General features: G+C 44.0%; 39 protein-coding genes and 3 pseudogenes (1 of these 42 running past the window's edge). 37 read left to right on the forward strand and 5 right to left on the reverse strand.

The annotated features are described in order from the left end of the window. The 4 genes from LIR34_RS09475 to ade form a co-directional block, all read left to right on the forward strand. Positions 1–1167, forward strand: partial view of a B12-binding domain-containing radical SAM protein gene (locus LIR34_RS09475; protein WP_173902611.1) — the 3' portion only. It extends 501 nt beyond the left edge of the window; 1167 of the gene's 1668 nt are visible here — the last part of the coding sequence; the start codon falls outside the window, past its left edge; the stop codon is at positions 1165–1167. Between the two features lie 154 nt (positions 1168–1321). Then, positions 1322–1948 (forward strand): AIR synthase-related protein, encoded by a 627-nt coding sequence (locus LIR34_RS09480; RefSeq protein WP_161285216.1) that lies wholly within the window; start codon positions 1322–1324, stop codon positions 1946–1948. Continuing rightward, positions 1936–2436 carry a tRNA (uridine(34)/cytosine(34)/5-carboxymethylaminomethyluridine(34)-2'-O)-methyltransferase TrmL gene (gene trmL / locus LIR34_RS09485; protein WP_161285215.1) on the forward strand — a complete coding sequence of 167 codons (501 nt, stop codon included), beginning with the start codon at positions 1936–1938 and terminating at the stop codon, positions 2434–2436. The genes LIR34_RS09480 and trmL overlap by 13 nt, the downstream gene beginning before the upstream one ends. A 40-nt stretch (positions 2437–2476) precedes the next feature. After that, on the forward strand, positions 2477–4204 hold the full coding sequence (ade, locus tag LIR34_RS09490; RefSeq protein ID WP_173902612.1) for an adenine deaminase: 1728 nt from the start codon (positions 2477–2479) through the stop codon (positions 4202–4204). Positions 4205–4257: 53 nt separating this feature from the next. Here ade and LIR34_RS09495 read toward each other — a convergent pair whose 3' ends face one another. From LIR34_RS09495 to LIR34_RS09505, 3 genes are read right to left on the reverse strand one after another with little or no spacing between them, the layout of a single operon-like run. After that, positions 4258–5667, reverse strand: a complete 1410-nt coding sequence (locus tag LIR34_RS09495) for a sensor histidine kinase (protein WP_173902613.1) — start codon at positions 5665–5667, stop codon at positions 4258–4260. Continuing rightward, the gene (locus LIR34_RS09500) at positions 5664–6362 is read right to left on the reverse strand and encodes a response regulator transcription factor (RefSeq protein WP_161285212.1); all 699 of its coding nucleotides are present in this window, start codon (positions 6360–6362) and stop codon (positions 5664–5666) included. Before LIR34_RS09500 ends, LIR34_RS09495 begins: the two co-directional genes overlap by 4 nt. Before the next feature lie 37 nt (positions 6363–6399). After that, entirely contained in the window at positions 6400–8781 is a 2382-nt protein-coding gene (locus LIR34_RS09505; protein WP_173902614.1) for an endonuclease MutS2, read from the reverse strand. 161 nt (positions 8782–8942) lie between these two features. On the opposite strand from LIR34_RS09505, the gene LIR34_RS09510 reads away from it, so the two are divergent. From LIR34_RS09510 to LIR34_RS09650, 29 genes and pseudogenes are all read left to right on the forward strand, one after another. Beyond that, positions 8943–10208 (forward strand): S1C family serine protease, encoded by a 1266-nt coding sequence (locus LIR34_RS09510; protein WP_173902615.1) that lies wholly within the window; start codon positions 8943–8945, stop codon positions 10206–10208. 99 nt (positions 10209–10307) lie between these two features. Beyond that, a complete protein-coding gene (locus tag LIR34_RS09515; protein WP_161285209.1) occupies positions 10308–11255 on the forward strand; it encodes a 3'-5' exoribonuclease YhaM family protein in 948 nt (315 codons plus the stop codon). A gap of 5 nt (positions 11256–11260) precedes the next feature. Next, a complete protein-coding gene (rlmD, locus tag LIR34_RS09520) occupies positions 11261–12937 on the forward strand; it encodes a 23S rRNA (uracil(1939)-C(5))-methyltransferase RlmD (protein ID WP_173902616.1) in 1677 nt (558 codons plus the stop codon). A gap of 114 nt (positions 12938–13051) precedes the next feature. Beyond that, on the forward strand, positions 13052–13231 hold the full coding sequence (locus LIR34_RS09525) for a hypothetical protein (protein ID WP_055199999.1): 180 nt from the start codon (positions 13052–13054) through the stop codon (positions 13229–13231). Positions 13232–13356: 125 nt separating this feature from the next. Then, positions 13357–14184: a ParA family protein gene (locus tag LIR34_RS09530; RefSeq protein ID WP_055199998.1), complete on the forward strand. Its 828-nt coding sequence runs from the start codon at positions 13357–13359 to the stop codon at positions 14182–14184. Continuing rightward, entirely contained in the window at positions 14138–15073 is a 936-nt protein-coding gene (locus LIR34_RS09535; protein WP_055199997.1) for a ParB/RepB/Spo0J family partition protein, read from the forward strand. The genes LIR34_RS09530 and LIR34_RS09535 overlap by 47 nt, the downstream gene beginning before the upstream one ends. 189 nt (positions 15074–15262) lie before the next feature. After that, entirely contained in the window at positions 15263–17500 is a 2238-nt protein-coding gene (locus LIR34_RS09540; RefSeq protein ID WP_244092296.1) for a thioester domain-containing protein, read from the forward strand. Between the two features lies 1 nt (position 17501). After that, positions 17502–17864, forward strand: a complete 363-nt coding sequence (locus LIR34_RS09545) for a hypothetical protein (RefSeq protein WP_173902617.1) — start codon at positions 17502–17504, stop codon at positions 17862–17864. Positions 17865–17915: 51 nt separating this feature from the next. Next, a complete protein-coding gene (locus LIR34_RS09550) occupies positions 17916–18518 on the forward strand; it encodes a Type 1 glutamine amidotransferase-like domain-containing protein (protein ID WP_062808204.1) in 603 nt (200 codons plus the stop codon). 54 nt (positions 18519–18572) lie between these two features. Then, positions 18573–19091, forward strand: a complete 519-nt coding sequence (locus LIR34_RS09555; protein WP_024729655.1) for a ClbS/DfsB family four-helix bundle protein — start codon at positions 18573–18575, stop codon at positions 19089–19091. A gap of 91 nt (positions 19092–19182) precedes the next feature. Then, the gene (locus tag LIR34_RS09560; RefSeq protein ID WP_173902618.1) at positions 19183–21180 is read left to right on the forward strand and encodes a hypothetical protein; all 1998 of its coding nucleotides are present in this window, start codon (positions 19183–19185) and stop codon (positions 21178–21180) included. Further along, on the forward strand, positions 21180–22580 hold the full coding sequence (locus tag LIR34_RS09565) for a hypothetical protein (RefSeq protein WP_173902619.1): 1401 nt from the start codon (positions 21180–21182) through the stop codon (positions 22578–22580). Before LIR34_RS09560 ends, LIR34_RS09565 begins: the two co-directional genes overlap by 1 nt. Before the next feature lie 92 nt (positions 22581–22672). After that, positions 22673–23089 (forward strand): phage holin family protein, encoded by a 417-nt coding sequence (locus LIR34_RS09570; RefSeq protein WP_173902620.1) that lies wholly within the window; start codon positions 22673–22675, stop codon positions 23087–23089. Continuing rightward, a pseudogene (locus LIR34_RS09575) lies at positions 23086–24602 on the forward strand (glucosaminidase domain-containing protein). Before LIR34_RS09570 ends, LIR34_RS09575 begins: the two are co-directional and overlap by 4 nt. Before the next feature lie 2 nt (positions 24603–24604). Continuing rightward, a complete protein-coding gene (locus LIR34_RS09580) occupies positions 24605–25042 on the forward strand; it encodes a hypothetical protein (RefSeq protein WP_173902621.1) in 438 nt (145 codons plus the stop codon). 77 nt (positions 25043–25119) lie between these two features. Further along, positions 25120–25479, forward strand: a complete 360-nt coding sequence (locus LIR34_RS09585; protein ID WP_021650476.1) for an ArsR/SmtB family transcription factor — start codon at positions 25120–25122, stop codon at positions 25477–25479. 58 nt (positions 25480–25537) lie between these two features. After that, positions 25538–27661 carry a heavy metal translocating P-type ATPase gene (locus LIR34_RS09590; protein WP_173902622.1) on the forward strand — a complete coding sequence of 708 codons (2124 nt, stop codon included), beginning with the start codon at positions 25538–25540 and terminating at the stop codon, positions 27659–27661. 16 nt (positions 27662–27677) lie between these two features. Continuing rightward, positions 27678–28196, forward strand: coding sequence for a DUF6921 family protein (locus tag LIR34_RS09595; protein WP_107001871.1), 519 nt, complete (start codon positions 27678–27680; stop codon positions 28194–28196). A 10-nt stretch (positions 28197–28206) separates the two neighbouring features. Beyond that, a complete protein-coding gene (locus tag LIR34_RS09600) occupies positions 28207–28746 on the forward strand; it encodes a pilus assembly protein PilX (protein ID WP_173902623.1) in 540 nt (179 codons plus the stop codon). Next, entirely contained in the window at positions 28743–30287 is a 1545-nt protein-coding gene (locus LIR34_RS09605; protein ID WP_173902624.1) for an FAD-binding protein, read from the forward strand. The genes LIR34_RS09600 and LIR34_RS09605 overlap by 4 nt, the downstream gene beginning before the upstream one ends. After that, complete coding sequence (locus LIR34_RS09610; RefSeq protein WP_330384935.1) at positions 30284–30997, forward strand: succinate dehydrogenase/fumarate reductase iron-sulfur subunit; 714 nt, start codon at positions 30284–30286, stop codon at positions 30995–30997. The genes LIR34_RS09605 and LIR34_RS09610 overlap by 4 nt, the downstream gene beginning before the upstream one ends. Positions 30998–31461: 464 nt before the next feature. Next, on the forward strand, positions 31462–31782 hold the full coding sequence (locus tag LIR34_RS09615) for a DUF6508 domain-containing protein (RefSeq protein ID WP_044960788.1): 321 nt from the start codon (positions 31462–31464) through the stop codon (positions 31780–31782). Positions 31783–31786: 4 nt separating this feature from the next. Next, positions 31787–32017, forward strand: a complete 231-nt coding sequence (locus tag LIR34_RS09620) for a hypothetical protein (RefSeq protein ID WP_021650484.1) — start codon at positions 31787–31789, stop codon at positions 32015–32017. A gap of 142 nt (positions 32018–32159) precedes the next feature. Beyond that, positions 32160–32327, forward strand: coding sequence for a hypothetical protein (locus LIR34_RS09625; RefSeq protein WP_227240596.1), 168 nt, complete (start codon positions 32160–32162; stop codon positions 32325–32327). Then, positions 32324–32512, forward strand: coding sequence for a hypothetical protein (locus LIR34_RS09630; protein ID WP_173902625.1), 189 nt, complete (start codon positions 32324–32326; stop codon positions 32510–32512). Before LIR34_RS09625 ends, LIR34_RS09630 begins: the two co-directional genes overlap by 4 nt. Further along, positions 32509–34422 (forward strand): recombinase family protein, encoded by a 1914-nt coding sequence (locus LIR34_RS09635; protein WP_173902626.1) that lies wholly within the window; start codon positions 32509–32511, stop codon positions 34420–34422. Before LIR34_RS09630 ends, LIR34_RS09635 begins: the two co-directional genes overlap by 4 nt. Continuing rightward, positions 34419–36101, forward strand: coding sequence for a recombinase family protein (locus tag LIR34_RS09640; RefSeq protein WP_265107719.1), 1683 nt, complete (start codon positions 34419–34421; stop codon positions 36099–36101). The genes LIR34_RS09635 and LIR34_RS09640 overlap by 4 nt, the downstream gene beginning before the upstream one ends. A 286-nt stretch (positions 36102–36387) precedes the next feature. Beyond that, positions 36388–36666: pseudogene (locus LIR34_RS17970) on the forward strand (DUF6075 family protein); the annotation flags it as partial. After that, positions 36629–36871 carry a hypothetical protein gene (locus tag LIR34_RS09650; RefSeq protein WP_173902627.1) on the forward strand — a complete coding sequence of 81 codons (243 nt, stop codon included), beginning with the start codon at positions 36629–36631 and terminating at the stop codon, positions 36869–36871. The pseudogene LIR34_RS17970 and the gene LIR34_RS09650, both read left to right, overlap by 38 nt. Before the next feature lie 88 nt (positions 36872–36959). On the opposite strand, the gene LIR34_RS09655 is transcribed toward LIR34_RS09650, so the two are convergent. Together LIR34_RS09655 and LIR34_RS09660 are read right to left on the reverse strand one after the other, a co-directional pair. Then, positions 36960–37757, reverse strand: a complete 798-nt coding sequence (locus tag LIR34_RS09655) for an Rpn family recombination-promoting nuclease/putative transposase (RefSeq protein ID WP_161286650.1) — start codon at positions 37755–37757, stop codon at positions 36960–36962. 135 nt (positions 37758–37892) lie between these two features. Then, a complete protein-coding gene (locus LIR34_RS09660; RefSeq protein WP_227240592.1) occupies positions 37893–38171 on the reverse strand; it encodes a hypothetical protein in 279 nt (92 codons plus the stop codon). A gap of 60 nt (positions 38172–38231) precedes the next feature. Between LIR34_RS09660 and rsgA the strand changes: the two genes are divergently transcribed. The 4 genes and pseudogenes from rsgA to LIR34_RS09680 all read left to right on the forward strand — a co-directional run. Further along, a complete protein-coding gene (gene rsgA, locus LIR34_RS09665; protein ID WP_173902628.1) occupies positions 38232–38897 on the forward strand; it encodes a ribosome small subunit-dependent GTPase A in 666 nt (221 codons plus the stop codon). A 125-nt stretch (positions 38898–39022) separates the two neighbouring features. Next, entirely contained in the window at positions 39023–39649 is a 627-nt protein-coding gene (locus LIR34_RS09670; RefSeq protein ID WP_173902629.1) for a GNAT family N-acetyltransferase, read from the forward strand. A gap of 23 nt (positions 39650–39672) precedes the next feature. Further along, positions 39673–40431: a class I SAM-dependent methyltransferase gene (locus LIR34_RS09675; RefSeq protein ID WP_244092297.1), complete on the forward strand. Its 759-nt coding sequence runs from the start codon at positions 39673–39675 to the stop codon at positions 40429–40431. Between the two features lie 214 nt (positions 40432–40645). Beyond that, a pseudogene (locus LIR34_RS09680) lies at positions 40646–40732 on the forward strand (IS200/IS605 family transposase); the annotation flags it as partial.

Genomic DNA, 40732 nt, shown 5'->3' on the forward strand with positions numbered 1-40732 from the left:
CAGCTTGAGGATTTTGAGAACAAGATCATTTATTATGAGAGCAGCAGAGGATGCCCGTTTTCCTGCAGTTATTGTCTGTCTTCTATTGACAAGAAGTTAAGATTTCGTGATCTGGAGCTGGTCAGAAGGGAACTGCAGTTTTTTCTGGATCACAGAGTGCCGCAGGTCAAGTTTGTAGACCGGACCTTCAACTGCAGGCATGAGCATGCGATGGAAATATGGAGATACATTCTGGAGCATGATAACGGAGTGACAAATTTCCATTTTGAAATTTCGGCAGATCTTCTTCGGGATGAAGAAATTCAGCTTATGAGTAAAATGCGTCCGGGGCTGATCCAGCTTGAGATAGGCGTGCAGTCCACAAATACGGACACCATTCATGCAATCCACAGGCACATGGATCTCGTGAAACTGGAAAGGTCTGTCGCAAAGATCCACAGTTTTGGAAATATTCATCAGCATCTGGATCTGATCGCAGGTCTTCCATATGAGGATTATAATACGTTCCACCGTTCTTTTAATGATGTTTACGAAATGAAACCGGATCAGCTTCAGCTGGGATTTCTTAAGGTTCTGAAGGGGTCTTTGATGGAACAGGAAGCACAGAAGTACGGAATCCTGCACAAAGAAAAAGAACCATACGAGGTACTTTCTACAAACTGGCTTTCTTACAGAGAAATTCTGAAGCTTAAGCGGGTAGAAAGCATGGTAGAGGTTTACTACAACAGCGGACAGTTTCAGAATACACTGGAATATCTGGTGCCGCAGTTTGAGGATGCTTTTATATTTTATGAAAAGTTGGGTGCTTTTTATGAAGAGAAAGGATACAGTGAGATTTCACATTCCAGAATGCGTCGTTATGAGATTTTGCTGGAGTTTCTGAAGGAGGAGACACAGATCGATGCAGAAACAGCGGCACAGTATATGCTGTATGATCTGTATCTGAGAGAGCGGCTGAAGAAACGACCTTCCTTTGCAGCAGACCAGAAACCGTATGAGAGTGCAGTCTGGGCTTACAGAAAAGAACACAGGATATCCAGAACTGCACATATAGAAGTTTTTCCGGGTGGAAAAGCGATTCTGTTTGATTATGAAAACAGAAATCCACTGTCCAATAATGCGGCAACAGAAAATGTTGTGCTGAGGATGGATAACGAAATAGAATGAGGTGACAAAAATGGGAATGTTTGATCCGAAAAAGAGAAAAATATTTGCGGCTGTAATTGCAGTCGTTCTTGTCCTTGCCATGGTAGTTCCAAGTATTCTCTCCATCCTTTTATAACAGAGGATAAAGCGAAATAGAAAACGGAGGAAAATACATATGAAACTTGGGCAGCAGGCGATGGAGGCACTGAAAGCACAGATTGACGGTTCGCTTAAGCAGGGTGATGATCTGGTAGTTGCAGGTGTGATCGGAATCAGAGGGACACAGCTTTTGATGCAAAAAGAGAGAGAAACACTGCTTCAGTATTTTTCAGACGGATTTCTCTGGAGTACAGCCCGCATTCTGGAGAAATGCAGTGTATCAGCAGATATTTCGGAAATATTTAAAGGCAAGGTTCATGCAAGATATGACCTTGGTGTGGGAGGAGTCCTAAGCGGTATGTGGAAGATGGCAGAAGCCTCGGAAACTGGTCTTAGGGCAGATCTCCGTGCGATTCCTGTCCGTCAGGAAACGATTGAAATCTGTGAAAGGCTGGATGTGAATCCGTATAAACTACTGTCAGAGGGAGCTGTTCTTCTGGGATGTACAGACGGAGAAAAGCTGGTACAGGAACTTTCGCATCATCAGATTCCGGCAGCTGTGATCGGCAAAGCAGTTGCCGGCAATGACAGACTTTTGTACAGTGGAGAACTTACCCGTTATCTGGAAAGACCGTCTCAGGATGAACTGACCAGATTTGCATGGGGCGGAGAATGGAGAAAGGATAAGAAATGGCAAAGTTAAATATTGTACTGCATGAGCCGGAGATACCGGCAAATACAGGAAACATCGGAAGAACCTGTGTGGCGACAGGAACAAGGCTTCATCTGATCGAACCGCTGGGGTTCAGTCTGAGTGAGAAAGCAATCAAACGTGCGGGAATGGATTACTGGAAGGATCTGGATGTAACTACATATCTGGATTACGAGGAATTCCTCAGAAAGAATCCGGGTGCCAGGATTTATTATGCAACAACCAAGGGACTTCAGACATATACAGATGTTCAGTACGAAGAGGACTGCTTCATTATGTTTGGCAAAGAAAGTGCCGGAATCCCGGAAGAGATTCTTATGGAAAATAAGGAAAACTGCATTCGTATTCCGATGATCAATGACATTCGCTCACTGAATCTGAGTAATTCAGTGGCAATTGTTTTATATGAAGCTTTACGGCAGAATCAGTTTGATCATATGCAGCTTCAGGGACAGCTGCATGATCATCAGTGGACATAAAATTAAAAAAAATAAGGATAAGCAAAAAGGAGGTATCTGCATGGATCTGGAAAGATATCGCGTTTATTCGGAAATTGCACGTGGAATTCGAAGACCTTTTCTCGTTTTCAAAAATGCAAACGTATTCATGGCTCATTCAGGTGAGTTCTGTAAAGGAGATGTGGTAGTTGAAGACGGGGTTGTTGTTGGAGTCGGAGAGTACGAGGGAGAAACAGAAATCGACATGGATGGAAAATATCTCTGCCCGGGATTTATCGACAGCCATCTTCATCTGGAATCAACTCTGGTAACGCCCGGTGAACTGATCAGACAGGTGGCACAGTGCGGCACGACAACGTTTATTGTAGATCCTCACGAGTCGGCAAATGTTTCAGGAACGGATGGGATTGACTATATCCTGGAACAGACGGAGGAAGTGCCGGCAAATGTCTATGTCATGATGCCTTCTTGTGTACCGGCTACGCATGTGGATGATAACGGATGCATCCTTACTGCAGGCAAAATGAAAGCATATCTGAATCATCCCAGAATCCTTGGTCTGGGAGAAGTGATGGATGCGGTTTCTGTCATTAATGGAAGTGTAGCCATGCATGAGAAACTGTCCGTCTTTAAGGACAGAGTGCGAGATGGCCATGCACCGTTTCTTTCATCAAAAGATCTGGCAGCATACGCACTGGCAGGAATTTCGACAGATCATGAATGTGTGACTTATGAGTATGCTATGGAAGAACTCAGAAATGGGATGCAGGTACTGATTCGTGAAGGAAGTGCAGCGAAGAACCTGGAAGCGATTGTCAAAGGCATTGTAGAGCATCACACGGATACTTCAGGATTCTGTTTCTGTACAGATGACAAGCACATTGAGGAGATCCGCAGGGAAGGACATATTGATTTCAATGTAAGAAAGGCAGTGCGGCTCGGGCTGAAGCCGGAACAGGCAATCAAAATGGCGACCATACAGGCAGCAAAATGCTATGGCCTGCATCATCTTGGGGCAATTGCACCAGGTTATCAGGCAGATTTTGTTGTACTGGATAATCTGGATGAGATGAATGTACTGGAAGTGTACCATAAAGGTAACAAAATCATCCGAGATGAAAAAGTTGAGATCCGTCCGTGTTCACCGCAGCTCAAAAACACAGTTCATCTTCTTGGCTTTAAAGAATCCAATCTTCGACTTCCGTGGAAGCAAGGCAGGGTACATATTATCAAAATGTTCGCGGGACAGATCGTTACAGAAGATATCATGGAAGAAGTCGGCTATGTCGACGAAAATGGGCAGAAGTTCTTTAAAGCGGACGAAACTTATCAGAAGATTGCAGCAGTAGAACGTCATAAAAATACTGGAAAGGTTGGTGTGGGAATTGTAAAAGGATTTGGCCTTCGGGGTGGTGCAATCGCATCCAGTGTATCTCATGATTCCCATAATCTGATCGTGATCGGAGATAATGACCATGATATGTATCTGGCAGTACAGGAGCTTCTTCGTGTGCAGGGCGGCTATACGCTGGTTGAAAATGGAGAGGTATTTGACACACTTCCTCTTCCGATCATGGGACTTATGAGTGATGCCGGATACGAAAAGGTAAATGAGAAACTGGCACGAATGATACCAAAAGCACATGAGATGGGGATACCGAAGGGATTTGACCCGTTTATTACCCTCTCCTTTATGGCACTTCCGGTTATTCCACAGATAAGAATTACGCCAAGAGGTGTTTATCTGACAAAGGAAGACAGAATGATCCAGAGTCCATTTGACCATTGATAAAAAATCATAACAACAAATCTGGAAGCTGACAACAGGCAAAGTAGAAATTTCTACTTTGCCTGTTCTAATGTGAAGATAAATTCAGTTCCAACGCCTTCTGTGCTGATCACGTTGATATGCTGACCGTGAGCGGAAATGATCTCCTTGACGATTGCGAGTCCAAGCCCGGTGCCCTTCTGATCTTTGCCACGGGAACGGTCAATTTTGTAAAAGCGTTCCCATATCCTGTTCAGGCTAGATTTGGGGATTCCGATACCGTGATCTTTAACGGATACGAATATTTTGCCGTTTTTTTCTGTTGTCTCAATCGTGATCGTAGAATGATCAGGACTGAATTTGATCGCGTTACTTAGAAGATTGTACAGCACCTGCTGAATCTGTTCCAGATCTGCATGAGCATACAGAGTCTGACCGGACAGGATCAATTCAAGAAGGATCTGACGGGTTGTACAGGTTCCTTCAAAAGATGCGGCGGTGCTTTTGATGGTCTGGTTGATATCAAAATCCTGGATATTCAGCATCCGTTTGTGGATATCCAGCTCATTCAGAGTTAGAAGACCGCGGGTAAGCTTCTCAAGTCGTTCTGCTTCGTAGGAAATGATCTTGAGGTATTTTTCCTGCATTTCCACAGGAATTGTACCATCGATCATAGCTTCCACATAACCTTTGATGGAAGTCAGCGGTGAGCGGAAGTCATGGGAAATATTTGAAATAAACTGTCGCTGATATTCTCCATTACGATTAAGCTTATCAGCCATGTAATTCAGATTACTTGCAAGATAACCAAGTTCGTTTTCGGACTTTACCGGAATCTGATAGGAGAGATTTCCATTGGCAAATTCAGAAGCACCCTTTGTAATAGCATAAAGTGGTTTCCGTATATAAAAACTGTAAAAGAGAAACAGTACAGCAGTCATCAGATAGGTGATGACAAACAGAAGCTGAATGATCCAGAGAAGGCTGCTGCGGCTCTGGTACAGATCACTCATGAGATAGTGAACTGCCACATATCCCCGGATATTCAGATGTTCTGTAATAGGTGCAATGGTACTTAAACGGGAATCATGAAAGTATCCGTAAAAATCTCCAATCTGATAATAATTACTGCCCCAGGAAGCAGGATCAAAACCATCCAGATCAATGGGATGATCCGGCGAAATATCCTTGCGGGTGCTCAGGATGATCTGTCCGTTGCTGTTGATGATCCAGATGATCGTATCCGGATAATTGGCAGCCAGGGACAGAGTATTCTGGACAGATTCTACATTTGTAGAAGTGATGTTATGACGTACAAGATCACTTTCTGCAATGCGGTGGGCAGTCTGGTATATGTCTGAGGTGATGGATTTTTCCAGTCTTGCCTCCAGTAGATGAGAGCCCACAAATGTTACCAGAAAAAATCCCAGGATACCGAGCAGGATGTAGGTAGCAAAAAACATGGAGGTTAATCGTTTTTTCATTTTCTGACCTCGAATTTATAACCGATTCCCCAGACAGTTGACAGACTCCACTGCGGATGATCCTTGATCTTTTCACGGAGACGTTTGATGTGGACGTCAACGGTACGTGTATCCCCGATATATTCATATCCCCAGATATGATCAAGAAGCTGCTCACGGGTAAAAACTTGATTCGGGGACGAAGCAAGGAAGTAGAGAAGTTCCAGTTCCTTTGGCGGCATATCCACGTGATTTCCCATGTAGGTGACGGAGTAATTGGTCAGATTGATCGTAAGATCCGGATAGCTGACACTTTTCTCGGATGGATTTACTGCAGGCTGTTTGGCCTTAAAGCGGCGCAGTACTGCACGGACGCGGGCAACGAGTTCTTTTGTATCAAAAGGTTTGATGATGTAGTCATCTGCACCAAGTTCCAGTCCCAGTACCTTGTCGAAGGTTTCGCCCTTGGCAGAAAGCATGATGATCGGTACATCTGAAACATGACGGATCTCCCGACAGACCTGATAGCCGTCGATGCCCGGAAGCATCAGATCAAGAAGTATGAGATCCGGTGAAAAGCTGGAGAACTCTTTAAGTGCCTGCTCACCATCATTTACAATGCTGGTTTCAAAACATTCCTTTGTAAGATATAAAGAAATCAGTTCTGCAATATTATTGTCATCATCTACGATTAAGATTTTTTGCTTTGTTACCATAATAAATATCGCCTTTCCCTTGGTTTTGTTTTGACTGTTATTTTTTGAATTCTACGATCGTTACACCGGCATCTCCCTCACCGAATTCACCGAGACGGTAGGATGCGACATGCTTCTGGCGCTTGAGATAGTTGTGAACGCCTTTTCGCAGGGCACCGGTTCCCTTACCATGGACGATGCGAACGGTTTTGAGATGAGCCAGATAAGCATCATCAAGATATTTGTCGAGTTCAGCAACAGCCTCATCCACGGTTTTACCAAGAAGGTTGATTTCGGTAGAAATGCTGGTGGATTTGGACATACGGATCTTTCCGGCTCCTGTACGGGAAAGAGAAGGTGTTGTAATTACCGGTTCATCAATAAGTTCCAGGTCAGAAATATGAACCTTGGAGCGTATGATGCCCATCTGCACAAAAAGATAACCTTTGGAATCAGGACGGGTACTGATCGTACCTTTAAGATTCATGCTGAGTACCCGAACGGTATCACCCGGACGTACATCTTTGGCAGAGAGTTCCTTTTTCGGCTTCTTTTTGACGGTGGGCTGTGCCATTTTCTGTTCAGCCTTATTGAGGCGCTGGCGAAGCTGCTGGCGTTCTCTTTCAACAGCGGCAGTATCTACATATTCATTATGGAATTTGTGGAAAAGCTTCATGGTCTGATCGGCATAATCCTTGGCTTCCTGCAGAACCTTGTGAGCTTCTTCGTTAGCCTGACGGATGATGCGGTCCTTCTGTACATCCAGTTTCTCCTGCTTGGTCTCAAGCTGTTTCTTGAGAGTCTCAATTTCCTGCTTATACTGTGCAATCTCTGTACGTTCATTTTCAATTGTGATACGGCTTTCCTCAAGGGAAGTCAGGACATCCTCAAAAGATTCATCCTGCTCATTGATCTGCTCCCTGGCTTTGTCAATGATGGAAGATGGAACACCGAGCTTGGATGAGATTGCAAAAGCATTACTCTTACCCGGAATACCGATCAGCAGACGGTAAGTTGGGCTTAAGGTTTCTACATCAAATTCGCAGCTTGCATTTTCGATACCGGAAGAAGACAGTGCAAATACCTTGAGTTCACTGTAATGTGTGGTTGCCATGGTCCGGATTCCTCTGTCATGGAGATAAGAGAGAATGGAAATGGCAAGTGCGGCACCTTCTGTCGGATCGGTTCCGGAACAAAGCTCGTCAAACAGAACAAGAGAATGCTGATCTGCCTTCTCGAGAAAAGAAACGATATTTGTCATATGAGAGGAGAAGGTACTTAAGGACTGCTCAATGCTCTGCTCATCTCCGATATCTGCATATACTTCATGAAAAAGAGCCAGCTCACTGCGGTCCAGAGTCGGAATGTGAAGACCTGACTGTCCCATAAGGGTCAGAAGACCGACTGTTTTGAGGGAAACTGTTTTACCACCGGTATTTGGACCAGTGATGACAAGAAGGTCAAAAGTATCTCCAAGACGAATGTCGATAGGCACAACCTTTTTCTTATTGATGAGTGGATGCCGAGCCTTTTTGAGATTGATACGGCCTTCATCATTAAAAATCGGTTCGCTTGCATTCATTTCCATGGCAAGAGCAGCTCTTGCAAAAATAAAATCAAGCTGGACCATGATGTTCAGATTAAGAGAAATGGCTTCCCGTTCGACAGCAATCTGTTCGCTGAGATCTGCAAGGATCACTTCAATTTCCTTCTGTTCCTGGAGTTCCAGTTCACGCATATCGTTGTTCAGTTTGACAACAGACATTGGTTCAATGAAAAGGGTAGAACCAGTGGAAGACTGATCGTGGATCATACCAGGAACCTGACCTTTATATTCAGCCTTAACAGGCACGCAGTATCTGCCGTTTCGCATAGTGATCACAGCATCCTGAAGATAACTTCTGGCACCACCGTTTACCAGTCCGGATAACTGTGAATGGATACGGTCATTTGTTACCTTCATATTTCTTCTGATCTGACGAAGAGCCGGACTTGCATCGTCACTGATCTCATCTTCAGAAAGAATGCATCGGCGTATTTCAGAAGAGAGTGGGGTGAGGGGAGAAAGTCCGTCAAACATATTGTCAAGAGAATCATCCGGTATGTCAGCACGATCCCGACGAGAATAGGCTTTGACATGGGAGGTGTTCTCAAGAAGACTGCAGACAGAGAGAATTTCCAGAATACCAAGAGAACTTCCGATCTCAAGGCGTTTCAGAGATCCACGGATATCCTTGACATTACCAAATGAAATGGAGCCTTTCTGGAAAAGGCGTGTCAGGGCATCACGGGTCTGAAGCTGCATGGTCCGGATCACTTCGAGATCGGTGGAAGGCTCCAGTGTTCGACAGAGATGTTTGCCCATGCCGGAGGAGGCTTTTTCGGTAAGCTTTTCTATGATTTTAGGGTATTCCAGTGCATTTAATGCTTTTTGATTCATAATAATTCCTCGTTATTTTTTATAATCTTTTAGTCTTCTCTATTCTACATGATTTCCGATGGAATGAAAAGACAAATAGACGGATTTTATTCATAAAAAATTCATAAGTTTCTGCTAAAATAAACTAGAATTGTTAGGCTTTACATCATAGGAGAAAAGATATGGCCAAACGGAATGATAAAGAAATATCTTCGGAGAACTATACTTTTATAAAAGAAACCATAAAAGAGCAGCCAACAAAGACGGGGCTGCCGGCCAAAATACTGACAGCAGCCCTCTGTGGAGTGATCTTTGGCAGTTGTGCAGCGTGTGCAATGGCACTGATCGTTCCGAAGGCGTTGGAGAAACTTGGCAGTGTGGCAGAACAGAAAGCTGTGGTAACTCTGACTCCCGCGGCCAAAGAGTCACTGGAACAGGAAACGCCAGCACTGCAGTTATCAGAAGAGAAGAAGGAAACAGCCACTGAGAAATCTCAGGATAATCTGTCGGATGGGATAAGTCAGATTGCAGAAATGCCGCGAAGAGCACTTGTCCGTATCTCAGCAGCAGGAGAAGATGCAGATCTTCTGGACGATTCTTTTCTGGACTATGGCGAGGGAGAAGGGTTCGTTTTTCTGAAAAATTCAGATGCTTTTTATATATTGACGCTTGCAGATCAGATGGATGAGGCAGATAAGTTTACTGTTACATTTTCTGATGAAACGACAGCAGATGGAATTTTGTGCAAGAATGATTTTCGCACGGGACTTATGGTGATCAAGGTTCCTTTTGCATCAGTAGGTGAAGAAACGCAGGAAGAAATTCCGGCGGTTTCACTGGCCTCAGAGGATGATATGAAACAGACAGATGCTGTCATTGCCATCGGAAGCCCTACAGGAGATTATGATTCCCTGATAGCTGGAACCATAGCGGCTGTCACAGGTACTCTTAAGATTGCAGACGAGGAGTATGGAATGCTTACGACAGATATGGCAGGTGATGAGAACAGCAGGGGGATTCTTCTGAATGAGGACAGTGAAGTTGTCGGTATCATATGGAATCAGGAAGAGAACAGGACAAATGTGATCCGTGCGGTAGAAACAGCACAGCTGTGCCCGCTTCTTGAAAGTATGGCAAACAGCGAGGATATCCGTTACATAGGCATTGAAGGAGTAACAATCTCATCCGTACAGTCAGAAAGTCTTGAGATTCCGAGAGGAATTTATGTAGATTATGTGGAGGTGGATTCACCGGCAATGTCAGCCGGAATACAGAACGGAGACATCCTGCATACTCTGGACGGACAGGAAATACAGTCAATGGAAGAGTATGCATCTGTGCTTCAGGGGCTGAGTAAGGGAACAAGTACGAAGGTCAATGTGTATCGTAAGAATCCATCCGGAGAATATACAGATGTAGAATTAGCAGTAAAGGTAACTGTTCAGTAGAATGTGTCCGGAAGGATACGGTGACATTTGTGAAAGTGGACTGAGACATAGAAGATACAGGACAGTTAAAATAAAGGAAAACAGAAAGGCAAGAGTAACATGCGATTTATTAATGAATTACATGAAGGAGACAGACTCAGTGGAATCTATCTCTGTAAACAGAAACAGGCAGCAACAACAAAGAATGGTAAACCATATGAGAACGTGATCCTTCAGGATAAGACAGGCGTTCTGGATGGCAAGATATGGGATCCCAATTCCCTGGGAATTGATGATTTTGATGCGTTGGATTATATTGATGTTGTCGGAGATGTGACAACCTTTGCGGGAGCAATGCAGCTGAATATCAAGAGAGTCCGCAAAGCAGGAGAGGGAGAATATGATCCGGCAGATTATCTTCCGGTGAGTGAAAACAGCACAGATGATATGTATGGTCAGCTGCTTGGAATTATTAAGACAGTAAAGAATGAGTATCTGTCCGCTCTTCTGAATAAACTTTTTGTAGAAGATAAGGAATTTTTGAAATCCTTCCAGGAACATTCAGCGGCAAAAACCGTTCATCATGGTTTTATCGGAGGGCTGATGGAGCATACTTTAAGTGTTACAAAGCTTTGTGATTATATGGCAAATGCTTATCCGCTTCTTAAGAGAGATCTTCTGATCACAGCAGCACTTCTTCATGATGTGGGCAAAACAAAGGAACTTTCCTCTTTCCCATTGAATGATTATACAGATGAAGGGCAGCTTCTGGGACATATCATTATCGGTGCTCAGATGATCCATGATCTGGCAAAAGAGATCCCGGATTTTCCGGAAACACTGGAGAATCAGCTTGTACACTGCATTCTGGCACATCACGGAGAACTGGAATATGGTTCACCAAAGAAACCGGCACTGGCAGAGGCTGTGGCGTTAAATCTTGCAGACAATACGGATGCCCGTATGGAAACACTGACAGAGATTTTTGCAGCAGATAAAGGCAAGAAGGAATGGCTTGGATATAACAGGCTTTTTGAATCAAATCTGAGAAGAACAGGAGACGTTTGATCCTCATGGAATATCGTAAAAATGACATTGTTACGTTAGAAATTGTGGACTGCGGAACAGATGGTGAAGGCATTGGCAAAGCTGATGGCTTCACTGTTTTTGTAAAGGATGCAGTTATCGGAGATACTGTTAAAGCAAAGATCATAAAGGCAAAGAAGAACTATGGATATGGCAGGCTGATGGAAATCATTAAACCTTCACCATATCGGGTAGAGCCAGTGTGTCCATCTGCCCGTCAGTGTGGCGGATGTCAGCTTCAGGCAGTTTCTTATGAAGAACAGAAAGTGTTTAAAGAAAAGAAACTTCGGGGACATCTGGAGCGGATCGGTGGATTTCATGACCTTCCTATGGAGCCGCTGATCGGTATGGATGAACCATATCATTATAGAAATAAGGCACAGTTTCCGGTTGGACGGAATAAAGAAGGCAGGATTATCACAGGATTTTATGCCGGTCGTACGCATGCGATTATTGAGAATCGTGATTGCGCTCTGGGAATTCCACAGAATAAAGATGTGCTGGATCGCGTGATCGCTCATATGGAGAAATATAATATTGCACCTTATGATGAGATGACAGGCAGGGGACTGGTGCGCCATATTTTTGTGCGGTACGGGTTTTTTACAGGAGAAATTATGGTCTGTCTGATCATCAATGGCCAGGAACTTCCGCATCAGAAGGAACTGATCGAGAAGCTTTGTGAAATTTCGGGAATGACGAGTATCTCTCTGAATATCAACAAGAAACGAAATAACGTGATTCTTGGTGATAAAGTAAAGACCATCTGGGGACAGGAATTTATCACAGATAAGATCGGAGACATTTCCTATGAAATCTCGCCGCTTTCCTTCTTCCAGGTAAATCCGAAACAGACCTGGAAACTGTATTCCAAAGCACTGGAATATGCGGATCTTCATGGAGAAGAAACTGTCTGGGATCTGTACTGCGGTATTGGAACAATCTCACTCTTTCTGGCACAGAAAGCCAGATTTGTCCGTGGTGTGGAAATCGTTCCTGCGGCAATCGAAGATGCGAAGCGAAATGCCAGGATCAATAATATCGAAAATGTAGAATTCTTTGTCGGAAAAGCCGAAGAGGTTCTGCCAAGAGAATATGAGAAAAACGGCGTCTATGCAGATGTGATCGTAGTCGATCCCCCGCGAAAGGGCTGCGATGAAATGCTGCTTAAAACCATCCTCAAAATGCAGCCGAAGAGAGTTGTCTATGTGAGCTGTGACAGTGCGACACTCGCCAGAGATTTGCGATTCTTGTGTGATAATGGATATGAACTGAAGAAGGTCTGCGGAGTGGATCAGTTCCCACAGACGGTGCATGTGGAGACGGTAGTACTGCTTTCCCACAAAAAGCCAGACGGACATATCAACGTAAAAGTTGAGTTTGGCGAGGGTGAGGGAAAAGTTCCACTTGATAATATTGCTAAAAGAGCGGAAAGCTATAAGCCCAAAGAACGAGTGACCTACAAAATGATAAAGGAGTACATAGAAGCTAAATACGGCTTCAAAGTACATACCGCATATATCGCAGAGGTAAAGAGAGATTTAGGCTTGCCGATGTACGATGCTCCTAATGCGGTAGAGGAATTGAAACAGCCGAGGAAGCATCCGACAGTGGAGAAAGTGGAAGCGATAAAGGATGCGTTGAAGCATTTTGAAGTGATTTAATGAGGATAGGCGTATCATTAGAAATAGTGGTACGCTTATTTTTGTCCTTTTTCGCAGATTTGTCCTTTCCCCTGCTTTCCAATATAATGAAGCTAAAGAAGTGGAGGTGTGCTTATGAGAGAGAAATTTAATCATCTGTATTTGGATAGCCACGAAAGAAAACTTTTGATACATAGCCTTGTAGAGTTAAAAAATCAACTTATTCAGCAAGACAGATATACGGATTGCATTGACGAGCTTATTTTTAAGGTCACAAATGCACCGACCAAGAGAATGAAAATTGAATATGTCTAAGGCAGATTACAAAGCCGCTTATTCTTATTGATTTTAAGAGTAGGCGGCTTTTTTGCGTTCTCTGGTACTGTTTACATAGCCACCTTGACAAAGTGGCTAAATCTATGCGAAAGGAGGACGCATTTATGTCAAATTGCAAAGTGATTGCTCTGACTAACCAGAAAGGCGGTGTCGGAAAAACAACAACAGCGGTCAATCTGGGCGTAAGTCTGGTGCAGCAGGGTAAAAAAGTCCTGTTGATTGATGCCGATGCACAGGCAAATCTCACGATGGCTCTGGGTTATAACAGACCAGACGATATTCCCATAACGCTCTCTACTGTGATGCAGAACATCATAGACGATACAACGCTTGATGTTTCACAGGGTATTATCCACCACAGAGAGGGCGTTGACCTGCTTCCGTCAAACATTGAGCTGTCGGGCTTTGAGGTAAGGCTAATCAATGCAATGAGCCGTGAGCGTGTGCTGAAAACCTATGTCAATGAGGTTAAAAAGAATTACGATTATGTGCTTATTGATTGTATGCCGAGCTTAGGTATGATAACCATCAATGCTCTGGCGGCGGCTGACAGCGTGATTATCCCTACACAGCCCCACTATCTCTCGGCTAAAGGTCTGGAGCTTTTACTTCGCTCCGTATCAATGGTCAAGCGGCAAATCAACCCCAAGCTGCGGATAGACGGTATCTTAATGACTATGGTAATACCCCGTACCAACATTTCTAAGGAAATTACGGCAACGGTCAAAAGTGCATACGGTAAGAAAATCAAGGTATTTGATACCGAGATACCACATTCTATCCGTGCGGTGGAAGCTACCGCAGAAGGCAAAAGTATTTTTGCTTACGACAAAAGCGGCAAGGTTGCCGCAGCCTATGAGCAGTTAGGAAAGGAGGTGGCAGAGATTGGCGAGAAGCAGAGAAACCAAAATCGAGCTGACCGCATACGATGACCTTTTTCAGACGGACGAAAGCCGTGAGGAAGCAAAGCTAAGCAAGATACGGGATATTCCCATATCGGAGATTGACGAGTTTCCAGACCACCCGTTCAAGGTTTTGATGGACGAAGATATGGAACAACTTGTTGAGAGTATCAAGCGAAACGGTGTAATGACCCCTGCGACAGTTCGCTTAAAAGAGGACGGACGGTATGAGCTTATCAGCGGTCACAGGCGAAAAAAGGCTTGTGAACTTGCGGGGCTTGAAACGCTGAAATGCGAGGTTAAAGAGCTTACCCGTGACGAAGCCATTATTGTGATGGTGGAAAGTAATCTCCAACGCTCCGTTATTCTACCAAGTGAAAAAGCCTTTGCGTATAAAATGCGGTTGGAAGCTATGAAACGACAAGGTGAAAGAAGTGATTTAACTTCGTCCCCAATGGGGACAAAGTTGAGGAGTGATGCTGAACTTGCCGAAAAGGTTGGAGAAAGCCGCAATCAAATTCAGAGGTATATCCGTCTAACGGAGCTTGTTCCCGAAATCCTGCAAATGGTAGATGAAAGGCAGATTGCTTTTCGTCCTGCGGTTGAGGTTTCTTATCTGACCGAGGAACAGCAATACACCCTGCTTGAAGCAATGGAGTACAACGATGCTACCCCGTCATTGGCACAGGCTATCAAAATGAAGAAGTATAACCAAGACGGCAAGCTTACTTCCGAGGTTATCCAGTCCATTATGGAGGAAGAAAAGCCCAACCAGAAGGAAAAACCTGCTTTCCGTGACGAGAGGATAACCAAGCTCATTCCCAAGACTGTTCCCAGAGGGCAGGAAACGGATTTTGTTGTCAAGGCGTTGGAGTTTTATAACCGACACTTGCAGCGGAACAAGGCTCACGAGAGATAGCCACACATCGAGGGCGAGGTCTGCCCATTTGAGTGGATAGCCATTATTTCGGCTTCCCCCTCTCCACACCTCACCCCCTAACTACTGCCAGTAACTATCCGAGAAAAGAAATACTTTAGGCTGTCCATAACGGGCAGCTTTTTTCGGTCAGTAAGGCAAAATATTCAATCCAAATTACAGGAGGTAACTATGAAAATCCCTAAATTGTTCAAAAAGGCTGCGGCTTTTGTAATGGCTGCGGTCACGGCATTATCCATAATGCCTGCGACGGCGTTTGCTGCGGGTGACATCGGGACGATTTCCTTTTCCCACACCTATGACAGCAACGGTAATGCGATGAGGTACAATTCCAGTGCGAATATCGGCGGCTATACCGCAGGCGGAACGGGAAATTATAAGTACCGTATGTTTGTGGACGGAGAGAATGCGTTTTGTATTCAGCCGGGAGTACCGCTGAAAACAGGAAACACCTTGAAAAAGGCTTCCTCTGATACTTGGAACGCCCTTTCAGCCAATCAGAAAAAGGCGGTTGGACTTGCCCTGCTCTATGGGTATCAGGGCAACCGAAATAATCTGTCGGGAAGTGATGATGAAAAATGGCTTGCCACGCAGACCCTCGTATGGGAGTTTGTCACAGGCTGCCGTGAAGCCACAGGCTCATATAACCAGACAAGCACCACCGTTTACAGCCTGCACTTCGGTTCAAATTATGCCAACAGCGGAGCAAGGGCAGTGTATGACCAGATTGTTGCAATGCTGCGTGAGCATAACACCATTCCGAGCTTTATGTCGGGCGGTAAGAATGACATCACAAAGGAGCTTGCCTACAAGGACGGAAAGTACAGCATCACATTGACGGACAGCAACGGCGTCCTTTCCGATTACAGCTTTTCAAGCTCTGACAGCAATGTGAGTGTATCGAAGTCTGGAAATAAGCTGACAATCAGATCCACCGTAGCTATCAGCGGTTCTGTCCGCATTACGGCAAAGAGGAACAATGTGCCGACTGTCAGCAGCAGTGCAAAGCTCATTGCCTATGGCGACCCGAACTTGCAGGATTTGGTAACAGGTGTGGAGAATGCTGATACCGTGTCTGCATATATCAATATCGAAACGCCGACAGGCACGATTGCCCTCAAAAAGACTTCTGAGGACGGAGTTGTGGAGGGCATCTCTTTTATAATCAAAGGTGATAACTTCAATAAGACAGTTAAGACAGGAAAGGACGGCTCTGTCTCAGTGGAGGGATTATTCCCTGGCACTTATACCGTCACAGAACAGTCCATTGACCGTTATGAGCCGCAGAAAACCCAGACCGTCACACTTATCGGAGGAAAAACCTCTACTGTGACCTTCAGCAATACTTTGAAGCGTGGCAGTCTGGAAATCGTCAAGACTTCCGAGGACAATCTGGTGGAGGGAATGAAATTCCACCTTTATGGCACATCTTTAAGCGGCTTGCCTGTTGACGAGTATGCCGTGACTGATAAAAACGGACTGGCTAAGTTTGAAAATGTCCTTATCAGTGGCGATACCCCGTATGTGGTTGAGGAAGTGGATACCGCAGTCCGCTATGTCGTTCCTGCTTCCCAGACAGCTCCGATTGAATGGAACAAGGTCACAAAACGCAGCTTCGACAATGTGTTGAAGAAATTCCAAGTGACTGTGACAAAGACCGATGCAGAAACAGGTTCTCCGCAGGGCGACGCTTCCCTTGCAGGTGCGGTTTACGGCATCTATAAGGGTGAGGAACTGATTGACACCTACACGACTGATGAAAACGGTCAGTTTACGACCAAGTATTATATCTGTGACAATGATTGGACTGTCCGTGAAATCAGCCCGTCCGAGGGGTATCTTCTGGATACCGCAATCCACAAGGTAGGTGCAGAACCAGAGCTATACACGGTAGAGCTGAACAGTACCGCAAGTCTTGCATCTGCCGGATGGCGGTGGGGCGCGGATATTATCAATGGTATTGTGAATGGAATCCGGAGCTGTATTGGTGCGGTTGCCAATGCAGTAACGGATGTGGCAAACACGATCCGTTCCCATCTGCATTTCTCTGTGCCGGATGAAGGACCTCTGACGGATTTCGAGAGCTGGATGCCGGACTTTATGAGCGGTCTGGCTGAGGGCATTGAGAAGAGCAGGGGCATGGTAAAGGCGGCTGTGAACAGTGTGGCTGCGGATATGGTGATTTCGCCGCAGATGGCTGTGGCAGACAGTGGTGTGATGACCGGTACGGGAACGTCCGGTGGTGCGGATCTGACAGCCGGTATTGTGGCGGCACTGAAGGATGTGCTGGGTGATCAGAAAGAACAGCAGGGGGATCTGGTGATTCCGGTTTATCTGGGAAACCAGCTGCTGGATGAGGTGATCGTGACGGCACAGCAGAGAATGAGTCTGAGGAGCGGAGGTAGATAGAATGGCTTTTTTTCAGTATCTTGTGTTTGACGGGGAGAACCTGCCGCTTCCGGATTCTTATGAGGTGGAGCTGGAGGATGTGGAAGCGGATTCCGGCGGTGAGACAGAGGCAGGGACAACACAGAGGGATGTGGTGCGGCATGGTGTGGTGCGGATCCCGGTGTCGTTTTCTGTTACGGCGAAGTGGTTGAAGAAGCTGGCGGGGTATGCGAAGAAGGATAAGATCAGCGTGCAGTATTTTGATGTGGAGACAGCGGAGCTGAAACTGGCTGAGATGTATGTGACGGGGTATAAGGCGAAGCTGAAAAAGGATACCAGTTATAAAGGGCTTTGGACGGTGAGTTTTACGTTGAAGGAGATGTAGGGAGATGGTATAATGGGAGCATCAAATCGGAATTTATTAAGGAGGATATGGATGAAACTGTTTTTATGTTCGCACTTTTCAAGTGTAGGAAGTTTGATAAAAGAAGAAATTGATAACAAGAAAGTCGCATTTATTCCCACAGCTTCGCTGCGTGAAGGCTATACCGGTTATGTCGGCTCGGCTCGAAAGCTATTCAATAAACTGGGAGCAGCCGTAACTGAAATTGATATTTCAACGGAGGCTTATTTAACGATACAGTCTGTTTTTGAAGATGCGGATGTGATATATTTTACTGGTGGAAATTCTTTCTTCCTTATGGACCAGCTCCGTAAAACGGGAACGGATGAGCTATTGAAGAAGGAATTGGAAAAGGGAAAACTGATGATCGGTGAATCGGCAGGTGCGATTATATGCGCTCCAACTATCCAATATATTGAACAAATGGATGAAAAGCCGGAGGACTACTCACAAGAAGATGATGCAGGGCTTGATTTGATTGATTTCTATGTTCTTCCGCATTATCTTACAGCACCATTTAAGAAAGTTACCGAGAAAATAATGACTGAATTTTCGGATTTGAATCTATCCCCAATTAACAACCGTCAGGGAATTGTAATTGATGGTGAAGGTTCAAAGGTTGTTTGCAAAGACTAATTTGAAAGTTCCAGTTTCTGAAACTGGAAAATCGGAAGCTGGAGAGATAGACTATTGAGAACATATGAGAATAAAGACGAACTTAAAAACGAGATAAATAAAAGCTTTGCAAAGTATATTTCAGAATTTAATGATATTCCGGAGCATTTAAAAGATAAGAGAATTGATGAGATCGATCGAACTCCGGCAGAAAATCTTGCTTATCAGGTTGGCTGGACAACTCTTGTTATTAAATGGGAATCAGACGAAAGAAAGGGTATTCCTGTCAAAACTCCTTCGGATAATTTTAAGTGGAATCAGCTTGGCGAATTATATCAATGGTTCACAGATACATATGCTCAGCTGTCACTGCAAGAATTGAAAGACAGATTGAATGAGAATATCAACTCTATTTATGCAATGATTGATTCTCTGAGTGATGAAGAATTATTTAAACCACATATGAGAAAATGGGCTGACGAAGCAACTAAAACAGCTGTATGGGAAGTATACAAATTCATACATGTTAATACAGTTGCTCCGTTCGGAACCTTTAGAACCAAGATTAGAAAATGGAAAAAGATTGCACTATAACTTCCAGGTTGTAATGATAAACAATAATATAACACAGCATCAGTCACCTAGTTGGCTGGTGCTTTTTTCGTGGGGAAATGGAGGTGGCGGGATGTATCCTGTGTCGGATGCTTTTCTGAGGGCAGTCAGGAGTAATACAAGAAAATATTACTGGACGGGTACAATCGTTACCAAGGGCGGAATGACGTATGAGTTCGGGGCGAAGGAGATTGTGAAGGGCTCCGGGTATATTTCCAGGCAATGCTGCGGAAGTACCGAGATTGAGCTGGGGACGGTGTATGCGGCGGAGATGGGGATCACGCTTCTGAGTGATATTGACAGGTACACGCTGGAGGATGCTCAGGTGACGCTGGTGTTTCATCTGGTGCTGGCGGATGATTCGGTGGAAGATGTGCCGATGGGAGTCTTTGAGGTCAGTGAGGCAAACCGTCTGGCGAAGTGCCTGGAACTGAAGGCTTATGATTTTATGCTGCGGTTTGATAAGAGTTTCAACGGATTTGAGACTGTGGGGACTGCTTATGATTTTATTGCTTTGTGCTGTAAGCGGTGTAAAGTGGAGTTTGCGAATAAGAGGGCGGAGATTGATGCCATGCCGAATGGCGGGGTGACGCTTTCTGTTTATACTGAAAATGATATTGAGACCTGCCGGGACGTGCTGTTTTATGTGGCACAGGTTCTGGGAGGTTTCTTTATTATCAACAGGGAGGGAAAACTGGAACTGAGAAAGTACGGGAAGGATCCTGTGATGAAGGTGGAGCAGAGACACCGTTTTTTTTCCAGTTTTTCGGATTTTATCACCAGGTACACGGCGGTGAGTTCCACGAATAAGCAGACGCAGATTGCGGAGTATTATGCGCTGGATCCGGATAACGGGCTGACCATGAATCTGGGAGTGAATCCGCTTCTGCAGTTTGGGTTAAAGGAGACCAGAGAGATGCTGTGCAGGAATATCCTGACAGATCTGTCCGTGATCCGGTATGTGCCGTTTGATTCGGATACCATCGGGAACCCTGCCCTGGATCCGGGGGATGTGCTGACGTTTGCAGGAGGACAGGCGGATGAGGGACAGATCACCTGTATCACTTCCATCAGGCAGAAGATCGGGGGAAAGCAGAGCCTGAAATGTGTGGGGAAGAACCCAAGGCTGGCTCAGGCGAAGTCAAGGAACGACAAGAATATTTCGGGGCTGCTGAACCAGATTGAAGACAACGCGAAGACTGGGAAGATCGGGATTCATACGTTTACCAATGCTTCCGCGCATGAGATCGGGCAGACCAGGGTGAAGCTGATCAGTATCCAGTTTGCTTCTTCTGAGGAAAACCACATGCAGTTTTTTGCGCAGGTTGTTGTGGATGTGGCTGCGGATCCGGTGGAACGGTCTGCGGAGGCTTCCGGGACTGTGGTGATTCCATTTCCGGGCGGAAGCGGCAGTGGAACTGGAAGTGGTACGGGTGGTTCTGATGGAACCGGGGAGACATCGGATGCAGGAAGTTCTGAAAATGATGCGGCAGGGAATGAAGTTGGAAATACTTCCGGGAATGAGAATACAGGGAGTACGGATGATGTCGCTGGTGGCTCGGATTCCGGATCCGGATCCGGGAGTGGTTCGGAGGTTTCTGTGGATGTGAGCCTTCCGGTGAAGTGGCAGGAAGACGGACAGGCGATCTGCCATGTGGTCTATGAATTTAACAATGAGGAGATCGTGGAGCATTGTCCGGTGGAGACCTGGCATTCCGGGAAACATATTTTGTCACTGTATTATCCCATTGAGAAGATTGTTGCCAATTATACGAATACGTTCAATGTGTATCTCTGGATGGAGAATGGCAGCGGGACGGTTGATGTGGGAAACTGCATTGCTTCTGTCAGCGGACAGGCAATGGCGGCAGGGGAAGCCTGGGACGGAAAGCTTGAGGTGGAAGATTATACCACGAGATTTGCCATTGGCGGAGGACTGGATGTGAATGGTTTCCGGGAATCGCTGTCCATGCAGATGAAGGAGACGGTGAACAGAGGATTTGAAGTGTATTTTGCTGAGAGAGCGGGAATCAGCGGTTTCTGCAGGCCGGTAGAAATGGAGGGTGTGTGATGAAGTTGAAAGGTGAAATGGTCATTGAACTGACCGATACGAATACGGGTGCGGTGGAGACAGTTCAGGAGACGAACATGATCACGGAGGCAGTGAATAATATTCTGGGGCTGAATCCCATGGGGATTTATCTGAAAGCCAGCGGGGAGTATGACAATTCTGTTTTGTGGAACGGGACGCTGCTTCCCATCTGCCCGAACATGATCGGGGGGATCCTGCTGTTTCCGGCAGTGCTGGAAGAAAAGGCGGATCATATTTACGAGCAGGGGAAGAACCTGCCGGTGGCTTATGCTTCCAACAATGTTAATTCCGGTTCCAATGTGGCGAGGGGAAGCCTGAACCAGACGGAGAGCAAGAAACTGGACAATGGATATAAGTTTGTGTGGGAGTTTACTCCAAGTCAGGGAAACGGGAATATTGCAGCTGTGGCACTGACCAGTGCCCTGGGCGGGCAGAATGCTTTTGGCAGTGCGGCAGGGGATGCCAGCACGTTCCTGCTTCTGAAAAAGGTGGATATCGGGGATATCCCGAAGGCGAGGCAGATGACACTGTTTGAGGCAGTGGAGCTGGATTTTGAAAAGAACCTGCTGCATTCCATCACCTTTGGGACTTCCAGTGTGACCATTACGAAGATCCGGATCCCGGTGTTTAACATCGGGCTGAATGAGAAGCTGGATGATACCACTTATACCGTACTGGAAGAGCAGACACTGACAACGGAAAGCTTTACGTTCCTGGGGGATTATACAAAGTACGGAGAGTTTATGGACGGGCATGACGGATACTGGTATGGATTTTCCAATGAGCCGAATTCTTCCGGGGATGCGAAGATGGTGTGGATCCGGATCTCCAAAAAGGATTATTCCTTTACGGAGGGAAGCTGGACACTGTCTAAGGCGAAGCTTTCGGAAGTGGGCACAAGGGCAAAGGACGGTTCCTATCCGGAACGGAATGTAAAATGCTGTGTGAGGAAGGGGTATCTGTATGTGCCTTCTTATGATAAGAAGGGAGTTTATAAGATCAATACTGCAAATTCAGCGGATGTGACGCTGATCCCGCTTGGCTTTACTTCCAAAATGAAATCCCTTGGGGAGGCCGGTTCCTGTGAGGTGTATATGACACTTCTCGGGGACATGATCGTGGCAGGGGATTTCCAGATCACGGCGGATGACAGGGTGATCAAGACGCAGGGGAGCGCAAGGTTTGAAGCCATGGCAACGCCTTTGTTCCAGTATAAGAACTTTGTGTTTATGTGGGGTGGCAGTTACGGGAAGGAGCACAGGTGTGCTTACCTTCTGACGCCTTATCTGGCAAGTATCAATAATCTTTCGTCAGCGGTGGTGAAGAATACGGACAAGACGATGAAGATCACGTATACGCTGACGGAGGAAACAATGTAGGTCTTTCTGCCGCAAGGCATGAAGATAGAAAACTTATTTATGGCAGTTCTCAGAAATGGGAGCTGCTTTTTTCATGGGAGGAGGATTCTGGCATGAAGGAATTTTGGAACTTTATTCAGATGGTTTTTATGGCTGTAGGCGGATGGCTGGGCTGGTTTATGGGAGGCTGTGACGGGCTTCTGTATGCCCTGATCGCTTTTGTGGTGATCGATTACCTGACCGGGGTGATGTGTGCTTTTGCGGATCATACGCTTTCCAGTGAGGTGGGATTCCGGGGGATCTGCAGGAAGGTGCTGATCTTTTTGCTGGTGGGAATGGCGAATATTCTGGATGTGTCTGTGATCGGGAATGGATCCGTGCTGAGGACAGCAGTGATCTTTTTCTATATTTCCAATGAGGGTGTGAGTTTGCTGGAGAATGCAGGACATCTGGGACTGCCGATTCCGCAGAAGATGAAGGATGTGCTGGAACAGCTGCATAACAGAGGGGAAGGAAGTGATGGGGAATGAGACTGATTGAGAGTTTTCTGACAAAAAATCCCTGCTATACTGCAGGGAGAATGATTACAGTGAAGGGCCTGATGCTTCATTCGGTTGGATGTCCGCAGCCGAGGGCACAGGTCTTTCTTGATTCCTGGAATCATGCTTCTTTTGGAAGTGCCTGTGTGCATGGTTTTATTGATGGGAATGATGGAACTGTGTATCAGACACTGCCATGGAATCACAGGGGATGGCATTGTGGTTCCGGTAGTAAGGGAAGCGGAAATAACACGCATATTGGTGTGGAGATGTGTGAGCCTGCCTGTATCCGGTATACCAGCGGATCGGGCTTTACCTGCTCTGATCTGGAGAAGGCAAGAGCATCTGCAGTGCGGACGTATGAGAAGCAGCGGTGGAATTGTTTGCCATGCTTTGTAAGAAGTTTGGTCTGGATCCTCTGGCAGATGGTGTGGTGATTTCCCATAGAGAGGGACACGCAAGGGGAATTGCAACAAATCATGGAGATCCGGAGCATCTGTGGAAAGGTCTGGGACTGCCTTATACGATGTCTGGATTCAGGAAAGCTGTGAAGGCTGCTATGTCTGGGAAAGCTGGAGGGGCGCAGGCTTCTGTGTTTCTGGGGCTTTCCGATGAGAAGGCAGCTGAGCGGATTGGAGTGCTGTGTGCAGAGAATATGAAAACCAGTGGGATTCTGGCATCTGTGTCTGCGGCACAGTTTATTCTGGAATCGGGTTATGGCAGGACGGAACTGGCGCAGAAGGCAAATAACTGTTTTGGGATGAAGTGCGTGTTGTCTGGGAATACTTGGAATGGAAGTATCTGGGATGGAACCAGTAAGTACCGGAAGAAGACGCAGGAGGATGATGGAACCGGAAAGCTGTACACGGTGACTGCGGATTTCCGGAAGTATGTCTGTGTGGAGCAGTCTATTGCGGATCATTCTGCTTATCTGCTGGGCGCAATGAATGGGAAGAAAAAGAGATATGCGGGACTGGCCGGGGAGAAGGATTACCGGAAGGCTGTCCGGATCATTAAGGATGGCGGCTATGCAACGGACAGTTTTTATGTACAGAAGATCTGTGCCATCATTGAGAAGTATGGGCTGACACGGTTTGATGGCGTGAAGGTGGAGAAAAAGGTCTGGTACCGGGTGAGAAAAGACTGGAAGGATGCTAGAAGTCAGGCAGGAGCATTTCAGGTGCTGGACAATGCAAAGAAATGTGCAGACGAGCATCCGGGATTTTCGGTGTTTGATGAGAATGGAAAGGCAGTGTACAGTTCCGTGGATAAGAAGCAGGAAGAGGTGTTTCGTCCGTATCTGGTTCGTGTGGAGATTCCGGATCTGAATATACGAAAGAAGCCGGGAACGGATCAGGAGAAGACCGGAAAATATACGGGTGCTGGCTGTTTTACTATTGTTGCTGAGGCTGATGGTGTCGGGGCATCAAATTGGGGGCTGCTGAAAGCATATGAGAAAGAGCGGAATGGGTGGATCTCGCTGGATTTTGTGACAAGAATATAATAGTGAGTGATGAGGCTTTGCATTGCGGCGGTGGTCGTGGTGTGAAGCCTTTTTTTGTTAGGGCAAAGCCCTGTTTGCCATTGTGGAGTTTTTCGTTGATTCGAAAAACGGAGCTTTTGGTCGCTTTCAATATAACATCCGGAATCGAGGTATCTTTTTTTTCTGCAAAATCACGAACTTTGCTCATTTATAGATATCAGAAAAAGGAAGATACTTTGAGGAATCTTTACGAAAAGAAAAAAGAGAAGTTAATCTCATATATCTGCTTCTTGGCTAGTTTGGGATTAAAAGTAACAATTCTTTTTTCTGTTATCTTGAACTTTTTAATTTTTCCTGTTTCGGAGTCCTTGAATTTATATTCAAACTCATCTACACATTCTTTGATGCGGTACAAAAGTATTAAGCAGTTAAAAACAAAAATCCAAGAAGATATTTACTAATCTTATTGACATAGAACAAAAAATGAATATAATCATAGTTGAACAACTATTCAACTTCGATTATACGAGGTAAGTGTATGTCTAAACCGTCTTATATTTGTAATTGTGATGTGATTCATGAGGATATTGTGAATGATGTGAAATCCAAGATGCAACCCAAAGATGATTATATCCAGTTGGCATCTTTATTTAAGCTATTTGGAGATGGTACCAGAGTACAAATCTTACACGCTCTGGAACAGAGTGAGATGTGTGTATGTGATCTTGCTGTGCTACTGGGGGTAACGAAATCCGCAATCTCACACCAGTTAAAGGCATTGCGTCTTGCGAATTTGGTAAAATTCCGTAGAGAAGCGCAGATAGTTTACTACTCTCTGGCAGATGATCATGTGAAAGAGATTATTGATAAGGGATTTGAGCATCTATGGCAGAAATAATATTTTTAGCGTTATAGTTGAGCAATTGAGCAACTAAACAAATTACAAGGAGGTCATTATGAAACGAATATTTTTATTAAAAGGCTTGGACTGTCCGAACTGCTCCGCAAAAATTGAAAAAGAAGTCGGAGAATTGGATGGAGTACAATCCTCAGTTGTAAATTTGATGAAGCAGACGCTGACAATCAATGTTGCTCCAGTTGCCGCAAATACAATAGCCAGTCAGATTGAAACGATTGTCCACAGCCATGAGCCAGATGTAGAAGTTTCCGAAATTGCACAGGAATACTATATACCTGCAAAAAAACAGGATACCAATACATCCTATAACAATGAGGACAAGAAGTTGACGATTCGTTTAGCGATTGGCGCAGCAATCTATGGTATTGGTATGGCATTGACAGTTTTTGCGAAAGTGCCACTGCCTGTCGAGTTAGTTTTTCTCATTGTCTCCTATATTATTCTTGGCGGGGATGTTGTATGGCAAGCTGTGAGGAATATTTCAAAGGGACGTGTGTTTGATGAACATTTCCTGATGAGCGTTTCTACGATTGGTGCTTTTGTCATTGGTGAATATCCGGAAGCAGTTGCTGTTATGCTGTTCTATCAAGTTGGTGAATTTTTCCAGTCATTGGCTGTTGAGCGTTCCAGAAAATCTATATCAGATTTAATGGATATACGTCCGGATTGTGCTACAGTCAGAAGGAACGGAGAATTGATTACCATATCTCCTGAAAGTGTTGCCATTGGCGAGATTATTATTGTAAAGCCTGGTGAAAAAATCCCATTAGACGGTGTGGTATTGGATGGAGATTCTATGCTGGATACGAGGGCTTTAACTGGAGAATCGGTTCCGAGAAGCGTTCATAAAGGAGACGAAGCACTTTCCGGTTGTATGAATCAGACGGGTGTTTTAACGATTAAGACAACGAAAGCATTTGGTGAATCTACTGCTTCAAAGATTATTGATCTTGTGGAGAATGCGTCCAGTAGAAAAGCACCAACAGAAAATTTCATTACTACATTTGCACGTTATTACACTCCTGTTGTTGTAATCTTAGCAGCTATTCTGGCAATTCTGCCACCGATCCTTCTTGGTGGAGGTTGGACAGAGTGGATTCGCAGAGGATTTGTTTTCCTTGTGGTATCTTGCCCATGTGCATTGGTCATTTCAATCCCGCTGACTTTCTTCGGAGGTATTGGTGCGGCATCTAAACGAGGTGTTCTTGTAAAAGGAAGTAATTATTTAGAGGCGCTTAATAATGTCAGCATTATTGTGTTCGATAAAACTGGAACACTTACAAAGGGTGTTTTCAATGTGACTGATATTCTGCCTGCAAATGGATTTTCAAAAGAACAGGTTCTGGAGTATGCGGTCCAGGCAGAGAGCTTTTCTAACCATCCTATTGCAAAATCCATTCTCTCTGCTTATGGAAAAGAAATTGACCAATCAGTTATCTCTGATTACAAGGAAATTTCCGGATATGGAATCAGTGCCATGGCAGGAAAGAAGAAAGTTTATGCCGGCAATACGAAACTTATGGATTCAGAGCATGTGGAGTACACAGCCTGTGAAAAAGTTGGTACAAAGGTTTATGTAGCAGTAGATGGTCAATATGCCGGATGCATTCTGATAACAGATGAAGTAAAGCCGGACAGCAAAAAAGCAATTTCTGATTTGAAACATATCGGTGTGGAAAAAACAGTCATGCTTACTGGTGATGATGAAAAAATCGGAAAGGCTGTTGCGGAAGAATTGCAGTTGGATGAATATTATGCACAACTGTTTCCTGATCAAAAAGTGGAAAAGGTTGAGCTTTTAGACAGTAAAAAGAGACAGGGAAGCAAATTAGCTTTTGTTGGTGATGGTATCAATGACGCTCCTGTCCTTGCTCGTGCGGATGTTGGTATCGCAATGGGTGGTCTTGGTTCAGATGCGGCCATTGAAGCTGCGGATGTGGTTCTGATGACAGATGAACCATCTAAGCTGGTGGATGCGATTGATGTGGCAAAAGCGACAAAGCAAATTGTCATGCAGAATATAGTGATTGCCCTTGGAATTAAGAGTGTGTTCCTGATCCTTGGTGCTCTGGGTATAGCTGGAATGTGGGAAGCTGTATTTGGTGATGTAGGCGTTACCATAATTGCCGTCTTGAACGCAATGAGGATTTTGAAAAAATAAGAAACGAGGTGGCAATGTGAAACGGAAATTGATTCTGTTAGCAGTTACAATTGTTTTTCTTGCAGGTTTCGGTGCACTTTTGCACTCACCGCCTTCTATGATTGATGCAGTCACAGGAGCAACACCGAAGTCAAAAAAGGCGGCTCAAGCCTCCGCACAGTTGGAAGGCTCTTATGTTCTCGGTATTAATATGATGTCAGATGGTCTCGACAACGAGAACACCCGGAATAAATTAAAAGAATTGGCACTGGACGATTCGGAAACAAATGAAACAGATCTCATGAAAACGGACATTAGTTTTCGGTTATATGTATCTGAGACGGATTATCCGCTTGTCAGTTATGCTAAGAAACTCTGTGACAGGTTGAAACAGGCCGGTTTTTCCGTAGATCTGAAAGAGTACAGTAACACAATGATGCTATCAAGAGTGGTAAGTGGAAAGTATGATGTATTCCTGGCATCGGATGATTTTATTGACGTTACAACGCTAACACAGATGGACTATATGATCATGGACAGCGAAGAAATGAGGTGAGCGGGAATTTATGAGAAAATGGAATACGATTTTGTCTGTTTTAATGCTTCTCATTTTTATGATTCATGGAATCATGGGCAGCTTTATGCTGAACGGAGTTGGAAGTAGTGCAGGGAAACTTCTTGCATGGATTGGTGTTGGTATTCTTGTTGTGCATACGGTGATTGGTGTCATCCTGACAGTTCAGAGTTTACAGACAGCGAAGCAATCAGGAAAAATGTATCTGAAACAAAACGTCATATTTTGGGCGAGACGAGCCAGTGGGATGGCAATACTGATTCTGCTGTTATTCCATATTGGCTTGTTTGGAAAGGTGCAGAATGGGACATATATTTTGTTCCCTTTTACAATTGTAAAGATGATAACTCAGCTTTTGTTCGTAGCGGCAATCTTTGTCCATATTTTTATCAATATCCGCCCATTGCTCGTATCACTGGGAATCATCAGTTATAAAGAACGAAGGAGTGATATTTATTTGATCCTTTCGGTGCTTCTTCTTTTTATAGCGGGAGCGGTTATTTTATATTATATTGGGTGGCAATATCTATGAGTAAGACAATTATTATTATAGGTGCTGGACTGGCAGGACTTTCAGCGGCTTTGCAGGCAGCGGAAAATGGATGCAATGTAAAACTGGTTTCCTCCCTTCCGTCAGAGCGGGCACAGTCTGTTATGGCGGAGGGCGGTATCAACGCAGCTTTGAATACAAAAGATGAAAACGACAGTCCCGAAGAACATTTTACAGATACAATAAAGGCAGCATGTGGTCTGGCAGATCCAAATGCAGTTTGGGGAATGACACAGGCAGCACCGGAGCTGGTGCACTGGCTGCTAAAACTTGGAGTTAAATTTAACATGAGTGGCTATGATGATGTGGATCTGCGGAATTTTGGCGGGCAGAAAAAGAAACGGACTGCTTTTGCACAGAGCGATACCGGGAAGCAGATCATGACAGCTATGATAGACGCTGTTCGCAGGAAAGAAGCATCTGGTATGGTAGAACGGTTCAGCCATCATTCTTTCCTAACACTTCGTCTGTGTGGCAATATTTGTTGTGGCTGCGTAATCAGGGATGAATACAGTCAGGAAATTGTGGAATTACCGGGGAATGCGGTCATTGTTGCCTCCGGTGGTATGCACGGATTGTTTGGGAATACAACAGGTTCGCTGTCCAATACGGGAGAAGTAACCGCAGAATTGTTCCGGCTTGGTGTTCCTCTGGCAAATGGTGAAATGATCCAGTATCATCCGACTACTGTGGAATGCGGCGGGAAACGTATGCTTATCAGCGAGGCAGCTAGAGGGGAAGGCGGCAGGCTGTTTGCTCTCAGAAACAATCAGCCGTGGTATTTCATGGAGGAAAAATACCCGGAGCTTGGAAATCTGATGCCCCGTGATATTACCGCCAGAGAAATATGGAAGGTCAGCCATGAATCCGAGGTATTTCTTGATATGACGGAAATATCGAAGGAGATCATTTCAAATAAGCTGTCTGGCTTAGCAGATGACTGCATGACATATCTGCATAAGGATATCCGGAAGGAACCGGTGCCTGTTTTGCCAGGAATCCACTACTTCATGGGTGGTATTCTTGTGGATGAACAGCACAGAACGCCGATTCAGAATCTTTACGCTGCCGGAGAATGCTGTGCCCAATATCATGGTGCCAACCGTCTTGGTGGAAATTCTCTGTTAGGAGCGTTATACGGAGGACGTGTTGCGGCAAAATCAGCATGTGAACAGGCAGATGTAGTAGATCTATCTTGTGCGACACAGATAGATTTTCCACCAACGTCTCAAATTTCAGAAATAAAGCAATTAAACAAAGTGATGCAGGATACTATGGGCGTTGTCAGAAATGAGAATACGTTGTTAAATGGGATTCAAACGGTACAAGCGCTGACAGGAAATCTTCCATTGCTTGGAATGGCAGTTCTAAAGAGTGCTCTTGCAAGAAAAGAAAGCCGTGGTGCACACTGGCGGGAGGATTATCCGAAGAGCAATGACGATGATTACCTTAAAACAACGGTAGCCAGATTTGATGGAAAGCAGATACAGATTTCCTTTGTACCTGTTCCAGAAAGGCGGTGATTCACTTGGTATATAAAATAAGAATCAGGCGGCAGGAGAGTCAGAAATCAGACAGTTATTGGCAGGAATTTGAGTTTGACGGAAGCAAAAACAGCTCTGTTGCCAATGTTCTAAAGGAATTGAACAGTAGAACACCTTTGAAAGATAATTCAGGGAATATAGTTACTCCCATCAGCTGGGAATGTAGCTGTATGGTGCGAAAATGTGGGGCTTGCGCCATGCTGATTAACGAACGTCCGAGGCTGGCATGCTCTACATTTCTACATACGTTAAAAGGTTCTACAATCACCTTGGAACCTTTAAGCAAATTTCCGCTTGTAAGAGATTTGATCGTTGACCGGTCAATTCTGTTTGAAAATTTGAAAAAACTGAACCTTTGGCTTGAAAGTGAAGCTTATATGAATCCGTGGACACATGAACCGAGATACCAGTCGGCACGCTGTCTGATGTGTGGCTGCTGCCTTGAAGTGTGTCCTAACTTCTCTGCAAATGGGACTTTCGCAGGCGCTGTTGCTGCAGTCAACGCATTTCGGATTCTGAATGAAGAACAGGAAATAAGCCATCGGAATGAGGTTTCAACTCAATATAAGGAAAATTATTTTGAGGGATGCGGGAAATCATTAGCTTGCCATAACATTTGCCCGATTGGTCTGCCTGTCGAAGAATTGATCGTGAGGTCAAATTCGGTAGCTATTTGGGGAAGACAGTGAGTATCAAAACGCTGATTAAAAAAACATGATTAACCTACATCTATGGTTTTACCGAAAATAGAGACATATCCTTTGTTTCGGTGTGGTAGCGGTTTTATTATGGACTGGATTCCGTCAAGGATGAATCTGATGCTTCCCTGAGAGAGTATATCCAGTCGGAAGAATATGTCTCAGCAAAGCAGCAGAAGAGATATTGATCAAATTATGTCAATGTCTCTTTTTTTATGGAAGAAACAGGCTGATCAGAAATATGCAAAAGAGTAGCCTATTTTAATTATTTAACGAAAGGCGAACAGGGGTGTTCACAAGGGTGTGCACCGTTAAATTGTATCAATTTCGTAGTCGCAACGAAACCTTGCTGTTGTGGATATTACATGAATATATTTTGCGTTAGAATAATTATTGGGTATATGTTAAAATATAAAGAACATATATTCGAGCGTTTATCAAGGTGGTGTATAGCATTGACAAAGTCAGAGAAACTACGAAAAATTCAGGAAATATTGGAATTAAAGAATCCACAAGAGAATCTGTATGCAGATCTGTTAAAGACAATAGGAGATTTGAAAACAAATTATGGGGATTACATGATTACGGAGCCGATTGACTGTAATGAGGAACTGAAACGTGTTCCGGGAGCGGATTATGAACTTTGTACGGCGTTGCTGACAATGCTGCTGAGAGAAGATCATTTTTCCAATGGTTCTTTTGAACGGAGATTTGCTGACGGGCAGGTGCTTCCTGTTCTGGTGAGGATGAAGGATGTTTTGAGTGCAGGAGTGTGATTTTATGAAAGTCGGGGATACTGCATATATTGTGGAATCAAACAGGTATGTGAGAGAAGTGGAGATCCGCAGGTGTTCCGGCGGGATGTTCCTGGTACGTTTTACAGATACGGGCGGCGGAATACAGGTGAAGGCTCACAGGCTGTTTGCAACGAGGGAAGAAGCTGAAAAGAGTATTGAGAAGGCACCAGAGACAAAGAGGGTGCGTGGGAATCCGTATGACCGATGGTATTGAACGGATGATAAAGTAAATAAATGATCAGGGGAAACCTGTTGCTGTTTGCGGAGAAATCTGTGGATGGCAGCGGGTTTATTTTTTTGTCCGGAAAGTCAAAAAATCAGGGACCAGGACTCCTTGGAACAGTAGGAGGTGGTTTTTGGCTATGGGAAAAATTGAACTGATCGATACCGGCAGACTGACGGAGAAACAGGCCAGGCTAAACATGGAAAAGTGTGCAGAGTTTCTGGCAAGAATGATCCAGAAGTACGGGGATGTGGTTCTGGGGGAGATTGAGGAGAGAAATGCACAGCTGCAGGGGAAGTGATCGAGTGTGCCGGTGGTCTTTTGGGGCTGCCGGTCTTTTTGCGCTATGGAAACCGCATAGGAGAAAGTGGATTTTGGGGCAGTTTTTTTGGTCGTTCTGCGAGTTGGCACAGACTGGTGATTCCGATATATTTTATGTACGGCAACCGTATGACGATGGGCAACCGAAATGAGGTGAAGATTTGAGAAAGAAATGTTACATATATACCCGTGTTTCTACAGCGGCTCAGACAGAGGGATACAGTCTGGAAGCACAGACAGAGAGGCTTCGGAAGTATGCGGACTATAAAGAAATGGAAGTGGTCAGGGAATACTGTGATGCAGGCAGATCTGGAATGAGCATCAAGGGCAGACCGGCTTTTATGGAAATGATGGATGACATTTCCTGTGAGAAAGATGAGATCTCCTGTGTGCTGGTGTTTAAGTTATCCCGCTTTGGAAGAAATGCGGCAGATATTTTGAAGTCTGTGCAGCTGTTGATGGATTTTGATGTGGATCTGGTCTGTGTTGAGGATGCCATTGACAGTTCTACACAGGGCGGAAGGCTGACACTTGCTATCCTGTCGGCTGTGGCAGAAATGGAGCATGAGAATATTACAGTCCAGTTCACGACGGCGAGGATGCAGAAGCTGATGAAAGGGGGATGGCCGGGCGGCGGCGTGCCGTATGGATATGTGAGTGTGAATAAGGAACTGGTGGTGGTTCCTGAGGCGGTGGATCTGGTGAGGATGATTTATCAGAAGTATCTGGAACCGGATATGATGCTGAATACGGTTGTGGGCTGGATGAATGAGAATGGTTATAAGCGTGTGGTGAAGGGAGAGGATAAGGTTATCACTTCGGATTTTGTTTCTTCGGTGCTGGGAAATCCTATTTATTATGGGATGATCGTATATAACAGGCGGACAAATTCTGAGGAGATTAAGAGAAATCCAAAAGAGATCATTTCCGTCAGGGGAAAGCATGAGGCAATTATTTCGGAAGATGTCTGGATGCGGGTGCAGGAGAAGCGGAAGAGGCTGAGAAGGCCGCAGAAAAAGGTGGATGATCCGGAGAGAATCAGTCTTCTGTCTGGTTTGGTGAAGTGTCCAGTGTGCGGAACTGGAATGATTACAAAAAAGAATAAACGAAAGAACAATAATCATGGGGGCTATTATAAGATTGTTTATTCTTATGGATGCCGGAATTATCGTAAGAGTGCAGGGCGTGTCTGTAATTGTAGCTGGACGTACAATCAGAAAAAACTGGACGGAGCTGTGATGGAAATTGTTGGAAAGGTGACAGAGACGCGGGAGTTCCGTCAGACGGTTATGAATACGGTTGGTGACAGGAGTTCATTGGATGCTTGTGAAGCGGATCTGAAAAGAACCAGAAAAGAACTGCACAGTCAGGAGCATCTGAAATATAAGCTGGGGGCGGAACTGGATAATCTGGATGTTCTTGCAGAAGATTATGATGATGAATACGAGGCTGTTCAGTCAAAGATTGATGAGGTTTATGACAGAATCGAGATTCTGGAGGAAAGGATCCGGAAGCTGAAAAAGCGGATGGAGGCTTTGAAGAAAGGCGTTCGTTCTTCTGATAATATACAGAAGATTCTTGATAACTTTGACCTGCTGTTTGAGAGAATGAACTGCGAGGAACGCAGGGAGCTGTGCAGGCAGTTCATTGAAAGAATTGATGTCTTCCAGGAAGAAAGGGAAGACGGCAGGATTTTGAAAAGGATTGTGTTTCGTTTTCCGGTTTATTATGAAGATGAAGGAAAAAGGGCAGAGAATGATGAACCGGATGAAGTGGTGACATTTGAAGTAGACTGTACAGAGCATCGGGTGACTGCTTCTGAGGCAAAAGCAACCTATGCGGAGATCAGGGCATATGTGAAAGGAAAGTATGGAATGAATGTTTCTTCCTTATATATTGCGCAGGTAAAACGGAAGTATGGTCTGGATGTGGGAAAGGCTTATAACAAGCCGGCTAAAAATAAGAATCATGTGCCGGTCTGTCCGGTGGAAAAGGAAGTGTTAATTCTGGATGCCTTGAAGCATTTCCGGATGCTGGATGAGGATGTGGAGTACAGGAAGGAGAGTGCAGTGTGAAAAAGAAATGTTATATTTATATCCGTGTTTCTACGACAATGCAGGTGGACGGCTACAGTCTGGAGGCACAGAAAGAAAGGCTGATGAAGTTTGCGGAGTTCCAGGAAATGGAAGTGGTCAGGGAATACTGTGATGCTGGTAAATCCGGAAAGAGCATTACGGGCAGACCGGAGTTTCAGAGGATGCTGCAGGATGTGTCCGAGGAACGTGACGGAGTGGCATTTATTCTGGTGTTTAAGCTGTCACGTTTTGGAAGGAATGCAGCAGATGTTTTAAACTCCCTGCAGTTTATCCAGGATTATGGTGTGAATCTGATCTGTGTGGAAGACGGAATTGATTCCTCTAAGGATTCCGGAAAGCTGACCATCACGGTGCTGTCGGCAGTGGCTGAGATTGAAAGGGAGAATATCCTGGTCCAGACAATGGAAGGAAGAAAGCAGAAGGCCAGAGAGGGAAAATGGAATGGCGGACAGGCTCCTTTCGGATATGATCTGGATTCCAAGAATAGCACTCTGGTGGTGAATGAGGAAGAAGCGGAGATTGTGCGGATTATTTATGACAAGTTTGTGCATACGGATATGGGGGCAGATGCTATCTGTAATTATCTGAACCAGAGAGGTTATACGAAGAAAAAGGTCAGGGGGCATGAGCTGAACTATTTTGCCAGAGGACTGATCATGAAGATTCTGGATAATCCGGTTTATACTGGGAAGATTGCTTACGGGAAGAATGTTACGGAGAAGGTGAAGGGAACGAGGGATGAATACCGGCGTGTGAAGACTGATGATTACCTGCTGGCAGATAGACTGCATGAGGCGATTGTGGATGAAGAGACGTGGGAGGCGGCGAGAGAGAAAAGGAAGAGGACGGGGGTTAGATTTGTCAAAACTCATAGTCTGGAGCATGAACATATTTTAACTGGATTGATCAGATGTCCTCTTTGCGGCGGTGGAATGAGTGGAACTGTTCAGCGACGGCAGAATAAGAAAACTGGGGAATACAAGGATACATTTTATTACAGATGTCATCACAGAAAAAAAGTCGATGGAAAGATTTGTGATTACAAGCCGATGCTGAACCAGAAAGTGTTTAATGCGGAAGTAGAGGAATTTATCCGGTATATGGTTGCGGGGGATGAGTTCCGAAAGTTTGTGCAGGAGAAACTGGAAGAGAAGGTGGATGTTTCTGCTTTGGAAACTGAGAGGGAGCAGCTGCAGAAACAGCTACAGCAGGTTGTCGGGGCGAAGAATAAACTGCTTGTGATGCTGGATACTTTGGATGCTGGCGATAAGCATTATGCAAGGAAGTTCCAGGACATGCAGGACCGTCTGGATAATCTTTACGACAGGATTTCTGGTTTTGAGAATGAGATTGCCGATGTGGAGGAAAAGATTAAGGCAGCGTATGGAAGACAAATTAGTGAAAAACAACTGTACCAAATCCTGCAAAAGTTTGATATACTGTATGCAGAAATATCAGATATTGAAAAAAAGGAGTTTATGCAGTTGTTTATTGATGCAATTGAGTTATACTCGGAAAAGATGGATGATGGGCGCATCATCAGGCAGATTGATCTGGCATTTCCGGTGTATTATGAAGGTTTTGAAGGCGAAGCAATTCGGTTGCTCAACGAAAACACAGTCGAGACTGTGGTGTTGCTACAAAGGAAAAATATGTAGAAATCCTTGAATTTACGCACTTTGTGGAGTTTTTCAGTTTCAAAAAAATAGGTGAAAATCACAAAGAAAAGAGCCTTGTGAAGAAAGTAACCGTTGTTGTTGCGTTAGACCTCGGGACGGGGAACACAAAGAATCTTGAATATGAAAATGAATAGAGAGCTATCAGATCATTGATAGATTATAGGGATACTTGTTAAAAGCGGGTGTCCCTATTTTTTATGGGGCATTCCAGAAATGGAGTGTCTTTTTTATACCCAAATATTAAAAATTCAGGAGGAAAATGAGAATGACAAACACAGCGTTAAGAGCAGAGAATAGCAATTCTCGCACAATTACTTTCAAGAGCAGGGAACACGAAAAATTTTATGAGGAATATCTGAAAAAATGCAGATATCAGGATGTCTACCATCGAGCTTTGGTTTATTGCCTGGGTATCGACAGAGACACAAGAAATAATGTGAATAAAATCTATAATTTTAAAACTGGATGTGTAAAAACGGAATGCCTGCAGGAAGGGTGGCAGACCAGTGGAAGTTTACGAATTGTCCGTATGGCATTTAACCTGGGATATTATTCATCCAGGTTTAATAGAGTTTGAAGAAAGGATTATAAAGAAAGGGAAAAATATAGTTGCTGCGATAATTGGGAAAAGTTATGTAGGAAAAAGCTGTGCGGCTATTCTTGGAGAGATTGTACGACAAACACAGGGACAATTTAACGAAGGTGATATTAATGAGTGGAGGAGTAGTTATATAAAGAGAGAATATTAAATCGGAAATAGCTGTATATATTAGAGCAATGTAGTAAAGAAGAGGGTCTCTCTATTAGTGAGTTTAGAGTCACCCTCTTCTTCATAAGTTATGCAGTTTTCTGTACAGCCAGAGCCTTGATTTCTTCTAAGGTCAGGTCTGTAAAAGTGGCAATATCTTCGTAAGTGAGTTTACCGGAAGCCAGCATACGCTTAGCGATTTCAATGCGTTCAGTTTTTCGCATATTTTCCATTTCTCTGCACATAGTCAAAACTCCTTCCTCATCTTCTTTGAAATAACGTACCCTGTCAGCAAGTATTTTATAATACATATCTTTCGGATCGGTACAGGAAAAATCGTGCATTAGTTTTCCGAGTTCTGTTTCGTCTTTGATTTGAGAATTCACATAAATAATATGAGCTTCATCACCGAATGGCTCACCGGTTTCCTGGATGATGCGGTCAACATGATAAATTGGAAGTCCTGATTTTAATATATCGTTTTCTGTAATAAAAATCACATAGGTTTCAGAGAGGGCATCATATTTATCACCAGCTTCAGTTATATTGGCATCTATAAGGCTGCTATTGTATCTTGCACGTTTTGCATCAGCACCACGATCACTTCTTTGAATTTCTATATTATAAATGCGGTTATTGGAATCAACAGCTAATATATCCAAGCGAATAGAACGTCCCTGTAAATTTTTTATATCGTATTGTCCCTGCACAGATTGTACTTTAAGGTCATGTCTTTGCAAAATAATTTGAAGTAGAAATTCTGCACATGCCTTATCTTCAAAAACTTTACTCATAAAATCATCATCTAAAAGACGGAACCCCCTAAGGCGTTGTAGATCTTCTTTATGTCTTTGCTCAAAATCTAGTGTTTCTTCTGTATTATTCATTGTAAAAACACCACCTGCTTTCCTTTAGAATGGGATATAGTAAACATGGATTCCTGTATCATTATTTTAACATGGCAAATAGTAATCCTCAATACCTGAATTTTGAAATGACAAATTCCGATAAAAAATAACAGTCTATAAATCTTTTCCTTTTTCAATCTGTTGTTTCTGCTCACGATTCTTCCCAAGAATCATATCAATATTCGCAGACACAGTGCGAAGTTCCCGTTCATAATCCCGATGATTAGAAAAATCTTCACGCTGTCTATCCCTCAATTCAACAAGCCGGTCTTTTTCAGCATAGAGAGATTTCATGGAAGGCAATTTATGCCCGCTGGATTTTTCTTTGAGTGTTCGGAAGGCTGTGTTATATAGGGAAAGTTCTGTCCGGTGTTCTTCATAAAATTTGTCCATATTGCGGCTCCTACGATAATCGGCGTACACATTTTTATATGCCAGATATTGTCCGGTAAAATGAATCTGCTCATTCACATCTTTAAGTTGCTGTTCAGTATGCCTGTCATTGTATTGACCAAGGTGGATTTATGTGATGATGTGGATACAAAGCTGTTAGAAATAGAAAATATAGCAATCGGGGTACCGATTATTGAAACATCCATAGTAGACGAGGCTGGTTTAAGTCAGATTTATCAATATCTCAAGGAATACCATACGGTTGCATTCGTAGGCTCATCGGGTGTAGGAAAGTCCTCACTTATCAATCATGTACTTGGAACAGATCAACTGGAGACAGGTGGTCTTCGAAATGATGATAAAGGCAGGCATACCACAACACATAGAGAGCTTTTTATGATTTCGGGAAAAGGAATGGTGATTGATACTCCGGGAATGAGGGAACTTGGAATGTGGAGTGCTCAGGATGGGATTGATCATACATTTTCTGATATTGAAGAACTGGTTGGAAAATGTAGATTCAGTGATTGTTCTCATGGAAATGAGTCCGGCTGTGCAGTAAGACAAGCGGTAAAAGATGGATTGATAACAGAAGAACGATATAGAGCGTACATGAGATTAAAAGCAGAGAATGCATACAATGAAAATGCAGTTGATTATCTTGTTGCTAAGAAAAGGAAATTCAAACAGATTGCCAAATTAAATAAGCATAATTATAAACAATAAATGAAGAGCCAGACGCAAAAGACGCAGAGCCGCTAATTCTAAAGAGTTTGATTTAGAATTGTGGCTTTTTTATATTGAAAAACCAAAAAAGTATTATGAGTAAAAAAGAAATGGAGAAAATGAAAATGAAAGAAAACATTATCATTCGATTGGAAAGAGAAAATGAATACCATGAGGTAGAAAATCTGGTAAGGGAGAGTTTCTGGAATGTGTATCGACCAGGCTGTCTGGAACATTATGTACTCCATCAGCTTCGCAATGATCCGGCATTTGTTTCAGAGTTGGATTTTGTTATGACATTAGATGGACATCTGATTGGACAGAATATGTTTATGAAGGCTGTGATTGTAGCCGATGATGGCAGAAGTATTCCCATTATGACTATGGGACCGATCTGTATTGCACCGGAGCTTAAAAGGAAAGGGTATGGAAAGATTTTACTGGATTATTCTTTAGAAAAAGCAAAAGAACTTGGATGCGGAGCATTATGTTTTGAAGGAAATATTGATTTTTATGGGAAAAGCGGATTTAAACAAGCAAGTGAATTTGGTATTCGTTACCATGGTCTGGAAGAAGGGGATGATGCTTCATTCTTTTTATGTAAAGAACTGATTTCGGGTTATCTAGATGGCATAACAGGTGAATATGCAACACCAGCAGGGTATCTGGTGGATGAAAATGAAGCAGAAGAATTTGATAGAGCGTTTCCATATTTAGAAAAGAAAAAACTACCGGGACAGATTTTTGAATGATGAAAAGCAGGAGGTAAATTTAGATGAAAGCAATGGAAAAAGACTGGTATCAGAAAAATTGGACGCTGGATATTCAGAATATGTCATGGGTAGAAGATACAGGTAGACAAGTAGATTTTCTAATCAAGCAGTTACAGTTAAAAGGAACGGAAAAAATACTTGATCTTGCATGTGGATTTGATCGGCACTCACTGGAGTTTGCCAGACGTGGGTATGATGTTACCGGTATTGATATTACACCGGCGTACATAGATTATGCAAACGAGCAGGCAAAAAAAGAAAATTTGAATGCAAAGTTCATTTGTCAGGACATTCGCACGATCACATTTGATAAGGAATTTGATGTTGTGCTGAATATGGCGGATGGAGCAATAGGATATCTTGAAGACGATGGGGAAAATCATAAGATTTTTTCTGTCATTGCGAAAGCATTAAAAAATGGTGGAAAGCACTTTATGGATATCATGAATGGAAGCTATGCCCAAACACATTTCCCTTGCAAGTTATGGGATGCAGGAGAAAAGGGACTTACATTATCTGCTTTTGAATGGGAGAAGGATAGAAAAACGCTGATATATGGGCAGGTAGACTATATGTATGGAGAAGCACTTTATAAGCCTGAAATGAAAGAAGGAAATCCTATAAGGTTATATAGTTTGGATGAAATCACGGAGATATTCGGTAAATTAGGACTTCGTATTTGTAACAGCTTTGCTGACTTCAGTGGAAAGCCGAGTTCTGATAATGATATTCAATTGATGGTTTATTCCATACGAGAATAAAAATAGAGTAGACGAATTATTTAGGATAATAAGCGGGAATCCTCGGCAATTCAATTACCGAGATGAAAGCGCAGGATTGTGCATATCTGCACATTGAAAAAATATAATAATTCCTCCCCCACCCTGATATTAGTGCCGTAACCGGCATACAAACAATCGAAAATATGTTTGGGGTTTTGTTGCACATTTCCACTCATCATGTTATACTATATGTATGAAAGAAAATCTAATACATTATAGAACTTGTGTGTGTAATATCAACTACCATATGGTATGGTCGGTGAAATACCGGCGGAAAATA

Source organism: Blautia sp. MSK17_66 (genome assembly GCF_020538025.1).
Taxonomy (GTDB): Bacteria; Bacillota; Clostridia; order Lachnospirales; family Lachnospiraceae; genus Blautia_A.

Excerpts from the sequence above, each read along its gene's own strand:
- LIR34_RS09585 (WP_021650476.1), top strand. The coding sequence starts at position 25,120 with ATGTCTAAACCGTCTTATATTTGTAATTGTGATGTGATTCATGAGGAT.
- LIR34_RS09620 (WP_021650484.1), top strand. The coding sequence starts at position 31,787 with ATGAAAGTCGGGGATACTGCATATATTGTGGAATCAAACAGGTATGTG.
- rsgA (WP_173902628.1), top strand. The coding sequence starts at position 38,232 with ATGAATCTGCTCATTCACATCTTTAAGTTGCTGTTCAGTATGCCTGTC.
- LIR34_RS09670 (WP_173902629.1), top strand. The coding sequence starts at position 39,023 with ATGAAAGAAAACATTATCATTCGATTGGAAAGAGAAAATGAATACCAT.
- LIR34_RS09550 (WP_062808204.1), top strand. The coding sequence starts at position 17,916 with ATGAAACTGTTTTTATGTTCGCACTTTTCAAGTGTAGGAAGTTTGATA.
- LIR34_RS09500 (WP_161285212.1), bottom strand. The coding sequence starts at position 6,362 with ATGGTAACAAAGCAAAAAATCTTAATCGTAGATGATGACAATAATATT.
- rlmD (WP_173902616.1), top strand. The coding sequence starts at position 11,261 with ATGGAATATCGTAAAAATGACATTGTTACGTTAGAAATTGTGGACTGC.
- LIR34_RS09565 (WP_173902619.1), top strand. The coding sequence starts at position 21,180 with ATGAAGTTGAAAGGTGAAATGGTCATTGAACTGACCGATACGAATACG.
- LIR34_RS09505 (WP_173902614.1), bottom strand. The coding sequence starts at position 8,781 with ATGAATCAAAAAGCATTAAATGCACTGGAATACCCTAAAATCATAGAA.
- ade (WP_173902612.1), top strand. The coding sequence starts at position 2,477 with ATGGATCTGGAAAGATATCGCGTTTATTCGGAAATTGCACGTGGAATT.
- LIR34_RS09590 (WP_173902622.1), top strand. The coding sequence starts at position 25,538 with ATGAAACGAATATTTTTATTAAAAGGCTTGGACTGTCCGAACTGCTCC.
- LIR34_RS09675 (WP_244092297.1), top strand. The coding sequence starts at position 39,673 with ATGAAAGCAATGGAAAAAGACTGGTATCAGAAAAATTGGACGCTGGAT.
- LIR34_RS09510 (WP_173902615.1), top strand. The coding sequence starts at position 8,943 with ATGGCCAAACGGAATGATAAAGAAATATCTTCGGAGAACTATACTTTT.
- LIR34_RS09600 (WP_173902623.1), top strand. The coding sequence starts at position 28,207 with ATGAGAAAATGGAATACGATTTTGTCTGTTTTAATGCTTCTCATTTTT.
- LIR34_RS09660 (WP_227240592.1), bottom strand. The coding sequence starts at position 38,171 with ATGGACAAATTTTATGAAGAACACCGGACAGAACTTTCCCTATATAAC.
- LIR34_RS09655 (WP_161286650.1), bottom strand. The coding sequence starts at position 37,757 with ATGAATAATACAGAAGAAACACTAGATTTTGAGCAAAGACATAAAGAA.
- LIR34_RS09530 (WP_055199998.1), top strand. The coding sequence starts at position 13,357 with ATGTCAAATTGCAAAGTGATTGCTCTGACTAACCAGAAAGGCGGTGTC.
- LIR34_RS09545 (WP_173902617.1), top strand. The coding sequence starts at position 17,502 with ATGGCTTTTTTTCAGTATCTTGTGTTTGACGGGGAGAACCTGCCGCTT.
- LIR34_RS09605 (WP_173902624.1), top strand. The coding sequence starts at position 28,743 with ATGAGTAAGACAATTATTATTATAGGTGCTGGACTGGCAGGACTTTCA.
- LIR34_RS09570 (WP_173902620.1), top strand. The coding sequence starts at position 22,673 with ATGAAGGAATTTTGGAACTTTATTCAGATGGTTTTTATGGCTGTAGGC.
- LIR34_RS09495 (WP_173902613.1), bottom strand. The coding sequence starts at position 5,667 with ATGAAAAAACGATTAACCTCCATGTTTTTTGCTACCTACATCCTGCTC.
- LIR34_RS09525 (WP_055199999.1), top strand. The coding sequence starts at position 13,052 with ATGAGAGAGAAATTTAATCATCTGTATTTGGATAGCCACGAAAGAAAA.
- LIR34_RS09540 (WP_244092296.1), top strand. The coding sequence starts at position 15,263 with ATGAAAATCCCTAAATTGTTCAAAAAGGCTGCGGCTTTTGTAATGGCT.
- LIR34_RS09480 (WP_161285216.1), top strand. The coding sequence starts at position 1,322 with ATGAAACTTGGGCAGCAGGCGATGGAGGCACTGAAAGCACAGATTGAC.
- LIR34_RS09515 (WP_161285209.1), top strand. The coding sequence starts at position 10,308 with ATGCGATTTATTAATGAATTACATGAAGGAGACAGACTCAGTGGAATC.
- trmL (WP_161285215.1), top strand. The coding sequence starts at position 1,936 with ATGGCAAAGTTAAATATTGTACTGCATGAGCCGGAGATACCGGCAAAT.
- LIR34_RS09560 (WP_173902618.1), top strand. The coding sequence starts at position 19,183 with ATGTATCCTGTGTCGGATGCTTTTCTGAGGGCAGTCAGGAGTAATACA.